The sequence below is a fragment of the Stenotrophomonas sp. YJH_SMC_33 genome, from assembly GCF_059372295.1.
This window is the reverse complement of sequence record NZ_JCAFVJ010000016.1, coordinates 1-57,545: the sequence shown is the minus strand read 5'-3', so window position 1 is coordinate 57,545 and position 57,545 is coordinate 1. Positions and strand designations below refer to the sequence as shown.

Annotated in this window: 41 protein-coding genes, 13 tRNA genes, 1 other RNA gene and 1 pseudogene (1 of these 56 running past the window's edge); 37 read left to right on the top strand and 19 right to left on the bottom strand. The window is 66.7% G+C overall.

The annotated features are described in order from the left end of the window. The 6 genes from AC5P9W_RS18330 to AC5P9W_RS18305 all read right to left on the bottom strand — a co-directional run. On the bottom strand, positions 1-591 hold the beginning of the coding sequence (locus AC5P9W_RS18330) for a TonB-dependent receptor domain-containing protein (RefSeq protein ID WP_021202983.1). 2,379 nt of this gene lie to the left of the window's left edge; 591 of the gene's 2,970 nt are visible here — the first part of the coding sequence; it begins with the start codon at positions 589-591; the stop codon falls past the left edge of the window. Positions 592-894: 303 nt separating this feature from the next. Next, positions 895-2,421, bottom strand: coding sequence for an exopolyphosphatase (gene ppx / locus AC5P9W_RS18325; protein ID WP_019659539.1), 1,527 nt, complete (start codon positions 2,419-2,421; stop codon positions 895-897). A gap of 170 nt (positions 2,422-2,591) precedes the next feature. Next, positions 2,592-4,679, bottom strand: a complete 2,088-nt coding sequence (ppk1, locus tag AC5P9W_RS18320; protein ID WP_019659538.1) for a polyphosphate kinase 1 — start codon at positions 4,677-4,679, stop codon at positions 2,592-2,594. A gap of 4 nt (positions 4,680-4,683) precedes the next feature. Beyond that, a complete protein-coding gene (gene phoR / locus AC5P9W_RS18315) occupies positions 4,684-6,015 on the bottom strand; it encodes a phosphate regulon sensor histidine kinase PhoR (RefSeq protein WP_019659537.1) in 1,332 nt (443 codons plus the stop codon). Between the two features lie 106 nt (positions 6,016-6,121). Beyond that, entirely contained in the window at positions 6,122-6,811 is a 690-nt protein-coding gene (phoB, locus tag AC5P9W_RS18310) for a phosphate regulon transcriptional regulator PhoB (protein ID WP_005408258.1), read from the bottom strand. Between the two features lie 117 nt (positions 6,812-6,928). Further along, positions 6,929-8,575, bottom strand: coding sequence for a M48 family metalloprotease (locus tag AC5P9W_RS18305; protein WP_111104129.1), 1,647 nt, complete (start codon positions 8,573-8,575; stop codon positions 6,929-6,931). Between the two features lie 142 nt (positions 8,576-8,717). Here AC5P9W_RS18305 and grxC point away from each other — a divergent pair, with 142 nt between their 5' ends. The 5 genes from grxC to AC5P9W_RS18280 all read left to right on the top strand — a co-directional run bounded on the left by grxC (position 8,718) and on the right by AC5P9W_RS18280 (position 12,620). Beyond that, positions 8,718-9,008: a glutaredoxin 3 gene (gene grxC / locus AC5P9W_RS18300; protein ID WP_019659535.1), complete on the top strand. Its 291-nt coding sequence runs from the start codon at positions 8,718-8,720 to the stop codon at positions 9,006-9,008. Further along, positions 9,005-9,397, top strand: coding sequence for a carboxymuconolactone decarboxylase family protein (locus AC5P9W_RS18295; protein WP_180878952.1), 393 nt, complete (start codon positions 9,005-9,007; stop codon positions 9,395-9,397). Before grxC ends, AC5P9W_RS18295 begins: the two co-directional genes overlap by 4 nt. A gap of 311 nt (positions 9,398-9,708) precedes the next feature. Beyond that, entirely contained in the window at positions 9,709-10,713 is a 1,005-nt protein-coding gene (locus tag AC5P9W_RS18290) for an isocitrate dehydrogenase (RefSeq protein WP_012479261.1), read from the top strand. Between the two features lie 201 nt (positions 10,714-10,914). After that, entirely contained in the window at positions 10,915-11,658 is a 744-nt protein-coding gene (locus AC5P9W_RS18285; protein WP_111103528.1) for a cysteine hydrolase family protein, read from the top strand. Positions 11,659-11,711: 53 nt separating this feature from the next. After that, the gene (locus tag AC5P9W_RS18280; RefSeq protein ID WP_478434459.1) at positions 11,712-12,620 is read left to right on the top strand and encodes a LysR family transcriptional regulator; all 909 of its coding nucleotides are present in this window, start codon (positions 11,712-11,714) and stop codon (positions 12,618-12,620) included. 78 nt (positions 12,621-12,698) lie between these two features. Here the strand turns inward: AC5P9W_RS18280 and AC5P9W_RS18275 are convergent, their stop codons facing one another. Then, a complete protein-coding gene (locus AC5P9W_RS18275; protein WP_021202979.1) occupies positions 12,699-13,457 on the bottom strand; it encodes a Bax inhibitor-1/YccA family protein in 759 nt (252 codons plus the stop codon). Positions 13,458-13,638: 181 nt separating this feature from the next. Between AC5P9W_RS18275 and AC5P9W_RS18270 the strand changes: the two genes are divergently transcribed. The 18 genes from AC5P9W_RS18270 to AC5P9W_RS18185 all read left to right on the top strand — a co-directional run bounded on the left by AC5P9W_RS18270 (position 13,639) and on the right by AC5P9W_RS18185 (position 24,823). After that, positions 13,639-13,715: transfer RNA gene (locus tag AC5P9W_RS18270), tRNA-Pro, on the top strand. A gap of 39 nt (positions 13,716-13,754) precedes the next feature. After that, positions 13,755-13,831: transfer RNA gene (locus tag AC5P9W_RS18265), tRNA-Arg, on the top strand. A 170-nt stretch (positions 13,832-14,001) separates the two neighbouring features. Next, a tRNA-His gene (locus AC5P9W_RS18260) sits at positions 14,002-14,078 on the top strand. Positions 14,079-14,157: 79 nt separating this feature from the next. Next, positions 14,158-14,233, top strand: a tRNA-Lys gene (locus AC5P9W_RS18255). Positions 14,234-14,429: 196 nt separating this feature from the next. Continuing rightward, positions 14,430-14,505, top strand: a tRNA-Lys gene (locus AC5P9W_RS18250). A gap of 248 nt (positions 14,506-14,753) precedes the next feature. Next, positions 14,754-15,122: a hypothetical protein gene (locus AC5P9W_RS18245; RefSeq protein ID WP_180877880.1), complete on the top strand. Its 369-nt coding sequence runs from the start codon at positions 14,754-14,756 to the stop codon at positions 15,120-15,122. A gap of 134 nt (positions 15,123-15,256) precedes the next feature. Beyond that, positions 15,257-15,341 (top strand) — tRNA-Leu (locus AC5P9W_RS18240). 188 nt (positions 15,342-15,529) lie between these two features. Further along, positions 15,530-16,825: a trigger factor gene (tig, locus tag AC5P9W_RS18235; RefSeq protein WP_019659529.1), complete on the top strand. Its 1,296-nt coding sequence runs from the start codon at positions 15,530-15,532 to the stop codon at positions 16,823-16,825. 74 nt (positions 16,826-16,899) lie between these two features. After that, positions 16,900-17,526: an ATP-dependent Clp endopeptidase proteolytic subunit ClpP gene (gene clpP / locus AC5P9W_RS18230; protein WP_019659528.1), complete on the top strand. Its 627-nt coding sequence runs from the start codon at positions 16,900-16,902 to the stop codon at positions 17,524-17,526. Positions 17,527-17,652: 126 nt separating this feature from the next. After that, entirely contained in the window at positions 17,653-18,942 is a 1,290-nt protein-coding gene (clpX, locus tag AC5P9W_RS18225; RefSeq protein WP_049466059.1) for an ATP-dependent Clp protease ATP-binding subunit ClpX, read from the top strand. A 143-nt stretch (positions 18,943-19,085) separates the two neighbouring features. Further along, positions 19,086-21,536, top strand: a complete 2,451-nt coding sequence (lon, locus tag AC5P9W_RS18220) for an endopeptidase La (RefSeq protein WP_021202276.1) — start codon at positions 19,086-19,088, stop codon at positions 21,534-21,536. Between the two features lie 217 nt (positions 21,537-21,753). Beyond that, positions 21,754-22,026, top strand: coding sequence for an HU family DNA-binding protein (locus AC5P9W_RS18215; protein WP_005408270.1), 273 nt, complete (start codon positions 21,754-21,756; stop codon positions 22,024-22,026). A gap of 11 nt (positions 22,027-22,037) precedes the next feature. Next, a tRNA-Val gene (locus AC5P9W_RS18210) sits at positions 22,038-22,112 on the top strand. Between the two features lie 25 nt (positions 22,113-22,137). Next, a tRNA-Asp gene (locus AC5P9W_RS18205) sits at positions 22,138-22,214 on the top strand. Between the two features lie 83 nt (positions 22,215-22,297). Beyond that, positions 22,298-22,374: transfer RNA gene (locus AC5P9W_RS18200), tRNA-Asp, on the top strand. Positions 22,375-22,461: 87 nt separating this feature from the next. After that, positions 22,462-22,538: transfer RNA gene (locus tag AC5P9W_RS18195), tRNA-Asp, on the top strand. Between the two features lie 105 nt (positions 22,539-22,643). Continuing rightward, a tRNA-Asp gene (locus AC5P9W_RS18190) sits at positions 22,644-22,720 on the top strand. A 147-nt stretch (positions 22,721-22,867) separates the two neighbouring features. Next, entirely contained in the window at positions 22,868-24,823 is a 1,956-nt protein-coding gene (locus tag AC5P9W_RS18185) for a peptidyl-prolyl cis-trans isomerase (protein ID WP_021204523.1), read from the top strand. Between the two features lie 207 nt (positions 24,824-25,030). On the opposite strand, the gene AC5P9W_RS18180 is transcribed toward AC5P9W_RS18185, so the two are convergent. Next, positions 25,031-26,230 carry a lytic transglycosylase domain-containing protein gene (locus AC5P9W_RS18180; RefSeq protein WP_021204522.1) on the bottom strand — a complete coding sequence of 400 codons (1,200 nt, stop codon included), beginning with the start codon at positions 26,228-26,230 and terminating at the stop codon, positions 25,031-25,033. Next, the gene (gene gloB / locus AC5P9W_RS18175) at positions 26,227-26,991 is read right to left on the bottom strand and encodes a hydroxyacylglutathione hydrolase (protein ID WP_021204521.1); all 765 of its coding nucleotides are present in this window, start codon (positions 26,989-26,991) and stop codon (positions 26,227-26,229) included. The genes AC5P9W_RS18180 and gloB overlap by 4 nt, the downstream gene beginning before the upstream one ends. 11 nt (positions 26,992-27,002) lie before the next feature. On the opposite strand from gloB, the gene AC5P9W_RS18170 reads away from it, so the two are divergent. From AC5P9W_RS18170 to dnaQ, 3 genes are read left to right on the top strand one after another with little or no spacing between them, the layout of a single operon-like run. Next, on the top strand, positions 27,003-27,647 hold the full coding sequence (locus AC5P9W_RS18170) for a class I SAM-dependent methyltransferase (RefSeq protein WP_019659522.1): 645 nt from the start codon (positions 27,003-27,005) through the stop codon (positions 27,645-27,647). A gap of 13 nt (positions 27,648-27,660) precedes the next feature. Next, positions 27,661-28,113, top strand: a complete 453-nt coding sequence (gene rnhA, locus AC5P9W_RS18165) for a ribonuclease HI (protein WP_019659521.1) — start codon at positions 27,661-27,663, stop codon at positions 28,111-28,113. A 4-nt stretch (positions 28,114-28,117) separates the two neighbouring features. Next, positions 28,118-28,849: a DNA polymerase III subunit epsilon gene (dnaQ, locus tag AC5P9W_RS18160; protein ID WP_019659520.1), complete on the top strand. Its 732-nt coding sequence runs from the start codon at positions 28,118-28,120 to the stop codon at positions 28,847-28,849. A 110-nt stretch (positions 28,850-28,959) separates the two neighbouring features. Here dnaQ and AC5P9W_RS18155 read toward each other — a convergent pair whose 3' ends face one another. After that, on the bottom strand, positions 28,960-29,664 hold the full coding sequence (locus AC5P9W_RS18155; protein ID WP_019659519.1) for a PP2C family protein-serine/threonine phosphatase: 705 nt from the start codon (positions 29,662-29,664) through the stop codon (positions 28,960-28,962). Positions 29,665-29,828: 164 nt separating this feature from the next. Between AC5P9W_RS18155 and AC5P9W_RS18150 the strand changes: the two genes are divergently transcribed. Together AC5P9W_RS18150 and AC5P9W_RS18145 are read left to right on the top strand one after the other, a co-directional pair. Then, a tRNA-Ser gene (locus AC5P9W_RS18150) sits at positions 29,829-29,919 on the top strand. A gap of 715 nt (positions 29,920-30,634) precedes the next feature. Further along, positions 30,635-31,039, top strand: coding sequence for a DUF6165 family protein (locus tag AC5P9W_RS18145; protein WP_019659518.1), 405 nt, complete (start codon positions 30,635-30,637; stop codon positions 31,037-31,039). Between the two features lie 18 nt (positions 31,040-31,057). Here AC5P9W_RS18145 and AC5P9W_RS18140 read toward each other — a convergent pair whose 3' ends face one another. Continuing rightward, positions 31,058-32,104 (bottom strand): glycosyltransferase family 9 protein, encoded by a 1,047-nt coding sequence (locus AC5P9W_RS18140; RefSeq protein WP_111097840.1) that lies wholly within the window; start codon positions 32,102-32,104, stop codon positions 31,058-31,060. 20 nt (positions 32,105-32,124) lie between these two features. On the opposite strand from AC5P9W_RS18140, the gene AC5P9W_RS18135 reads away from it, so the two are divergent. Together AC5P9W_RS18135 and AC5P9W_RS18130 are read left to right on the top strand one after the other, a co-directional pair. Further along, complete coding sequence (locus AC5P9W_RS18135; RefSeq protein WP_021204519.1) at positions 32,125-32,874, top strand: 3-deoxy-D-manno-octulosonic acid kinase; 750 nt, start codon at positions 32,125-32,127, stop codon at positions 32,872-32,874. Next, positions 32,874-33,641 (top strand): MBL fold metallo-hydrolase, encoded by a 768-nt coding sequence (locus AC5P9W_RS18130; protein WP_495219388.1) that lies wholly within the window; start codon positions 32,874-32,876, stop codon positions 33,639-33,641. Before AC5P9W_RS18135 ends, AC5P9W_RS18130 begins: the two co-directional genes overlap by 1 nt. Before the next feature lie 150 nt (positions 33,642-33,791). On the opposite strand, the gene ffs is transcribed toward AC5P9W_RS18130, so the two are convergent. Then, positions 33,792-33,888, bottom strand: an RNA gene (ffs, locus tag AC5P9W_RS18125) — signal recognition particle sRNA small type. A gap of 300 nt (positions 33,889-34,188) precedes the next feature. Between ffs and AC5P9W_RS18120 the strand changes: the two genes are divergently transcribed. Then, entirely contained in the window at positions 34,189-34,506 is a 318-nt protein-coding gene (locus AC5P9W_RS18120; protein ID WP_021204517.1) for a DMT family transporter, read from the top strand. A gap of 358 nt (positions 34,507-34,864) precedes the next feature. Then, the gene (locus AC5P9W_RS18115) at positions 34,865-45,766 is read left to right on the top strand and encodes an autotransporter-associated beta strand repeat-containing protein (protein WP_495219387.1); all 10,902 of its coding nucleotides are present in this window, start codon (positions 34,865-34,867) and stop codon (positions 45,764-45,766) included. Positions 45,767-45,822: 56 nt separating this feature from the next. On the opposite strand, the gene AC5P9W_RS18110 is transcribed toward AC5P9W_RS18115, so the two are convergent. Together AC5P9W_RS18110 and AC5P9W_RS18105 are read right to left on the bottom strand one after the other, a co-directional pair. Continuing rightward, positions 45,823-46,266 (bottom strand): GNAT family N-acetyltransferase, encoded by a 444-nt coding sequence (locus tag AC5P9W_RS18110; protein WP_058979454.1) that lies wholly within the window; start codon positions 46,264-46,266, stop codon positions 45,823-45,825. A gap of 1,059 nt (positions 46,267-47,325) precedes the next feature. Continuing rightward, positions 47,326-47,418, bottom strand: a tRNA-Ser gene (locus tag AC5P9W_RS18105). A gap of 143 nt (positions 47,419-47,561) precedes the next feature. Between AC5P9W_RS18105 and dnaX the strand changes: the two genes are divergently transcribed. From dnaX to AC5P9W_RS18085, 4 genes are all read left to right on the top strand, one after another. Continuing rightward, positions 47,562-49,610: a DNA polymerase III subunit gamma/tau gene (gene dnaX, locus AC5P9W_RS18100; protein ID WP_111104490.1), complete on the top strand. Its 2,049-nt coding sequence runs from the start codon at positions 47,562-47,564 to the stop codon at positions 49,608-49,610. A gap of 6 nt (positions 49,611-49,616) precedes the next feature. Further along, a complete protein-coding gene (locus AC5P9W_RS18095) occupies positions 49,617-49,937 on the top strand; it encodes a YbaB/EbfC family nucleoid-associated protein (protein ID WP_019659509.1) in 321 nt (106 codons plus the stop codon). Between the two features lie 111 nt (positions 49,938-50,048). Further along, entirely contained in the window at positions 50,049-50,648 is a 600-nt protein-coding gene (gene recR, locus AC5P9W_RS18090) for a recombination mediator RecR (protein WP_058979448.1), read from the top strand. Positions 50,649-50,715: 67 nt separating this feature from the next. After that, positions 50,716-51,075, top strand: a complete 360-nt coding sequence (locus AC5P9W_RS18085; RefSeq protein ID WP_005408300.1) for a histidine triad nucleotide-binding protein — start codon at positions 50,716-50,718, stop codon at positions 51,073-51,075. A gap of 76 nt (positions 51,076-51,151) precedes the next feature. Here the strand turns inward: AC5P9W_RS18085 and AC5P9W_RS18080 are convergent, their stop codons facing one another. The 4 genes from AC5P9W_RS18080 to AC5P9W_RS18065 are packed head-to-tail and all read right to left on the bottom strand — an operon-like array spanning position 51,152 to position 55,518. Continuing rightward, positions 51,152-51,679 (bottom strand): Slp family lipoprotein, encoded by a 528-nt coding sequence (locus AC5P9W_RS18080; RefSeq protein WP_019659507.1) that lies wholly within the window; start codon positions 51,677-51,679, stop codon positions 51,152-51,154. Further along, entirely contained in the window at positions 51,676-53,625 is a 1,950-nt protein-coding gene (locus AC5P9W_RS18075; protein ID WP_021202629.1) for a transglutaminase TgpA family protein, read from the bottom strand. Before AC5P9W_RS18075 ends, AC5P9W_RS18080 begins: the two co-directional genes overlap by 4 nt. Then, a complete protein-coding gene (locus AC5P9W_RS18070; protein ID WP_206621801.1) occupies positions 53,618-54,541 on the bottom strand; it encodes a DUF58 domain-containing protein in 924 nt (307 codons plus the stop codon). The genes AC5P9W_RS18075 and AC5P9W_RS18070 overlap by 8 nt, the downstream gene beginning before the upstream one ends. 23 nt (positions 54,542-54,564) lie before the next feature. Further along, on the bottom strand, positions 54,565-55,518 hold the full coding sequence (locus tag AC5P9W_RS18065) for an AAA family ATPase (protein WP_021202627.1): 954 nt from the start codon (positions 55,516-55,518) through the stop codon (positions 54,565-54,567). 42 nt (positions 55,519-55,560) lie between these two features. On the opposite strand from AC5P9W_RS18065, the gene AC5P9W_RS18060 reads away from it, so the two are divergent. Next, entirely contained in the window at positions 55,561-57,393 is a 1,833-nt protein-coding gene (locus AC5P9W_RS18060; protein ID WP_206621784.1) for a glycosyltransferase family 39 protein, read from the top strand. A 40-nt stretch (positions 57,394-57,433) separates the two neighbouring features. Here AC5P9W_RS18060 and AC5P9W_RS18055 read toward each other — a convergent pair. Further along, positions 57,434-57,545 (bottom strand): annotated as a pseudogene (locus AC5P9W_RS18055) (IS110 family transposase); the annotation flags it as partial.

The following is a 57,545-nucleotide window of genomic DNA, read 5'->3' as shown; positions in this document are numbered from 1 at the left end:
GTCACGGGCACCGTCGCCTTCGCTGTACTGGCCGTGGTAGACATTGGCGGTCACGCCGTTGACGTTGGAGCGGGTGATGATGTTGATCACGCCCGCCATCGCGTCGGAACCGTAGATGGCCGAGGCGCCGTCCTTCAGCACTTCAATGCGCTCCACCGCAGACACCGGCAGCGAGGACACGTCCTGGTAGCCGGAGGTGCTGATGCCCAGACGCTTGCCATTGACCAGCACCAGGGTGCGCTGCGCGCCCAGGTTGCGCATGTCGATGTAGGTGCCGCCGGTGTTCTCGCCAGCGCTCAGCGCGTTTGCGCGGCTGATCGCCGGGCTGCCCATCGCGGTGACGTTCTGCAGGATGTCGGCCACCGAGCTGAAGCCCTGGCGCTCGATGTCCAGCCGGCTCAGTGCCAGGACCGGCTGTGCGGTCTCCACGTCCACCTGGCGGATGCGCGAGCCAGTGATCTCGATGCGATCCAGGGTGGTCGGCGCGGCAGTGCTGCCACTCTGGGCGAACGCAGGCAGCGCGGCCAGCGTCGCAGTGGTTGCCAGGGCGTAGCGGATGGCCTGCCCCAGGGGGGTGGTGCGTGAAGTCATGACGAGCTCTCTCTCTCTCAGGTCGTGCAGGGACGCCAAAAGGGGCGTCGAAGAAATCGGTCGCCGATAAGCGGACCGATGACCCGATAGTAGTCTCGTTGGTTAAGCCTCTGTAAAGAGGATATGTCGGTTTGTACCAGCTTTCTTCATCAGATTTCACGAAAGCTCAACAAAAGCAGTCGCTTAGCGGTCACGCTGAATGCGCTTGCTCGACATGATCTGCTGCATCGCAGCAGATCTATGCGGGGCACGTGCGCGAACTGTAACGGTGTGTGACCTACTCCCCTCGTGGGGGCGCGGCGCTCAGGCCACGAACGGCCGGAACTGGATGCCCAGCCCGGCGATGCCATCGGTCTCGCCGATCAGGTCCGCGCGCAGCAGCGGCCGGGCATCGATGAAGGCCTGCGGCACGATCAGCGACAGGCGGTTGTCGTCGGCGGTCAGTTCCAGTGCCGGCAGCGGATCGTCCTCATGGGCACGGTTGAGCAGCACCGCCAGGCGCAGCAGGGCTGCCAGCCGGCGTGCGGTCAGCAGCAGGCGCTCGGGCAGGGCGTCGAAGGCGGTCTTGGTCACGCTGCGGCGGTGGCTGCGCACCAGCGCGGCCAGCATCTGCTGCTCCTGGCGCGAGAAGCCGGCGATATCCGAGTGCTCCAGCACATAGCTGCCGTGCACGTGGTAGCCGCTGTGCGCGATCATCAGGCCCAGCTCGTGCAGGCGCGCGGCCCAGCCGAGCATGCGCGCATCGTCGGCATCGAGCCTCCAGCGATCCTGCACCTGTTCCAGCAGCGACAGCGCGGTCTCCTGCACCCGCTCGGCCTGCACGGTATCGATGCCGTAGCGCTGGCTGAGTGCGGCCACCGATTCATCACGCAGGTCGTTCTCGCCGGCGCGGCCGACGATGTCATACAGGATGCCTTCGCGCATCGCGGCCTTGCTCACCAGCAGTTTCTGCAGGCCCAGCGCTTGGAACGCGGCTTCCAGTACCAGGATCCCGCCGGCGATGATCGGGCGGCGGTCGCTGGACAACCCGGGCAGCTGGATGTCGTCGATCTTCTTCGCCTTCAGCAGTTCATCGCGCAGCTGCGGCAGGGCCTCGGCGGTGATCGCGCCCTTGCTCAGCTTCATCGTTGCGCAGATCTCGCTGATCGCCTTGTGCGTGCCTGAAGAACCCAGGGCTTCCTGCCAGCCCAGCGCACGGTACTTGCTGGCGAAGGGCTGGAACTCACGGCCGATCTCGGCCAGCGCATCCTTCCAGCGCTTCTTGCTCAGCTTGCCGCCAGGGAAGAAACGCCGTGTGCTGGCGATGCAGCCGGCCTGCAGGCTTTCGCGCTCCAGGGTCTGCATGCCCATGCCGATGATGAATTCCGTGGAGCCGCCGCCGATATCGATCACCAGCCGGCGCTGGCCGGGCTTGGGTGGTTGCGCATGGGCCACGCCCAGGTAGATCAGGCGCGCTTCTTCGCGACCGCTGACCACTTCGATGGCATGCCCGAGCGCGGTTTCGGCGGGAACCAGGAACGACTGCGGCGAGCGCAGCTGGCGCACGGTGTTGGTGGCCAGCGCACGCACCCGGTGCGGCGGCACATTGCGGATGCGCTGGCCGAAGCGGGCCAGGCATTCCAGTGCACGTTGGCGTGCAGCGGAAGAGAGACCACCCTTGCCATCCAGGCCATCGGCCATGCGCACCGTCTCGCGCAGGCGGTCGATCACCCGCAGCTGACCGAGCGTGTAGCGCGCGATGACCATGTGGAAACTGTTGGAGCCAAGGTCGATGGCGGCCAGCAGGTCGCCATCCTGCAATGCGGGCGGAGTCGTGGTGGTATGCGGCATGGACGAATGTTAGCCGAAGGGGCGGTGTGCTCGTCACCGCGCGGCCTTCACATTTTGGAAGGAGGCGTGCAGCACGATGGCAAGGGGTCAGATCCCGCTGTGGGTGGGTGCCGACCGTTGGTCGGCACTGATCGAATCCCGACCAGCGGTCGGGATCCACCGGGGCAGGACTACAGCCCCTGCATCAATGCCATCTGCGCGGAATGCGGCGCTTCGTCGTGCGCCGGCGCGCGCTTGTGGTAGATGCCGTCGGCATCCAGTTCCCAGGCGTTGAGATTGTCGTCCAGGTAGTTCTGCAGCACTTCGCGATAGACCCGCTTGGCCAGCTCCGGGTCGAGGATCGGGAAGCAGGTCTCGACCCGGCGCAGCAGGTTGCGCTCCAGCCAGTCGGCGCTGGCGCAGTACATTTCCGGAGCGCCGTCGTTGCCGAACCAGTAGACGCGGCTGTGTTCCAGGAAGCGGCCGACGATCGAGCGCACGCGGATGTTGTCCGAGATGCCCGGCACACCCGGGCGCAGGGTGCAGGCGCCGCGGATGATCAGGTCGATCTGCACGCCGGCCTGCGAGGCCGCGTACAGGGCGCGCACCACCTGCGGTTCGTTCAACGCGTTCATCTTGGCGATGATCCGCGCCGGGCGGCCGGCGGCGGCGATGCGCGTCTCGCGCTCGATGCGGCCGAGGATGCCGGTATGCAGAGTGAAGGGCGACTGCAGCAGGCGCTTGAGCTTCATCTTCGAGGCGAGGCCGGACAGCTGCTGGAACAGCAGGTGCACGTCGTTGCCGATGTCCGGGTCAGCCGTGATCAGGCTGATGTCGGTGTACGCGCGGGCGGTACCGCTGTGGTAGTTGCCGGTGCCCAGGTGGACGTAGCGGCGCAGTTTGCGGCCTTCGCGGCGCACGATCAGCAGCATCTTGGCGTGGGTCTTGTAGCCGACCACGCCGTACACCACCTGCACGCCGGCCTCCTGCAGGCGATCAGCCAGGCCCAGGTTGGCTTCCTCGTCGAAGCGCGCGCGCAGTTCAACCACCACGGTCACGTCCTTGCCGTTGCGCGCGGCCTGGATCAGTGCATCGACGATCAGCGAATCCTTGCCGGTGCGGTACAGGGTCTGCTTGATCGCCAGCACGTTCGGATCGATCGCCGCCTGCCGGATCAGGTCCAGCACCGCGGTGAAGGCATCGAACGGATGGTGCAGCAGCAGGTCCTGGCGTGTCACTGTCTCGAAGATGCCGTCGCTGTCGCGCAGGGTGCGCGGGGTCATCGGCGGGTACTTCAGGTCCGGCTGCGCGATCAGGTCGTACAGCTGGATGATGCGGTTGAGGTTGACCGGGCCATCAATGCGGTAGACCGCGTTCTCGGTCAGGCCGAAATTCTGCAGCAGGGTGCGCACGATCTCACGCGGCATGTCGTGGGCGATCTCCAGGCGCACCGCCGGCCGGTAGCCGCGGTCCACCAGCTCGTCGCGCAGCGCCAGCGCCAGGTTTTCCACTTCCTCCTCATCCACCACCAGCTCGGAGTTGCGGGTAACGCGGAACTGGTAGGCGCCCTGGACTTCCATGCCCGGGAACAGCTCATCGACGAAGGTGGACAGCACCGACGACAGGAACACGAAATTCTGTGATCCGCCCAGCTTTTCCGGCAGCTGGATGATGCGCGGCAGTGAGCGCGGCGCACGCACGATGGCCAGGTGGCCGGCGCGGCCGAACGCGTCGGTGCCTTTGAGCACCACCACGATATTCAGCGACTTGTTGAGGATCTTCGGGAACGGATGCACCGGGTCCAGGCCCAGCGGCGACAGCACCGGCATGATCTCGTTGCGGAAATAGGCGCGCAACCAGCGCCTTTGCCTATCGGTCCAGGAATGGCGGCCGAGCACGCCGATGCCGGCGTCCATCAGCGCCGGGCGCAGCGTCTCGTTCCAGCAGCGGTACTGCTGGTCCACCAGTTCGGCGGCGCGGTCATGAATGGCGCTGAGGATGGCCTGCGGGCTCATCCCGTCCGGTGCCGGCGGCAGGCCGAACTCCTGCGCGTGGCGCACGGCGGCGGCGCGGATCTCGAAGAACTCGTCGAGGTTGGTGCAGGAGATGCACATGAAGCGCAGGCGCTCCAGCAGCGGCACCTGCGGGTCCATCGCCTGGGCCAGCACGCGGAAGTTGAAATCCAGCTGCGACAGCTCACGGTTGATGTACAGCGCCGGGTCGCGCAACGGATCGTTGTCCGGGCTCACGGGGAGGGGGAGGGATCCGAGGCTGCTCATGGCGTCATTCTTCGATGGAGGTCAGGGGGGCGGACTCGCGCGGGCGCACGTGGTCGGCATCGAAATGGCAGGAGAACACCGAGCCCTTGCCGACTTCGCTTTCGATCTCCAGCCGTGCGTGGTGCAGGCCGAGGATGTGCTTGACGATCGACAGGCCCAGTCCGGTACCGCCACTCTCGCGTGAGCGGCTGCTGGAAACCCGGTAGAAGCGTTCGGTCAGGCGCGGCAGGTGCGTGGCGGGAATGCCGTAGCCGGAATCGCGCACGGCCAGCACGGCGCCGTCGCCCTCGCGGCGGAACTCCACCGCGATGCGGCCACCGGCCGGGGTGTAGCGCACCGCGTTGGTGACCAGGTTGGAGAAGGCGCTGTGCAGCTCCTTGGTCGAGCCCTGCAGGTCGACGCCGGCCAGATCGTCGATGCTGATCTGGTGGCGGCCCTGGCTGTGCGCTTCGGCCTCGCGGCGCAGGGTTGCCAGCATCGGCTGCATGGCCACGGTCTCTTCCTCGCTGTGTTCCTGCGATTCCAGGCGCGACAGCGTCAGCAGGTCTTCCACCAGCTGGGCCATGCGCTGGCTCTGCTTGCGCATTTCCTCCAGCATCGGTCCGGTTCCCGGGAAATCCTCCGGGTCCATCATGTCCAGGTAGCCGTGGACCACGGTGAGCGGCGTGCGCAGTTCGTGTGAAACATTGGCCACGAAGTCGCGGCGCACCTGTTCCAGGCGAAGCAGCTTGCTGACGTCACGCGCGATCAGCAGCCAGTAATCCGACGAATAGGGAATCAGGCGCAGGTTCAGGCGGATCGCCGGGTCGACCGGCGAGGGCACGTCCAGGATCGGCTCGGCGTTGCGGCCACCGGCCAGCCAGTGCGCCAGTGGCATTGGCTGCAGGCGTTCGACCAGGGCCTCGCCAAGGTCGCCGGGATGGTGCAGGCCGAGCAGGGCGGTAGCCGCTTCGTTGAACCACTGCACGCGCTGGCTGTTGCGGTCCAGCACCACCACCGCATCGGGAAGCGCGGCGGCAGCGGCGCGGTAGCTGCGCAGCATGTCCAGCAGGCGGCGCTTGCGTACGCGCATTTCCACCTGGTTGCGGTACAGCAGGCGGTCCAGCTCGTTCCAGACGCCGCTGCCTTCCTCGGCAGTGTCCCAGCGCTGGCGCGCGGTCAGCCGCCGCAGCACGCTGCGCAGCCGCCAGTAGTGCCAGGCCAGGGTGGCCAGCGCGCCCAGTGCGATGCACAGCCACAGATGCCCCGAGAGCCACCCCACCAGTCCGGCGAACAGCAGCACCGCGGCAACGGTGGCCAGGGTCTTCAACCAGGCAGAGCGGATGTGGCGGGGCATTGCGATCTCGTCGTTGAGGTGCGGCGGTTCACTGGGGTGAACCGAGGGTTATAGCAGAGTTGCCGGCGCCGGCACCCGCAGGTGCTTGGCGCCGGCACGACGAGACTCAGGTGGCAGTGGAGAAACGGTAGCCGGCGCCGCGCACGGTCTGCACCATGTTCTCGGCGTTGAACGGTTCCAGCGTCTTGCGCAGGCGGCGGATGTGCACGTCGATGGTGCGCTCCTCCACGTACACGCTGCCGCCCCACACATGGTCCAGCAGCTGGGCGCGGGTATAGACGCGCTCCGGGTGGGTCATGAAGAAGTGCAGCAGGCGGTATTCGGTCGGGCCGATCGGCACCGGCTGGTCATTGGCGAATACGCGATGCGCCGCGCCATCGATGCGGATCGGGCCGACCGCCACGCTGCCGTCCTCGTCGTCCTCGCGGGCGCGGCGCATCACCGCGCGGATACGGGCCAGCAGTTCGCGCGCCGAGAACGGCTTGACCACATAGTCGTCGACGCCGGCTTCAAGGCCGCCAACGCGGTCGTTCTCTTCGCCGCGCGCGGTCAGCATGATGATCGGCACTTCGCGGGTCAGCGTTTCCTTGCGCCAGCGACGGGCCAGGTCCAGGCCACTCGTACCGGGCAGCATCCAGTCCAGCAGGATCAGGTCGGGGACGCGGTCGGCGATCGCAGTCTGGGCCTCCCGGGCATCGCCGGCGTGGACCGGTTCGTAATCGCCCTTGCGAAGGGCGAAGGCGACCATTTCACGGATCGCGGGCTCGTCATCGACGATCAGGATGCGTTTCTGCACGAGGACACCGTAGGGCTCGGTTACTGGAGTGGTGCCAGTAGACTACGGTTTGATGACATGTTTGTGACTACCCGGCCTGGAACCGGCTGGGACTGCCATCGGCCGGTCATGCAGCGCTCAGCGCCGGTCCAGGTCCGGATCCTGCACACCCTGGCGGCGCAGCTCCAGCACGGTCGGGGTGATCGATTCGATGCGCGCGTCAACCCGCGCACGGCCGATGTAATCCAGTGCCGGGTTGCGCTTGAGCGCCTGCAACTGCAGCAGCGCCTGCTCCGGCCGTCCGCTGAGGAAGGCCGCCTCGGCATAGGCCTCGCTGGCACGCACGCTGTCGCCGGCCAGCTCGCTGGCGCGGGCATATCGCTGCTGGAAGACCGGATCGTTACCGCTTTGCGACAGCAGGGGCCGCAGCATGGCCTGCGCGCGCTGGCCGGCCTCGCGGGTACCCTGTTCGTTCAGGATCTCGGCATAGGTCAGTGCCACCGGGCGGCTGTTGGGGTGCTGGCGCAGCAACTGCTCGAAGCGGCTGTTGGCCTGGGCGGCCTGGCCGGCCCGTGACTCCGCTTCGCCCAGCGCCAGCGCCAGCCACAGGTTGTCCGGCCGGGCCTGCAGCAGGCCGGCCAGGGTCTGCCGGGCCTGGGTGGCGCCGGCGCGACCGCCGCGCATCACAGCCAGCGCCTGGCCATAGCGCTGGGCATCGTTGAGGCCGTCCTCCTGGCGCTTGGCCAGGTCGGCATACTCGCGTTCCAGCTCGGGCGCGGAGTCCGCGCTGAGCACGCGCAGGCGCTCGCGCGCCCAGTCGAAGTCGCCACTGGCGCCGCGGCTGAGCTGGCCCATCGGGATGCGCAGCACGTTGCTGGGCAGCAGCGGGTTGTTTCCGCGCAGCAGGGGCTCGGCCAGGCTGGGGTCGGCCGGGTCCACGCGCTCCCTGCGCTCGCCGCTGGGGGTGGTGGTGGTCAGCAGCACCGTGTCCTTCTTCATCTGCTCGGCGCGGGCCTTGGCCTCGCTGATGCGGGTGATGTTGACCGGGTGGGTGCGCAGGAACTCGGGCACGCTGTAGCCGCCTTCGTTGCCGCGCATCGCCGATGCCATCCGTTCGAAGAAGCCGGCCATGGCATCCACGTCGTAGCCGCTGCGCGACAGCGTGCGGATGCCGAGGCGGTCGGCCTCGGACTCGTTGGAACGGGTGTAGTTGATCTGCCGCTGCTGCATCAGGCCCATGCCGGAACTGATCGCGGCCATGGTCGCGTTGCCGGAGGACGTGCTGTTGCTGGCCTGCGCGGCCACCACCGCCGCCAGCATGCCCAGCAGGATCGGGATCTGGTCGCGCTGGGCGCGCTCTACCCCGCGCAGCACGTGCTGCTGGGTAACGTGGGCGATTTCGTGGGACAGCACCGCGGCCACCTCGTCCTCGCGCTCGGCGGTCAGCACCAGGCCGGCATTGACCCCGATGTAGCCGCCGAGGGTGGCGAAGGCGTTGATCTGCCGGTCCTTCATCACGAAGAAGGTATAGGGCTGCCGTGGCTGGTCACTGTTGGAGCCGAGCCGGGTACCCATGGTCTGCAGCCAGTCGTTCACCAGCGGGTCGTCCAGCAGGTAGCCATAGTTGCGCAGCTCGCGCAGCATCATCGCGCCGTACTCGGCCTGGCGGGCCGGGGTCAGCAGTTCACCGGCCGAGGAGCCGATGTCGGGCAGCTTCTCCTGGGCCTGGGCCAGCGGCACGGCCAGGGCCAGGGTGACGGCGGTAGTCAGCAGCAGGGCTCGCAAGCAGGGGGTCCTCGGGCGGGGCGCGCCAAGCGTGGCAGGGCAGGGGGCAACCATTCGTTAATCCACAGTGTTGCGGCCGTGGCGTGGAAATTCCAGCGCACCGGTACCATATGTAGACCGTCGATCCATCGTGGAGTTTCCCGTGACAGCCCAGACCGCCGGCGGTGCCCCCGCCATCACCATCTATTCCACCGCCGTCTGCCCGTACTGCGTGGCCGCCAAGAACTTCCTGAAGAGCAAGGGCCAGCAGTGGACCGAGGTCCGCATCGACCTGGACCCGGCCGAGCGGGAGAAGATGGTGGCCAAGACCCGCCGTACCAGCGTGCCGCAGATCTTCGTCGGCGACGTCCATGTCGGCGGCTACGACGACATGATGGCCCTGCACCGTGAAGGCAAGCTCGAGCCGCTGCTGGCCGGGCAGGGTCAGGCATGAGCGCGGCCGACGACGGCAGCAAGGACCGCATCGCCGAGTTCACCGACTTCCGCAAGCGCATGAACGAACGCATCCTGGGCGAACCGAACCAGGTGGTGCGGCGCTTTTTCGCGCTGGACACGCAGACCTACCAGGCCGGCGCGCTGGACGTGAAGACCAAGGAACTGCTGGGCCTGGTGGCTTCGATGGTGCTGCGCTGCGACGACTGCATCAGCTACCACGTGGCCCAGTGCAAGGACGCCGGGGTGACCCGCGAAGAGTTCTTCGAGACCTTCTCGGTCGGCCTGGTGGTCGGCGGTTCCATCGTGATCCCGCACCTGCGCCGCGCGGTCGACTTCCTCGACCAGCTCGAAGGCGGCGCCGCCCCGCCAGCCGCGCACGAGCACTGAGGGGCGTGCTGGCCGCGGGCCGGCATCACCTGAACCCGACATGGCCGCGGTTGCCGGCCAGCGGACCTGCGAGGGGGCTTTCCCGGCAATCCAACAGCCCAGGCGCCCCCTTGTTGTTCAAGGGGGCGCGCCGACAGGCGCGGGGATAAGGTGGAATGCGCGGGCAATTCTGCCTGAGCCGGGGACTGGGACCATGGTCTATTTGGGACCTCGGCCCCGGCTCAGGCATAATTGCCGGTGAAACTTCCTTTGCGCCGGCGTTTCCGGGCACGTCCGGACGGCGTTTTTCCCCCTGTTCGGAACATCGATCAATGACGCAGAAAATTACGGTCATCCGCGGCGACGGCATTGGCCCGGAAATCATGGACGCCACCCTGTTCGTGCTCGACCAGCTCAAGACTGGCCTGGAGTACGAAGACGCTGACGCCGGCCTGGTGGCCCTGGAAAAGCACGGCGACCTGATGCCGGCGGTGACCCTGGAATCGATCGCGCGCAACAAGGTCGCGCTGAAGAGCCCGCTGACCACCCCGGTCGGTGGTGGCTTCACCTCGATCAACGTCAGCCTGCGCCGCCATTTCGATCTGTACGCCAACGTGCGTCCGGCCCACACCTTCCCGAACACCAAGTCGCGTTTCGACAACGTCGACCTGATCACCGTTCGTGAGAACACCGAAGGTGCCTACCTGGCCGAAGGCCAGGAAGTGTCTGCCGACGGCGAGACCGCGTTCTCCGGCACCCGCATCACCCGCAAGGGCTCCGAGCGCATCGTGCGCTACGCCTTCGAGCTGGCCAAGAGCACCGGCCGCAAGAAGGTCACCGCCGTGCACAAGGCCAACATCATCAAGTCGACCTCGGGCCTGTTCCTGAACGTCGCCCGTGAAGTGGCCGCGCAGTACCCGGACATCGAATTCCAGGAAATGATCGTCGACAACTGCTGCATGCAGCTGGTGATGCGTCCGGAACAGTTCGACGTGATCGTCACCACCAACCTGTTCGGCGACATCATCTCCGACCTGTGCGCCGGCCTGGTCGGCGGCCTGGGCCTGGCCCCGGGTGCCAACATCGGCAAGGACGCGGCGATCTTCGAAGCCGTGCACGGCACCGCGCCGGACATCGCCGGCCAGGGCAAGGCCAATCCGTGCGCGCTGCTGCTGGCAGCCGCGCAGATGCTGGACCACATTGGCCAGCCGGAAAACGCCGAACGCCTGCGCAAGGCCATCGTGGCGACCATGGAAGCCAAGGATTCGCTGACCGGCGACCTGGGCGGTACCGGTACCACCATGAGCTTTGCCAAGGCAATTGCCAGCCGCCTGTAAGCGGCCGGCCGACCTCGGTCGGATCCACAGCGGGGCGCCTTCGGGTGCCCCGTTGCGTTTTCCGGTAGATCCACGCCATGCGTGGATGACGGAATGATCGGTTGTGCGGTTTTCGCACAGGTCATGTGCCCCCGCACGGCTGGTTCGTGCGCCAATCGCTCCGCATCCTGTGCCCCACACCCACCGCACAGGAACCCTCCCATGAACCTCACCGCCTTCGGCCTGGCCAGCCTGATCGGCATGACAGCCACCATCCCGGTTGCTGCCGCCGAGCCGGCCCATCCCACCATCCGCCATATGGCGGGCGCGCCGGTCGCGGCCTCGCTGGATGCGGCGAAGACTGCGGTGTTGGTGATCGACTTCCAGAACGAGTACTTCGACGCCAGCGCCGCGCCGGGCTTCGCCGGTGGCCGCATGGTCATTCCCGATGGCGTGGCCGCACTGCGCCAGGCCAAGCGGGTGGTCGCGTTCGCCAATGCCCACGGCATCCGCGTGATCCACGTGCAGCATGTGTTGCCGGCCGGCGCACCGCTGTTCGCGCTGGGCAGCGTCAATGCCGACTTCCATCGCGACCTGCAGCCGCGCAAGGGCGAGACCGTGGTGCAGAAGGACAACGTCAGCGTGTTCGCTGGCAGCTCGGCCTCGGTGCTCGACACGGTGCTGAAGCATGCCGGTATCGACACCCTTATCGTCACCGGCCTGCAGACCCATGCCTGCGTCGCCGGTGCTGCGCGCGACGCAGCGGCCGCACCACGTGGCTACCGGGTGATCGTCTCGTCCGACGCCAGCGCCAGCCGCGACCTGGACCTGGCCGGTGGCCAGCGCATCGGCCATCGCGCGCTGCATGACGCCTCGCTGGCGCAGATCGAAGACGCGTTCGGGAATGTCATGAGTACCGACGCGATCCTGGCGTTGCCGGTGCGCAAGGCTGGCGACGGCGCTTGATAAGCTGGCGGGGCCCGCATGCCGTGGGCACCGCAACGTGGAGCCACTAGCCGATGGATCACCTCGCCGCCCTGCGTGCGCTGCGCGCCATCGTTGACGCGGGCAGTTTCACCGCGGCCGCTGAACGCCTGGGAACCACCCACTCGGCGATGTCACGGCAGTTGCGCCAGCTGGAAGAACATCTGCAGGTTCGCTTGCTCGATCGCAACAGCCGCCGGCTGTCATTGACCGAGGCCGGGCGCGACTACTATCGCGAGGCGGCAACGCTGCTGGACCGCCTGCAGGAGGCGGACGATCGTGCCCGCGCCGGGCAGGCGCAACCCCGTGGCAGGGTGCGGATCAGCGTGCCGCAGGTGGTGGCCAGCCAGGAGCTGCCGCATTGGTTGCCGTCCTTCCTGCAGCGCTACCCGCAGGTCGCGCTGGATCTGTCGGCCGATGATCAGCTCGTCGATGTCGTCGGTGGTGGCTTTGACCTGGCGCTGCGTATTGCAGCCTCGCTACCGGACAGCCAGCTGGTCGCGCGCGAGCTGGCCAGCTGCCCGCGCATCCTGGTCGCCGCACCGGCCTACCTGGCGCGTCATGGCCTGCCACGTCAGCCGTCGGACCTTGCGCAGCACGCGCTGCTGGGGTTCAGTCCTGCAGCGGCGATGTCGCCCTGGCAGCTGCAGGGGCCGCGCGGCGCCAGCGCGAGCATCGAGGCCGGGCAACGCCTGCGGGTGGATGCAACGCCGGCGCTGTATGCCGCCGCGCTGGCGGGCATGGGCATCAGCCTGTTCACCGCACTGACCGTGCAGGAAGACCTGCGCGCCGGTCGTTTGATCCGTGTGCTGCCCGCCTGGCACGCCGGGCAGCGGCGCTACTTCGCGCTGTATCCGCATGCGCGGGCGCTGGCGCCGAAAGTGCGCGCGCTGGTCGAGCACCTTGCGGCGCACTACGCTGCACAGGTGGGCGCGACTGGCTAGCCGGGAAATGCAGCGATGCGCAACAAAGAGAAAAGGGCGCCCAGAAGGCGCCCTTTGTCGTTTATGGCTCTATCCGGTTCAGCGCTGCTGGATCTTCGACAGCAGGCGCAGGAACTCTACATATAGCCAGACCAGGGTCACCATCAGGCCGAATGCGCCATACCACTCCATGTACTTCGGCGCGCGCTGGGCGACACCGGTCTCGATGAAGTCGAAGTCCAGCACCAGATTCAGCGCGGCCACGACCACCACGAACAGGCTGAAGGCGATGCCCAGCCAGCCGGAGTCATGGATCACCGGCACGTTGATGTTGAAGAAGCCCAGCACGAACGAGGCCAGGTAGAGCAGGGCGATGCCGCCAGTGGCCGCGATCACGCCCAGCTTGAAGTTCTCGGTGGCCTTGATCAGGCCGCTGCGGTACGCGAACAGCAGCGCGAACAGGGTGCCGAAGGTCAGCAGCACGGCCTGGAACACGATGCCGGGGAACTTGGCGTTGAACACGGCCGAGATGGCGCCGAGGAACAGGCCTTCCACCAGCGCGTACATCGGCGCGGTGACCGGCGACCATTCCTTCTTGAAGACGGTGATCAGCGCCAGCACGAGGCCGCCGATGGCGCCGCCCATGGCATACAGCTTGGCTCCGGCCATGACCTGGCCATAGTCATCGATGGTCTGGTTCCAGGCGAAAGCGGCCGTCAGCACGGTCAACAGCAACAGGAAGCCGGTCTTGTTGACGGTGCCGTTGAGGGTCATTGCCTGGTCGGGGCTGGTCACCACCGAGCCGCTGGCGAGGTCGAGGAAGGTCGACTCGGAAAGAGCCGGATTGCCGCTGCGCATGCGTGTTCTCCGTGCGAATGAAAGGTCGGGACGGCCGTCCGGCCGATGTCTGCGAGCATAGCCGATGACCACGCACGGCGCCGTGGCGGTTTCATGGCTGGTCTCGCCTGCGTTGACAGCTCACGATGTGCTTGGCCACAATGAACGACTCCCCGGGCCTGGCCCGAGGGGATTGCAAGACCGGGGTATAGCGCAGTCTGGTAGCGCGCCTGCTTTGGGAGCAGGATGTCGGGGGTTCGAATCCCTCTACCCCGACCAATCCCACGTCACGTCGGATTGGACACCGTTCCGGTTCGGGCGCCCGTAGCTCAACTGGATAGAGCACCGGCCTTCTAAGCCGGCGGTTACAGGTTCGATTCCTGTCGGGCGCGCCATCGGCGAGTAACGGGATCGCATCGGCCGATGTGAAGAAGTGCTTGCAAAAGCGTAAAGACTCCACCAGAATATCGGACTCGCTTCGGCGGACCGGAACTTCGGTGACAGTCTCCAGGCAAAGGTTTCAGTTCCGTCGCCAGCCGCATCGGCAGGAACAAGCGTTTCAGTGGTGGCTGTAGCTCAGTTGGTTAGAGTACCGGATTGTGATTCCGGTGGTCGGGGGTTCGAATCCCCTCAGCCACCCCACTGTTTCAACCGTGCCGGCGCAGCCGAAACGGTATTGCAATAAGAAGAATGCACGCTACAATGTGCGTCTGAGTTTCACGGGCCGTTAGCTCAGTTGGTAGAGCAGTTGACTCTTAATCAATAGGTCCAAGGTTCGAATCCTTGACGGCCCACCAAGACAGAAGCCACCTGGTACGCCAGGTGGCTTTTTTCTTATAAGTGTGACTCCTTCATTTGGATGGATCACGCGTTGCAGGCCCCGCTCGGCGCGGATCTGCAACGGCAGCGGGATCGCAGTGCTGGTTTCAACGGCGTTGAAAAAAGTGCTTGCACCCACCGAGCGGATCGGGTCATAATTCGCGCCCCGATTTCGGGCTGTTAGCTCAGTTGGTAGAGCAGTTGACTCTTAATCAATAGGTCCAAGGTTCGAATCCTTGACAGCCCACCAGACGAAAGCCACTTGGTTCGCCAAGTGGCTTTTTTCTTGTCTGCGCGCCGGGTTGAGCGTGCGGATGCCTGCACGCCCGGTCGCACGTCATCCATGAATGGCGTGGATCTACTGAAGCGATGCTGAAATCAGGGGCATACGCGTCATCAGTGTTTTCAATGCTGTGCGCTGCTTCTCACCGCGTCGTGTCCTGTATCGCACCCAATGGATCTTCCGCGCCAGTGGCGCATGCACGAAGGAAGATGTTGATGGCTGATATCAATCGATTGCACCGCACGCTGTGGGTTCCCTTCGCGTTGCTGGCACTGGCGGCCTGCACGCCGGCCAACGATCCCGCGCAGACCGTCGAACGCGATGCTGGCACCGAGAGCGCTCCGGCGCGCCCGGTGGGTGAGGCGATGCAGATGCAGCCGGCTCAGCCCGCGGAAGGGAAGGCCCTGCCCGACGCGGTAAACGTGCAGCGCAATGCGGATGGTTCGGTGGACGTGCGCAAGGCCACGCCGGAGTCGGCGGCACTGCGGCGCACCGAAGACGGGGGCGTGGAGATCCGCAAGGTGGATCCTGCGGCCGAGTCGGGGTCCGATACGGCGCCGGCCAAGGCCAGGCCGCAGCAGTGAACCCTGCCACCCCGGATCAGCTTGCGCTCCCCGGGGTGGTCCAACGCGCGCGCCGCGCGATCGCCATGTTCAGTTTTGTGCAGGCCTTCCGATTCCTGCCATCGCCTGCGACAATGAACGCCTGAGCCGGCCACGCGAAAGTGGCGGAATTGGTAGACGCCCTGGATTTAGGTTCCAGTGCCGCAAGGCGTGGGGGTTCGAGTCCCCCCTTTCGCACCAGTGCCGGCCTGTCCCCGCCCTGATCGGGCCATCTGCGCCCCTTGACCGGCACGCGCTGGCAGTGCAGGCCGAATTGGGCGAAACTAAAGGGCTGCGGCAAGCAGGCGCGTCCCAGACGTCGCGTCCTTACAACCGTTTCATCCCAATCATCGAGCCGGGGGCGTGGGCCACCGGTGGCAGGAGTCAACATGCAAGCTTCGATCGAATCCACCGGCAACCTGGAACGCCGCCTGAGCTTCTCGCTGCCGGAAGAGCGTCTGCAGAGCCACATCGCCGGCCGCTTGGGCGAAATCGCCCGTACCACCCGCATCAAGGGGTTCCGTCCGGGCAAGGTGCCGGCCAAGGTGATCGAGCAGCGCTTCGGCGCGCAGGTCCGTGGCGAGGCGCTGGACGGCCTGCTGCGCGAAACCTTCGACGCGGCCGTGCGCGAGCACGACCTGCGCGTCGTCGGCAGCCCGCGCATCGACAAGGGCGACGAGGGTGAATTCTCCTTCGTGGCCACCGTGGAAGTGGTGCCGGACTTCGGCGACATCGACGTCAGCAAGCTGACCGTCGTGCGTCACACCGCCGAGATCACCGAAGCCGACATCGACCAGATGATCGAGAACCTGCAGAACCAGCGTCGTACCTGGGCCCCGGTCAGCCGTGGTGCACAGGAAGGCGACCTGGTCGCGGTGGAAACCTGGTCGCAGGCCGGCGAAGAGCGCCTGCCGGCCGAGGGCACCGAGAAGGGCTCGATCGTTCTCGGCCAGGGCATGATGTTCGACACCATCGAAAAGGGCCTGGTCGGCCTGGCCAAGGGCGAAGAGAAGACCCTGGACGTCGAGTTCCCGGCTGATTGGCGCGTGCCGGTGCTGGCCGGCAAGACCGTGCAGGTCACCGTCAAGGTTGCCGAAGTGTCCGAGCCGGTCGTGCCGGCGGTCGACGAAGCCTTCATCAAGAGCTTCGGCGTGAAGGGTGGCGACGTCGCGCAGTTCCGCAGCGACATCCGCGCCAACCTGGAGCGTGAGCTGAAGGGCGCGCTGATGAACCGCCTGCGCCGTGAAGTCGGCGAGCAGCTGATCGCGGCCTACTCGTCGGTCGAAATGCCGCCGCGCCTGGTCGAGAACGAAGCCCGCGCCATGCTGGCCCAGCAGGTCGAGCAGCTGCGCCGCAACGGCCAGAACGTCGGCGAGATCCCGGCCGATGCCCACGAAGGCTTCAAGGACGCTGCCGCCAAGCGCGTGCTGGTCGGCCTGCTGGTCGGTGAAGTGGCCCGCATCAACGACCTGCGCCTGGAAGCCAAGCGCCTGAACGAAACGATGCGTCTGATCGCTTCGACCTACGAAGAGCCGGAGCAGGTCATTGAGATGTACCGCAACGACCCCCAGCTGATGTCTGGCCTGCAGAACCGTGTGATGGAAGAGCAGGTGATCGACTGGATCGCCGAGCGTGCCCAGCACACCGAAGAGAAGCTCTCGTTCCAGGACGCGATCCGCCAGTAAGCCGGCGGATCACCGGATGCCCCGCGCCTTTGCCGGCGCGGGGTTGTTGCCCCCCAAGATAGGTACCTCACGTAATGGACAACCGAACCAAAGCCCTGAACCTGGTTCCGATGGTGGTCGAGCAGACCAGCCGCGGCGAGCGTGCCTACGACATCTATTCGCGCCTGTTGAAGGAGCGTCTGATCTTCCTCGTGGGCCCGATCGACGATCACATGGCCAACGTGGTGGTGGCGCAGTTGCTGTTCCTGGAATCGGAAAACCCGGAAAAGGACATCAACATCTACATCAACTCGCCGGGTGGCGTGGTCACCGCCGGCATGGCGATCTACGACACCATGCAGTACATCAAGCCGAATGTGAGCACCACCTGCATCGGCCAGGCCGCCTCCATGGGCGCCCTGCTGCTGGCCGCGGGCGAAGCCGGCAAGCGCTACGCGCTGCCGAACTCGCGCGTGATGATCCACCAGCCGCTGGGTGGCTACCAGGGGCAGGCCACCGACATCGACATCCATGCGCGAGAGATCCTGACCCTGCGTTCGCGCCTGAACGAGATCCTGGCCAAGCACACCGGCCAGTCGCTGGAGACGATCGCCCGCGACACCGAGCGCGACAACTTCAAGAGCGCCTTCGAGGCGCAGGCCTACGGTCTGGTCGACCAGGTCCTGGAGCGTCGTCCGGATGAGTCGATCCAGGCCGGTTGACCGGCCTTCACGGGGCCATGGAGGCCCCGTTCCTGCAGGGTCGGGCGGGACTGGTGTCCCCTCGGCCCTGTGCTATTCTCGAATCGAACCCCCGTTCAGCGGGTGGGGTAACTGGGTAAGCGAAGCATGAGCGAAGACCGCCAAGGTCGTTCCACGGACACCGGCAAGATCCTCTACTGCTCTTTCTGCGGCAAGAGCCAGCATGAAGTGCGCAAGCTGATTGCGGGTCCGAGCGTATTCATCTGCGATGAGTGCGTGGAGCTGTGCAACGACATCATCCGTGAGGAGCTTGAGGAGAAGGCGCAGTCGGCACGCAGTTCGCTGCCCAAGCCGCGCGAGATCCTCGAGGTCCTCGACCAGTACGTGATCGGCCAGAACCGCGCCAAGCGCACCCTGGCCGTGGCCGTCTACAACCACTACAAGCGCATCGAGAGCCGGCAGAAGAACGACGACGTCGAACTGGCGAAGTCGAACATCCTGCTGGTCGGCCCGACCGGTTCGGGCAAGACGCTGCTGGCCGAAACCCTGGCCCGCCTGCTCAACGTGCCGTTCACCATGGCCGACGCCACCACGCTGACCGAAGCCGGTTACGTGGGCGAGGATGTGGAGAACATCATCCAGAAGCTGCTGCAGAAGTGCGACTACGATGTCGAGAAGGCGCAGCAGGGCATCGTCTACATCGATGAAATCGACAAGATCTCGCGGAAGAGCGAGAACCCGTCGATCACCCGCGATGTATCCGGCGAAGGCGTGCAGCAGGCCCTGCTGAAGCTGATCGAAGGCACCGTGGCCAGCGTCCCGCCGCAGGGCGGCCGCAAGCATCCGCAGCAGGAATTCCTGCAGGTGGACACCAAGAACATCCTGTTCATCTGCGGCGGCGCGTTCGCCGGGCTGGACAAGGTCATCCAGGCCCGTTCCACCGACATCGGCAGCATCGGCTTCGGTGCCAAGGTTAAGAGCAGCGAGCGCAAGCAGGAAGTGGGCAAGGTGCTGGCCGAAGTCGAGCCGGAAGACCTGATCAAGTTCGGCCTGATTCCCGAGTTCGTCGGCCGCCTGCCGGTGGTCGCGACCCTGGAGGAGCTGGACGAGCCGGCCCTGATCAAGATCCTGACCGAGCCGAAGAACGCCATCACCAAGCAGTTCAAGAAGCTGTTCGAGATGGAGAACGTGGAGCTGGAGTTCCGTCCGGACGCACTGTCGGCCATCGCCAGGAAGGCGCTCAAGCGCAAGACCGGCGCCCGCGGCCTGCGCACGATCGTCGAATCGGTCCTGCTGGACACCATGTATGACCTGCCGTCGCAGGAGAACGTCAGCAAGGTGGTCGTGGACGAATCGGTGATCGAGCACAAGTCCGAGCCGTACCTGATCTACCAGACCCCGGCGGCCCCTGAACAGAAGGCCGCAGGCGCCGAGTGATCCTTCCAGGTTGTTGATTGGAAAGGATTTTAAAGGAATGCCTTGCATCTGAAAGCCGATGGCCCCATAACGGGGCCATCGGCTTTTTTTGTCTCCGGAAGATGCCCTCCCGGAGGCGGTTTTCCCCCTTCCCTGGAGCCCCCATGGCCCGTTCCCCAAGTGAAACCCTCGACCTGCCGGTCCTGCCGCTGCGCGACGTAGTGGTGTTCCCGCACATGGTCATCCCGCTGTTCGTCGGCCGTGACAAGTCCATGCACGCGCTCGAACAGGCAATGGAGGCGGACAAGCGCATCCTGCTGCTGGCGCAGAAGTCGGCCGAAACCGACGACCCGCATGCGGCCGACCTCTACCAGGTCGGCACGCTGGCGCAGGTGCTGCAACTGCTGAAGCTGCCCGACGGCACCATCAAGGTGCTGGTCGAAGGCCTGTCGCGCGTGCAGGTCACCCACGTCGACGAGCGCAACGGCTCGCTGCACGGCCAGGCGGTGGAGATCGAGGCCACTGACGAGCGCGAAGCGCGCGAGGTCGAGGCCATCGCCCGCTCGCTGATGTCGCTGTTCGAGCAGTACGTGAAGACCAACCGCAAGCTGCCGCCGGAGCTGCTGCAGACGCTGTCGGGCATCGATGAGCCGGCGCGCCTGGCCGACACCATCGCTGCGCACATCAGCGTGCGCCTGGCCGACAAGCAGCGCCTGCTGGAAACGCTGGCCGTCGGTGACCGCCTGGAGATGCTGGTCGGCCTGGTCGACGGCGAGATCGACGTGCAGCAGATGGAGAAGCGCATCCGCGGCCGCGTGAAGTCGCAGATGGAGAAGAGCCAGCGCGAGTACTACCTCAACGAACAGATGAAGGCCATCCAGAAGGAACTGGGTGACCTGGACGACGCGCCGGGCGAGCTGGAAGAACTGGCCCGCAAGATTGCCGAGGCCGGCATGCCGAAGGCGGTTGAAGCCAAGGCGCGCAATGAACTGAACAAGCTCAAGCAGATGTCGCCGATGTCGGCTGAAGCCGCCGTCGTGCGCAACTACCTGGAGTGGCTGCTGGGCGTGCCGTGGAAGAAGCGCAGCAAGGTGCGCAAGGACCTGAAGGTGGCGCAGGACACCCTCGATGCCGATCACTACGGCCTGGAGAAGGTCAAGGAGCGCATCCTTGAATACCTGGCGGTGCAGTCGCGCGTGAAGCAGATGAAGGGCCCCATCCTGTGCCTGGTCGGGCCGCCGGGCGTGGGCAAGACCTCGCTGGGCCAGTCCATCGCCAAGGCCACCAACCGCAAGTTCGTGCGCATGTCGCTGGGCGGCGTGCGTGACGAGGCCGAGATCCGTGGCCACCGCCGTACCTACGTCGGTTCGATGCCGGGCCGCATCGTGCAGAACCTCAACAAGGTTGGCAGCAAGAACCCGCTGTTCGTGCTGGACGAGATCGACAAGATGTCGATGGACTTCCGTGGCGATCCGTCGTCGGCGCTGCTGGAGGTGCTCGACCCGGAGCAGAACAACGCGTTCAACGACCACTACCTGGAAGTGGACCTGGACCTGTCCGAAGTGATGTTCGTGGCCACCTCGAACTCGCTCAACATTCCCGGCCCGCTGCTGGACCGCATGGAAGTGATCCGCATCCCCGGCTACACCGAGGACGAGAAGCTCAACATCGCCACCCGTTACCTGGTGCCCAAGCAGGTCAAGGCCAACGGCCTGCAGCCGGAAGAACTGGAGATCGGCAGTGACGCCATCCAGGACATCGTGCGCTACTACACGCGCGAATCGGGCGTGCGCAACCTGGAACGCGAGATCGCCAAGATCTGCCGCAAGGTGGTGAAGGAGATCGCGCTGGCCGGCCCGCAGCCGGTGAAGGCGAAGAAGGGCGCGAAGAAGCCCAAGGCGCTGGTCAATGTGTCCAGCAAGAACCTGGACAAGTACCTGGGCGTGCGTCGCTTCGACTTCGGCCGTGCCGAGGAAGAGAACGAGATCGGCCTGGTCACCGGCCTGGCCTGGACCGAGGTCGGTGGCGATCTGCTGCAGATCGAATCGACACTGGTGCCGGGCAAGGGCCAGCTGATCCTGACCGGCCAGCTCGGCAACGTGATGAAGGAATCGGCTTCAGCGGCGCTGTCGGTGGTGCGTTCGCGCGCCGTCGGCTTCGGCATCGACAGCGACTTCCTGCAGAAGCACGACGTGCACCTGCATGTGCCCGATGGCGCTACGCCGAAGGACGGCCCGAGTGCCGGCGCGGCGATGGTCACCTCGCTGGTATCGATGCTGACCAAGGTGCCGGTGCGTGCCGACGTGGCGATGACCGGTGAGATCACCCTGCGTGGCCGTGTCACCGCCATCGGCGGCTTGAAGGAAAAGCTGCTGGCCGCATTGCGGGGCGGCATCCGCACGGTCATCATTCCGGAAGAGAACCGCAAGGACCTTGCAGACATTCCGGCAAACGTTACCCGCGATCTGCAGATCGTGCCGGTGAAGTACATCGAGGAAGTGCTGGACCTGGCGTTGGAGCGCCCGTTGGCACCGAAGAAGGCACGCAAGAGTGCGCAGCGTGTCACGGTGCGCAGCAAGGCCAAACCGAGTGGAAGTGCGCGCGTCAAGCATTGACGCGCACCGTCCAATGGCCCGAAACCCGCGTCGTTGCTGGCTTTCCAGCTTGCGTGGGGGTAGGGCCACTGGTATAAAAGCAGCACTCGCGAATGAGTGATCGCTGTCAGCGATGACTGAATCGGCGAACCGTTTCCACATGGCGGCCGCATGCAGAAGGCGTGCGGTTGCTTCCCTGTCGAATAAGCGGAACCCACCGCCAAAGGAGTTGTAGAGAATGAACAAGACCGAATTGATCGATGCCGTTGCTGAAGCTGCGGACCTGACCAAGGCCGAGTCCAGCCGCGCTGTCGATGCCGTCGTTGCTGCCATCACCAAGGCGCTGAAGGACGGCGATGCGGTCACCCTGGTTGGCTTCGGTACCTTCCAGGTCCGCGACCGTGCTGCCCGCACCGGCCGCAACCCGAAGACCGGCGACACCATCAAGATCGCTGCTTCGAAGAATCCGTCGTTCAAGGCTGGCAAGGCTCTGAAGGATGCTGTAAACTAAGCGGCTCGCTGGGGTGCTTAGCTCAGCGGTAGAGCGTCTCCTTTACACGGAGAGGGTCGGGGGTTCGAAACCCTCAGCACCCACCACAGCACCGCGGTAACGTTTGAGTGTGGAGCGGTAGTTCAGCTGGTTAGAATGCTGGCCTGTCACGCCGGAGGTCGCGGGTTCGAGTCCCGTCCGCTCCGCCATTCAACGAGGCCTCCGGCCAAAAGCTGGAGGCTTTGTTTTCTCCCAGGTCCAGGCCGATGGGAAAACAAAAAAGCAACAATGCGGAGCGGTAGTTCAGCTGGTTAGAATGCTGGCCTGTCACGCCGGAGGTCGCGGGTTCGAGTCCCGTCCGCTCCGCCACTACATCAAGGCCCCCGGCCTAAAGCTGGGGGCCTTGTCTTCTCCCCGGAAAGTTCGGGAAGAAGGCGAATAGGTTCTTGCAAGAACGGAGCGGTAGTTCAGCTGGTTAGAATGCTGGCCTGTCACGCCGGAGGTCGCGGGTTCGAGTCCCGTCCGCTCCGCCATTGCAGAGTCTTAAATCCCTGTGAAAAAACTTTGAAAAAAGTGTTCATCGGGCTGGGTTTCCAGGGAGTCTTCGGATATACTGGGCGCCTGCAAAGTTTCAGCGCGGAGCGGTAGTTCAGCTGGTTAGAATGCTGGCCTGTCACGCCGGAGGTCGCGGGTTCGAGTCCCGTCCGCTCCGCCAACTCTAAAAGCCCTCGGCGCAAGCCGGGGGTTTTTTCTTTAGCCCGTCGCAAAGTGATGCGCAGGCCGCGCCGCCGCTGCTTTTGGTCCCTGCGGCGAAGCGGGTTACACTGCCGGGCTCGCCAATCAGGCCTTGTGATTCCTCACCATGCTGCAGAAACTCCGCGACAAGACCTCAGGCTGGATCGTCACCGTGATCCTGGGGCTGCTGATGATTCCGTTCCTGTTCGTGATCGACAACAGTTACCTCGGTGGCGTTGGCGCTCAGAACGTGGCCAAGGTTTCCGCCCCGCCGACCTGGTGGCGTTCGGCACCGTCGTGGTGGCCGGTGCGCATGCTGTGGCAGCACCATGAGATCAGCGCGCAGGATTTCCGCACCCGTTTCGAGCAGGAGCGCATGCGTGAGCGCCAGCAGCAGGGCGAGAACTTCGACCCGCGCGCTTTCGAGAGCACCGAAAACAAGCTGGCCGTGCTCGACCAGCTGATCGATGAGCAGGTCGTGCGCCTGGTCGGTGAACAAGCCGGCGTTGTCATTGGCGATGGTGCGGTGCGCGAGTACATCGCCACCATCCCGGCCTTCCTCGATTCGAACGGCAAGTTCAACGAAAACAACTATCGCCTGGCCCTGGCCGGTGGCAATCCGCCGCGTACCCCGACCCAGTTCCAGGAACTGGTGCGCGAGAGCCTGCAGCAGTCGGTGATCCCGTCGGGCCTGCAGAATTCGGGCTTTGTCACCCAGGCCGAAACCGAGCGCCTGCTGAAGCTGCTGGGTGAAACCCGCGACGTCGAACTGGCCGCGTTGCCGGAAGTACCGGCTGACACCGCGCCGGTGACTGACGCGCAGATCAAGCAGTGGTACGACAGCCACGGCAAGGATTTCCGCCAGGCCGAGAGCGTCTCGCTGGAATACGTCGAGATCAACGGTGCGAACCTGCCGGCACCGACTCCGGCCGATGAAGCGACCCTGCGCAAGCGCTATGAAGAAGAAAAGGCGAAGTTCACCTCGCCGGAGCAGCGCCAGGCCTCGCACATCCTGATCACCGGTGACGGCGCCGAAGCCAAGGCGAACAAGATCGCTGCCGAAGCCAAGGCGGCCGGTGCCGACTTCGCTGCGCTGGCCAAGGCCAATTCGGAAGATCCGGGCTCCAAGGACCAAGGCGGTGACCTGGGCTGGGTCGAGCGCGGTGCGATGGTCAAGCCGTTCGAAGACGCACTGTTCGCTGCCAAGGCCGGTGACGTGATCGGCCCGGTCAAGACCGACTTCGGCTACCACATCATCAAGGTCGCCGCGGTGCGTGGCGGCGAAGGCAAGTCGTTCGAGGAAGTACGTGACACGCTGGCCGCCGAGCAGCTGAAGGCCGACGGCGAACGCGGCTTCAACGAGCTGGCCGGTCGTCTGGTGGATGCCATCAACAAGAGCCCGAGCGATCTGGCCGCTGCGGCCAAGGAAGTCAACCTGCCGCTGCAGACCCTGGGGCCGATCACCCGCGCAACCGCCAGTGGCATCGCCGCTGACCCGGCCGTGCTGCGTGCCGCCTTCTCTGAAGTGCTGGTGCAGGACGGCACTGCCAGCGACCCGATTGCGCTGGGCGGCGCGACCAATCACAGTGTGGTCATCCGTGTGGCCGCCCATACCCCGGAACAGGCCCTGCCGCTGGACAAGGCCCGCGAGCAGGTGATCGCCGCGATCCGCGCTGACCGCCAGCGCCAGGCCAGCGACAAGGCCGCCGACGCTGTGCTGGCCAAGCTGAAGGCGGGCGCCACCCTGCAGTCGCTGGCCGCAAGCGAGAAGCTGCAGCTGAGCCCGATGCCGGGCCTGCCGCGCAGCCAGCCGGTGCCGACCCCGGAAATCAACCGCGCCATCTTCAGCGCGCCTGTGCCGGCCGAAGGCAAGCCGAGCTACGGCAAGGTCGACGTCAACGGTCACGCGCTGCTGTTTGCAGTGAACAAGGTCAACCCGGGCGACATCAAGGAAGTGACCGCCGAGCAGCAGAAGCAGCTCAAGGAGCAGCTGAGCCAGATCGATGGCATGGCCGCAGCCAAGGCCTACGTGGATGCGATGCGCAAGAAGTTCATGATCCAGACCACCGAAGCGAACCTGTAAGCCTCGCGGCGAGCAGATCGAAGAAGGCCCGGCATTGCCGGGCCTTTTTTGTCTTCGCGTCGTTGGTGTCGCGGTTGCGCTTTGGTAGTGGTCGAGCTTGCTCGACCGCCTTTTGTTGAGTCGAGCCGTGCTCGACTGCATCTGCTGCGCGCAGGCATGAAAAAGCCGAGCATGGGCTCGGCTCTACAGGAGGGCCTGGCTGGCGCGTCAGTCCTCGACGCGCAGCACCGCGCCCGGCTTCAGCACGCTGCTGCCACTCAGGCCGTTCAGTGACAGCAGCGCCTTCACCGGCATGCCATAGCGACGGGCGATGGTCCATGCCGACTCGCCATCGCGCACGGTGTGGCGGCGGCTGCGCGGGCGATCGGCAATCGTGGCGACGGTCTTGGCCGCCTGCGGCGTCGGTGTGGTCGTGGCAGCCGGTGCGGTGCTGGCCACCAGCGTGGTCGCGGTTTCCGTCAACGTCGCATTGGCGGCCGAGACCGGGGCCAGCACCCGGGTGGTTCCCGAGGCACGGTTGCCGGCGGCCAGGGCCGGGTTGAGGCGGGCGATCCTGGCAGGGTCCAGGGCGCGTTGTGCGGCCCACTGCTGGATGCTGGTGCCGGCCGGCAGGGTGTGGTCCTTCAGCACCGGCACGGTGCGGTCCAGCGAGGCCATCACGCCGGGCTGGTCTTCCACGTCCTCCAGCACGCAGGCCAGGGCATGCAGCTTCTCGACATAGGCATGGGTGACCGGTGACAGGCCGGGCAGCGCCGATGGCTTGGCGTTCTGCGCGTTCATGCCGGCCTTGCGCATGGACTGCAGGACCCGGTACTCGCCGGCGTTGTAGGCCATGGTGGCCAGGCGCCAGTCGCCGCCGAACATGCCGTGCAGGGTCTTCAGGTAACGTACCGCGGCCTGGGTGGAATCGACCGCCGACAGGCGGCCGTCGTAGCCGTTGGACATGGGCACCCGATGGTTGCGCGCGGTGGTGGCGATGAACTGCCACAGGCCCGTCGGACCGCTGCCATTGCGTGCATTGGGCCGATAGCCACTTTCCACGAACGGAATCAGTGCGAATTCGGTGGGCAGGTTGGCCTTGCGCAGCTCTTCGACCACGTAGCCGAACAGCACCAGCGCATCGTCATCCTGGTTGGCCAGGCGTGAGGGAGCATGGGCGAACTGCTTCTGCCAGCGCGGGCTGGTGGCCTCGGCATCGCAGCTGGGCTCGGCCAGGCCGTCGCGGAAGCTTGTGAAGATCTCCTGGCCGTTGCGTACCGAAGCGGCCGGCAGCGCCGATGGATCCAGCGGCAGCGCAGCGGCAGCGGTCAGGTTCTGGCTGATGCCTGCGCCCAGCGACTGTGCGCCTGCGGTTCCTGCCAGCCCCAGCGCAAGGCCCAGGGCCAGCGGCAGACTTCGGCGCATCATGCGCGGAAGCCGTCTTTCCAGTGCCGGAGACCGGCCATCACGTCGACGTCGTCCACGACGTCACGGCCCAGGTGCGCCGCCACCGACGCACGGATCGGCGCCGCGTGCACACGCAGGAAGGGATTGCAGTCGAATTCGCTGGCCAGGGTTACCGGCAGGGTGGAACGGTCATCGCGGCGCATGGCCAAAGCCTCCTCTTGGCGCTGCCACAGGGCAGCGTTGGCGGGGTCGACATGCCGCGCGAAGACGGCATTTGACACGGTGTACTCATGAGCGCAACAAAGCAGCAGTTGCGCGGGCAGGGCACCCAGCTTGCGCATCGACGCCAGCAGCTGGGACGGCGTACCTTCGAACAGGCGTCCACAGCCCAGGCTGAACAACGAATCTCCGCTGAAAAGATGTTCAGCAGTGTGAAACGCGATGTGGCTGCGGGTATGCCCGGGCACGGATAGTACGTGGAACGTCCGGCCCAGTGCCTGAACGCGTTCACCTTCACCGACGCGGTGGGTCGCAGTGGGAATGCGCTCCTCGACCGGCGCGATCACCCGGACGCCGGGAAAACGCGCCTGCAGCGCGGGCACGCCACCGATGTGGTCATCGTGATGATGGGTGAGCAGGATCGTGTCCACGCGCAGGCCCTGATCGGCCACCGCAAGCACCGGCGCGGCATCGCCGGGATCGATGACCACGGCGGCGCCATCGTCGTCGATCAACGTCCAGATGTAGTTGTCCGCAAATGCGGGCAGGGCAGTCAGTCGCATAGAATTGGACCATGCCCGCGCTGCAGAGCACCCGTCAAGCGAGCCAGACCCCGTGGTTCGACAGTGAACCGGCGGAATCCCTGCGCGTGCTGGAGCGGCAATTACTGCTGCCGCAGCTGTCAGTGCTGCCGGCACAACCCTGGTTGTGGATCGCGCCAAGCGCGTGCTGGCTTGATGATGCGCAGCTCGGCGGGCGTGGCCTGCGCCTGTTCCGGCAGGGGCAGGGCTATGCCGGCGATACCCGCTGCGCACTGCCGCTGCCGCTGGCCAACGAGAGTGTCAACGCGATCGTGCTGCAGCATGTGACCACCGGCGATGCCGACCAGCTGCTGGATGAGTGCGAGCGCGTGCTGATGCCGGGCGGCCACCTGTGGCTGAGCAGCCTCAACCCGTTCAGCCCCTACCGTACACATTGGCGCCAGCACGGACTGGTGGTGCGCACGCCGCAGCGGATTCGCCTGCTGCTCGGCCGCCACGGGCTGGAGTGCGACGATATGCGTTACATCGGCCCCCTCTGGCGCGGTGCCGGCAGCCGTCGCCCGGGCGGGTGGGCGCCACTGCGCGCGGCCTGCCTGTTCCATGCTGAAAAGCGCACGCTGGCCCTGCCCGGGCCGACACCGCTGCCGGTGCGCTGGCACGGCACCGTAGCCACCTGATTCTGGAGTTGTATTGAAAACCATCGAAATCCACACCGACGGTTCCTGCCTTGGCAATCCCGGCCCCGGCGGCTGGGCTGCACTGCTGCGCTACAAGGGCCATGAGCGTGAACTGAGCGGCGGCGAAGCGCACACCACCAACAACCGGATGGAGCTGATGGCCGCCATTTCCGGGTTGGAGACGCTGACCGAGCCGTGCAACATCGTGCTCTACACCGATTCGCAGTACGTGCGGCAGGGGCTGACCCAGTGGATGCCGGGCTGGATCCGCAAGAACTGGAAGACCGCCGGCGGTGAGCCGGTGAAGAACCGCGAGCTGTGGGAGCGCCTGCATGCGGCCACGCTGCGGCACCAGATCGACTGGCGCTGGGTGAAGGGCCACTCCGGCGATCCGGACAATGAGCGGGTGGATACCCTGGCCCGCAACGCGGCCATCCAGATCCGCGACGCCAGCCCGGTAAACTGAGCCCATGCGTCAGATCATCCTCGATACCGAAACCACCGGCCTGGAGTGGAAGAAGGGCAACCGCATCGTCGAAATCGGCTGCGTGGAGCTGTTCAAGCGCCGCCCGACCGGCAACAACTACCACCAGTACATCAAGCCGGACTGCGAGTTCGAACAGGGCGCGCAGGAAGTCACCGGCCTGACCCTGGAGTTTCTGGCTGACAAGCCGGACTTCGCGCAGATCGCCGATGAATTCCTTGCCTTCATCGATGGCGCCGAGCTGATCATCCACAACGCGGCGTTCGACCTGGGCTTCCTCGACAACGAACTGTCGTTGCTGGGCCCGCAGTACGGGAAGATCACCGATCGCTGCACGGTGATCGATACCCTGGTGATGGCGCGCGAGCGCTTCCCGGGCCAGCGCAATTCGCTGGATGCGCTGTGCAAGCGGCTGGGCGTGGACAATTCGCACCGTGCGCTGCATGGCGGCCTGCTCGATGCGCAGATCCTGGGTGACGTCTACATCGCGCTGACCTCGGGGCAGGAAGAGATCGGATTCGGCCTGGGGGATGACGATGGCGGTGGCGCCGGTGCGGCGCTGCAGGCCTTCGATACCAGCAAGCTGCTGCCGCGCCCGCGCGTAGTGGCCACGCCGTCGGAGCTGGAAGCGCATGCCGCGCGGCTGGAGCGGTTGCGCAAGAAGGCCGGCCACGCGCTGTGGGATGGCCCGAAGGTGGAAGAACCCGTCAGCGCGTAATACATCGAGGTAGTGCCGGCCGCTGGCCGGCATCTACGTGATACGGGGTTTCCCGGTGAGCCGGCCAGCGGCCGGCATTACCGCATCCACGCGTGGCGTGGATCTACCGGTCAATGGCAGCGCACCAGGATCACGCTGATGTTGTCGCGGCCACCGCCGTCGAGTGCGGCTGCGACCAGCGTGTCCACGCATTCCTGCGCGCTGGCATCTTCGTAGGCGAGGGTGCGGGCGATACTGCGGTCGTCCACCTCCTCGGTCAGGCCGTCACTGCACAGCAGCAGCTGCATTCCCGGGCGCAGTTCACCGCTGGTGGTGGCCACGTTCAGGTGTGCCGGATCGGTCACGCCCAGCGCCTGGGTAACCACGTTGCGATGCGGATGCGCACGCGCCTGTTCGGCGGTCAGGTTTCCCTGCGCGACCAGTTCCTGCACCACGCTGTGGTCCTGGCTGAGCTGTGCCAGCTGTCCATCGCGCCACAGGTAGGCGCGGCTGTCGCCGACCCAGGCCACTTCATAGCGGTTGCCCTGCACGCGCGCGGCGACCACGGTGGTGCCCATCGGCAGGCTGTCATTGCGACGGCGTGAGGTGCGGATGATCTCTTCGTCGGCGGTGCGGATGGCCTGGGCCAATGGCGCGCCACGGCGTATCTCGCGCACGATGGTTTCGCGTGCCAGCGCGCTGGCCACTTCACCGCAGGCGTGCCCGCCCATGCCATCGGCCACCAGCCACAGGGCCAGCTCGCTGTCACCGTAGTAGGTGTCCTCGTTGAGCTCGCGGCGCATGCCGGGGTGGGTGAGGTGTCCGAATTCGATCATGGGGGCTGGGGCAGGGTGTTGCTGGGGAGACAGGCATCATCGGGTGGCCGCACGCATCCGGCAAGGCATGCGCCCAGGAAATTTTCACTTCATGGGCCGGAATGACTTGTCGTCGGCCTCACTTCCTCGTATGATGCGCGTCCCCGGTCCGCCGGGGACCACCCGGAGAGGTGGCAGAGTGGTTGAATGTACCTGACTCGAAATCAGGCAGGCGTTTATAGCGCCTCGGGGGTTCGAATCCCCCCCTCTCCGCCAGATAAAGAAAAAGGGCTGCCTTTCGGCAGCCCTTTTTCTTTATCTGGCGCGGGACGCGACGCGCTCTGCGCGTCGCCCCAAACGTTGCTGCGCAACGTATGGGCCCCTCCCTTTGCCTGCCTCTCCCCGCCCCTGTCGGGGCAGCCCCTCAACAGAGGGGCTTGGTCCTCCAGATGCATCACGGGAGATCCGCGCGGTGCGTGGATGCGCGGCGGGCATCCCGCCGTAGTGACCCTGTACTGAACTGGCGCGGGACGCGACGCGCTCTGCGCGTCGCCCCACACGTTGCTGCGCAACGCGTGGCCCCCTCCCTTTGCCGGCCTCTCCCCGCCCCTGTCGGGGCAGCCCCTCAGCAGAGGGGCTTGTTCCTCCAGATGGATCACGGGAGATCCGCGCGGTGCGTGGATGCGCGGCGGGCATCCCGCCGTAGTGACCCTGTACTGATCTGGCGTGGGACGCGACGCGCTCTGCGCGTCGCCCCACACGTTGCTGCGCAACGCGTGGCCCCCTCCCTTTGCCGGCCTCTCCCCGCCCCTATCGGGGCAGCCCCTCAACAGAGGGGCTTGGTCCTCCAGATGCATCACGGGAGATCCGCGCGGTGCGTGGATGCTGTTCCTGCTGGCAGGCTCATCCACGCATGGCGTGGATCTACCCGGGATATCCGTGCGGACGCTGCGGGTTAACATGTACGCATCACCTGCTGGAGCTTTTCCCCATGACCGCTGAAATCCTCGTCCCCGTTTCCTTCGGCGAGCTGCTGGACAAGATCTCGATCCTGCAGATCAAGTCCGAGCGCATCAGCGACGAGGGCAAGCTGGCCAATGTGCGCAAGGAGCTGTCGGCGCTGGAGCAGACCTGGATGGCACACCCGGCCGCGGTGAAGGACATCGCCAAGCTGCGTGCCGAGCTGAAGGCGGTCAACGAGCAGCTGTGGGACATCGAGGACGACATCCGCCTGAAGGAGAAGGTGCAGGCGTTCGACCAGGGCTTCATCGACCTGGCGCGCAGTGTCTACCTGCGCAACGACGAGCGCGCGCGCATCAAGAAGGCGATCAACCTTGCGCTGGGCTCGGCGTACGTGGAAGAGAAGTCCTACCAGGATTACGCGCAGCGCACGTAAACCCGGGCAGGCTGCCGATCACCCCAGGTGGTCGGCGACGTAGCGTTCGAACGCAGCGATACCGTCTTCCACGGTGATCAGTTCCATCACATCGTCGAATTCAATCTTGGTGCCCCACTTCAGGTCCGTCGCCTGCTTGGCCAAGTACTTGCGCGCGGCATCATCGTAGCGGTCCACGCAGTAGCGGCGGTCCGAGTACGGGCCACTGCGGTCCGGATTGCTGGCTGCATGCAGGCCCAGCACTTTGGCGCCCATCGCGTTGGCGATGTGCATCGGGCCCGAGTCCGGGGTCATCACCAGATTGGCGCGGGCCAGCAGGGCAGGCAGCTGCTTCAACGTGTCCTTGCCGACCAGGTCCAGTGCCGGCGTCTGCAGCTGCGCCTGGATCGCATCGGCCATGTGGCGCTCCAGTTCGCTGCGGCCACCGCACAGCACCACCCGCCAACCGCGCTGTGCGGCGTGGTTGGCCACCGCTGCATAGCGGTCCGCATACCAGTTGCGCCGCACGTGGCTGGAGCAGGGCGAGATCATCAGCACCGGGCGGCCATCGTCCTGCCACTGCGCGGCGGCCCACTCGAAGGCGGAGGGCGGCACGGCCAGATCCCAGCTGACTTCGGTCTGGCGCAGGCCCAGCGGTTCGCAGAAGCTGCCGATGGCATCCAGTACATGGATGCCGGGGCGGTCAGGAATGCGCTCGTTGATGAAGAGCCCGTGCAGGTCCTTGGAGCGGCTGCGGTCGTAGCCGATGCGGCGTTCGGCCGGAATGAAGGCTGACAGCAGGTTGGCGCGGAATGCGACCTGCATCTGCAGAAGCGCCTCGAAGCGCCCCGGTGGCAGTTGCCTGCGCAGTTCCTTGACCCCAGCCATGCCGCTCTTCTTGTCGTAGGCATGGAAGGTGACACCGGGCAGGCCGTCAAGCAGCTTGTGGCCAACCTTGTCGATGATCCAGTGGATCGGCGTGTCCGGGCGCGCAGCCTGCAGGGTGCGCACCAGGGGCACCACGTGGGTGACGTCGCCGAGTGCGGACAGGCGCAGGAGGCACAAGGAGGAGGACGCTGATGCCATGTGTTGTTAGACTCAATGAAATGGTCGCATTCGACGCCAATGAAGCGCTGACGCCATGCCGCGAGGGTCGCGGCATCGGGGCCATTCTGTTCGACCGCGAGCGGCTGCGGCAAGCCGACATCGGCCTGTTCTCGCCCCAGCACTGGGGCAGCAGGGCCCGGCCGGTGGGCGAGGGCGGCCGCGGCAGCGCCTGGTTCGTCGATGCGCCGTTCGGGGCCAGCGTGCTGCGGCACTACCTGCGGGGCGGCCTGGCCGCGAAGCTCAGCCACGACCAGTACCTGTGGCGCGGTTCGGACCGGACCCGCAGCTTCGCCGAATTCCGGCTGATGCGCGCGCTGCGCGAGAAGAAGCTGCCGGTGCCACGGCCGATCGCCGCGTTCTACATGCGCGAGGGCCTGCGCTACCGGGCCGCGATCCTGATGGAGCGGATCGAGGGCGTGCGCTCGCTGGCCGACCGCGCCCTGGTCGCCGGCCGGGGCGCGCCCTGGGAGGAGACGGGGCGGCTGATCGCCCGCTTCCATCGTGCCGGCCTGGACCATGCCGACCTCAATGCGCACAACATCCTGTTCGATGGCAACGGCCATGGCTGGCTGATCGACTTCGACCGTGGCGTGATCCGCATCCCGGCCACTGCCTGGCGCGAACGCAACCTCAAGCGCCTGCTGCGCTCGCTGATCAAGTTGCGCGGCGAGCGCAGCGTGGAAGATGTGCAGAAGGACTACGCGCGGCTGCGCCGTGCCTATGACATGGCCTGGAACCGGGGCACCTGATGGATTGGTCGTTGCGTTTCCTCGGCGTCGGCAATGCGTCGGCGGTCGAGCTGGGGTCGCCGATGTCGGTGATCGAGCGGGATGGGCGTCCGTGGCTGACCATTGATTGTGGTGGTGAAGGGCTGACCGCGTTCAAGGCGCACTACGGCCACATGCCGCAGGCGTTGTTCGTGACCCATGTGCACCTTGACCACGTGGCCGGCTTCGAACGGCTGTTCGTGGACACCTTCTTCAATGCGCAGCGGCGCGGCAAGGTGCGCCTGTATGTGCCGGCCACGGTGGTGCCGCTGCTGCACCAGCGCATCGGTGACTATCCGAACGTGCTGGCCGAGGGCGGTGCGAACTTCTGGGATGCCTTCCAGCTGGTCGTGGTGGGCGATGCGTTCTGGCACGAGGGAGTGCGCCTGGAGGTGTTCCCAGTGCGCCACCACTGGCCGGAGACGGCCTATGGCCTGCGCCTGCAGGGCGCGCTGACCTGGAGCGGCGATACCCGGCCGATTCCGGAGATGCTGGCCCGCTTCGCCAATGACAACGAGCTGATCGCCCACGACTGCGGCCTGCACGGCAATCCGTCGCACACCGGCGTGGACGATCTGGAGCGTGAGTACAGCGCCGAGCTGCGGGCGCGGATGATGCTCTACCACTATGCCAGCGTGGCCGATGGCCAGGCGCTGGCGGCGCGGGGGCACCGTGTTGCGCAGCCGGGGCAGTGCGTGCCCCTGGCCAGCCCGACCGCGCCGCACGTACTGGCGCAGGATCCGCCGTGAGCGGAACCGGCCAGCCCGCCGATACGGCGCTGGCCGCTGGACTGGAGGCGCTGGAGCGCGCGCTGCAGTAGCGCGGGGCCATGCCCGGCAAAGGGCGCCAACCAAGGTTGGCATCTAGCAGAGGCGCGGGCGTCGCCGGAAAAGGCGGTGGCCCCGCCGGCTGACCTCGGCGCCCGCGTCGATCGATACCGTTGCTGCCTTCCGGCCCTGGCGGGGTTTTCGACCTAGCGTCGCGAGGGGCCGACGGGGCCACCATAGAGACGTTGGCCGCCCGGTGGGCGGCCAGTTCACGGATCAGGGGAAGCAGCGCGCGATGCGCCGGAGACCACAGCCGGACTGCACATCGGCTGGCCGATGGCAGGCGCTCATTCTAGCGCAGGCGGGTGCGTCGATGCCAGCTTCACGCACTGAATCGGCTGTAACCCGTCGCCGCCGGCAGCGGCCGGCACCCACCCCCGTTGCTAGAATGCCGGCCAGGAGGAACGACCTCCCCCACATCGGGAACCAATGACCAGGACGGCCTGGCCCTACCAAGAGGAGGGCCGTCATGGCCTGGATCTATCTGTTGTTTGCCGGCCTGCTGGAAATCGTCTGGGCCGTGTCCATGAAGCAGTCCGAAGGCTTCACCCGGCTCACCCCCACCGTGCTCACGATCATCGGCATGATCGCCAGCTTCTGGCTGCTGGCGGTGGCCATGCGCAGCCTGCCGCTCGGCACCGCCTATACGATCTGGACCGGCATCGGCGCAGTCGGCGCGTTCGCGGTCGGCATCGTGTTCCTGGGTGAGCAGGTCAGCCCGATGCGGATCGGTGCAGCGGTGCTGATTGTTTCCGGTCTGGTGCTGATGAAACTCTCCAGTAGCTGAATTTATTTACTCATGGCGGGGATGGATTCCCCGCCACATATAGCGATATGCATTTTCGGCAAAACCATTCTGCCGGCCCCTTTTATTTGACGTGCGTCATGAAAATAACGCGCGCGATTCACATGCCGCTGGCACGGCGGGTCGCACAGTGCCGCCATTCGTCGGGCGAAATCGGGGAGTTTTCGTCTTGATGGACATGCTGACGTACCTGTCCCGGGGTGCGATCACGTGAAGATGTGAAGATTTTCAGGAGTTAATGCCTTCAGGCCTTGTTCCCGTCTCGGGAGCAGGGGCGGCCCGCATTGTCTCCAAAAAACCTGCCAGCTGTGCCATCCGGTCTTTTCATGGAGATTTGCCGATGAACCGCATTTACCGTCTGGTTTTCAATCGCGCCCTTGGGGTAATGCAGGTTGCTTCGGAGGTCACCCGGAATCCCGGCGGAAGCGCGGTCAGCGCAGGACGGGTGCCGCGATTGCGGGCGCACCAGCTGGCGGCGGCATTGGCCGCCACACTGGCCAGCGGATCGGCATTCGCAGCGTGCACGGGCACCACGACCGTGAACTGCGACAGCACCACCAACATCAACAACTACTCCAACGCGACCAACGGCCTCACGCTGAACATCGCTGCGGGTGCATTGCTGCGTACGCCGCCGATCGTAGGTGGAGGCAACGCAGCAACGCTGACCGGCGACAACGTGACGGTCAACAACAATGGCACGATCGATCCGAGCTCGATCGTCCTCGCCTCGCCCGGCCTGGTCATCGGCAATGCTTCTGCCAACAACAGCGCGATCGTCGTCAACAACAATGCCAGCGGACAGATCAAGGGTGTCGTCAACATCGCAACGCTGCTGGGCTTCGGTGGACAGGCGCTGGTGGCACAGAATGTCAACGGCACCACCACCATCAACAACGCCGGCCTGATCAGCACGTCGTTGATCGGTGCAGGCAGCGTTTCCGACGCGACCACGGTGGTGACCTATGGTGGTGCAGCCGCCGCTGTGACCAACACCGGCACCATCGACGGACGCGTCGGCCTGGGGGCTTCTGGCGGTAACACGTTCCTCAATGCGGGGGCGGTCAGTGGCAGCGTTCACCTGGGTGATTCAACCGGCGGCAACACCTTCACCGCAGTGTCGGGTTCCAGCGTTGTGAGCGGCGGCGGCACCGCTCTTGCCGGCGTGATTACCGGTGTCACCGGGGTAAAGGTTGCGGCTGCGGGATCGGTCGACGCCGGTACCGGCAGTGGTGCGGCCAACAACACGCTGGTGCTGCAGAACGTCGTCAGCGGCCCGGGTTCCGGCACCGGCGGCGCGGTGACCACGCTGGGCTGGAACCAGTACCTCAACTTCCAGAAGCTCACCGTCAACAGCGGTACCTGGAACCTGCAGGGTGCGTGGGCGGGTGCGGGTACGACCACGCTCAATGATGGCCTGGTCAATTTCAACAATGCCGGTTCCTTCGGCACCGGGCTGTTCACCGCCAACGGCGGTGCCATCGCCTCCTCCACGGCCGGTCTGAACCTGGCCAACGCTTTCAGCCTTGGGGGCAATCTGTCCCTGGCAGGGACCAATGCATTCAGCCTGGGGGGCGTGCTGTCCGGTACTGGCGGGCTGACGGTCAACAACACCGGCATCGTTACTCTCGGCGGCGCAAACCTGTTCTCCGGCGGCGTCAACCTCAATGCCGGCGGCCTGGTACTGGGCAATGCCGGTGCACTGGGCAGCGGCAACCTGACCGTGGGTGGCAGCGCCTCACTGGATACGACGGCGGGCTTCAACCTGGGCAACAATCTGGTGATCAATGGCGGGGGCTCGCTGAACCTGCTGGGCAGCAATGCGTTGTCATTGAATGGTTCGATCTCCGGTGCCGGCAACCTGACCAAGAACGGCGCCGGTACGCTCACCTTGAACGGCGCCAATGCGCTGACCGGCAGTTTCAACCTGGCCGGGGGCGCGTTGGCCTTGGGCGCGGGCGGCAGCCTGTCGCCCACCGGTGCGGTCACGGTCGGCGTCGGTACCACCCTGGACCTGTCGGCGGCCGCCAACCAGACCATCGGTTCGCTGGCGGGCCTCGGCGGTTCGGTCAACCTGGGCAGCCGCACGCTCACCCTCGCGGGGCTGGGCGATACCAGCTACAGCGGCACGTTCGCCGCAGGCACGGGGGGCCTGGTCAAGCTGGGCACCGGCGTGCAGACCTTGTCGGGCGTGAACAACCTCAGTGGCGGCGTGGCACTCAACGCCGGTGGCCTGCTGCTGGGCAATGCTGCTGCGCTGGGCAGCGGTGCGCTCAGTGTCGGTGGCAACGTGACGCTCGATGGAACCACGGGGCCGCTTGCACTGGCCAACGCGGTCAACCTTGGTTCGGGCGCCAGCCTCAATCTGCTTGGCGGACAGGCGCTCACGTTCAACGGCGTGATCGGTGGCGCCGGTGGCCTGGTCAAGAGCGGTGCGACCACGCTGACGCTCAACGGTGCAAATACCTTTGGTGGTGGGCTGGCGCTCAATGCCGGTGGCTTGGTCCTGGGTAATGCCGGCGCGCTCGGAACCGGCGCGCTGAATGTCGGCGGTGCGACAACGCTCGATGCCAGCGCGGCGCTGAGCGTGGGCAATGGCATCAACCTCGGCGCAAGTGGCCTGCTGAATGTACTGGGCAGCAATGCATTGACGCTGGGCGGCGCCATCGGTGGCACCGGCAGCCTGGTCAAGAACGGTGCCGCCACGCTTACGCTGGGTGGCGCGAATACCTTCACCGGCGGCCTGGCGATCAATGCCGGCAAGGTTGCGGTGGGCAGCGGCGGAAGCCTGGCCGCCGGCGGTGCGGTCAGCCTGACCGGCATTGGCGCGGACCTGGACATCTCGCTCGGCGGCAACCAGACCATCGGCGCGCTGTCCGGTATTGCCGGCAGCACGGTGACGCTGGGCAGCAGCACGCTCACCTTCGGTGATGCCACCAACCAGACGTTCGCGGGCGTGATCGGCGGCACCGGTGGCCTGATCAAGCAGGGCACCGGCGTGCAGACGCTGACCGGCGCCAATACCTTCAGTGGTGGCCTGGACCTTGCGGCCGGTGGCCTGGTACTGGGCAATGCCGGTGCGCTGGGAAGCGGCGCACTGACGGTCAGTGGCAACGGATCGCTGGATGCCACGACAGCGCTGAACCTGGGCAGTGCGATCAACCTCGGCGCGGCCCTGACCCTGCCGGGTAGCCAGAACCTGGCCCTGGCCGGCAACATCACGGGCACCGGCAGCCTGGTCAAGAACGGCGCCTCGACACTGACCTTGAACGGAACCAACACCTTCAGCGGTGGACTGAACGCAAACGCGGGCAGCCTGCTGCTGGGCAACAGCGGCGCGCTCGGTACGGGGACACTGGGCATCGGTGGCAACGTCTCGCTCGACGGCAGTGCGCCGCTGAACCTGAGCAACAACGTGGCACTGGGTGCAGGCGCCGCGTTGTCGCTGCCGGGTTCGCAGGCGATCACGCTGGGTGGGGTGGTGTCCGGTGCGGGCAGGCTGGTGAAGAACGGTGCCACCACCTTGACCCTCAATGGCGCCAACAGCTTCGGTGGGGGGCTGACCGTCAACGGCGGCGGCCTGCTGCTGGGCAATGCCGGCGCGCTGGGCACCGGTGCATTGTCGGTGGGGGCCGATACCACGCTGGACAGTTCGGTGGCCCTGAATCTCGCCAACGACGTCAACCTCGGTGCAGGCGCGGTGCTGGATCTGCTGGGCAGCCAGGACGTGTCGCTGGGCGGTGTCATCAGCGGCACTGGCGGCCTGGTCAAGAACGGTGCGGCGACACTGGCGTTGAACGGAGCCAACACCTTCAGCGGGGGTGTTGGCCTCAACGCGGGCCTGCTGCAGCTGGGCAATGCGCAGGCATTGGGTACCGGCCAGCTGGACGTGGGCGGCAACGCTTCGCTGGATGCAGCATCGGCGCTCACCGTGACCAACAACATAGGCCTCGCCGCCGGCGCCAATCTCACGGTGCTGGGCAGCAATGACCTGACGCTCGCCGGCCCGGTATTCGGTGTTGGCGGGCTGATCAAGGACGGTACGGCGCGGCTGACGTTGTCTGGCGCCAATACCTACAACGGTGGCACGACCATCAACGCAGGCACGCTGGCGCTGGGAGCGGGCGGCAGTCTTGCCGCAACCGGTGCAGTGGATCTTGCGGGCGCCGGTGCGGCACTGGACATCTCCGCAGCGGGTGCAGCGCAGACCATCGGCGCACTGAACGGCGTGGCAGGCAGCCAGCTGCTGCTTGGCGCGCAGTCACTCACCTTCGGCGGTGCCGCCGATGGCAGTTTTGCCGGCGTGATCGACGGTACCGGTGGCCTGATCAAGACCGGTACGGGCGTGCAGACGCTGTCCGGCGCCAACACGTTCAGCGGTGGCCTTGCGCTCAACGCGGGTGGCCTGATTCTCGGCGACTCCAGTGCGCTCGGCACGGGTCCGCTGGGCATCGGTGGCACCACCACGCTGGACAGTACCGTGGCGCTGAACCTGGCCAACGCGGTGAACTTTGGTGCCGGTACGCAACTGACGCTGGGCGGCACCAATGATGTCACCCTCGGCGGCGTGGTGGCTGGCAACGGCAGCCTGGTCAAGAACGGTACGGGTCTGCTGACGCTCAACAACACCAACACGTTCGATGGCGGCCTGACCTTGAACGGCGGCAGCCTGGTGGTGGGCGCCAACGGGGCGCTGGGTTCCGGCACGCTGGCGGTGAACAACAGTGCTTCGCTGGATGCCGGCACCGCGGTGACGCTGGGCAACGCGGTGAACCTTGGCTCGGGCGTGGCGCTGACCGTAGCGGGCAGCAATGCGCTGACCCTGGGCGGCATCGTGTCCGGCAATGGCAGCCTGATCAAGAACGGCACCGCCACGCTGACACTGGACGGCGCCAACACTTACAGCGGTGGCACCACCATCAACGCCGGCACGCTGGCGCTGGGCGTGGGGGGCAGTCTGGCTGCCGCTGGCGACCTCACGCTCGGCAATGCCGGCGCGGGCTTCGATATCTCCGGCGCGACCGGCAACCAGACCATCGGTGCGCTCAACGGCGTGCTCGGAACCACACTGGCGCTGGGGGGCAATTCGCTGACCTTCGGCACCGCGACCAACGGGGCCTTCGATGGCGTGATCAGTGGTGGTGGCGGGCTGGTGAAGGTCGGCGCCGGGGTGCAGACCCTGTCCGGTGCCAATACCTTCGGCGGCGGCGTCTCGCTCGATGCCGGCGGCCTGGTGCTCGGCAATGATGCCGCGCTGGGTACCGGCGTGCTCATCGTCGGTGGGGCGACGACGCTGGATACCACCGCGCTGGCGACGCTGGCCAACAACGTGGTGCTCAACGCCGGGCTGACGGTGCTGGGCACCAGCGCGCTCACCCTCAACGGTGTGCTCTCCGGTGCCGGCAGCCTGACCAAGAACGGCACTGCGATGCTGACCTTGAACGGCGCCAACACCTACACCGGCGGTACCAACGTCAACGCCGGCACGCTGGCACTCGGCGCCGGGGCCAGCCTGGCCGCAAGCGGCACCGTCAATCTCGCCACCGGCGCCACGCTGGACCTGTCGGCCGGCAACGGCACGCAGGTGTTCGGCACGCTGGTTGGCAACGGCACGGTCAACCTGGGCGCCAACAACATCGAAGTGGGCAGCGCCGCCAACGGCACCTTCAGCGGTTCGATCGCCGGCACCGGTAGCCTGACCAAGGTCGGTAGCGGTATCGAGACACTGACCGGCACCAATACCTACACCGGCGGCACCACCATCAACGCCGGCACGCTGGCGATCGGTCTCGGCGGGAGTCTGTCCTCGTCCGGAGCGGTGAACGTCGCCGCCGCCGGCGCGGGCTTCGACATTTCGGGTTCCGGTGCCAACCAGACGATTGGTTCACTGTCTGGCGTGACCGGCTCCCTGGTCAGCCTCGGCGCCAACTCGCTGATCCTCGGCGGCGCCGACAGCAGCACCTTCGACGGTTCGATTTCCGGCACCGGTGCGCTGGTCAAGAACGGCGTGGGTATCCTCACCCTGGGCGGCGCCAACCTGTTCAGTGGTGGTCTGGCCTTGAACGGTGGCGGCCTGGTGGTCGGCAACAACAGCGCGCTGGGTACGGGGGCGCTGGACGTGGGGGCCGACGCGACGCTGGACAGCAGCCTGGCAGTCACCCTCGGCAACGCCATCAACCTCTCTGCCGGCAACAACCTCACCCTGCTCGGCAGCAATGGGCTGACCCTGGACGGCATCATCAGCGGTGCCGGTGGTCTGGTGAAGGACGGCGCAGCCACGGTGACCCTGACCGGTGCCAACACCTATTCCGGCGGCACCACCATCAACAACGGCACGCTGGCCATCGGTGCCGGAGGCAGCCTGGCGTCCACCGGCGCGGTGAATCTGGCCGGTGCCGGCACGCTGGACATCTCCGGCGGTGGCAGCCAGAGCATTGGTTCGCTGGCCGGCGTGGCCGGCAGCACAGTGGCGCTGGGCGGCAACACGCTGACCCTCGGCGGCGTCGCCGACAGCACCTACAACGGCGTGATCAGCGGCAGTGGCGGCCTGATCAAGAACGGCGCCCGCGTGCAGACGCTGAATGGTGCCAATGCCTTCAGCGGTGGCGTCACGCTCAACGCCGGTGGCCTGGTGGTCGGCAACAATTCCGCGCTTGGCACGGGTACGGTGACCGTGGGTGGCAATGCCTCGCTCGATTCCAACAGCGCGATCACGCTGGGCAACAACTTCGTTCTCAATGCCGGCCTGACCGTGCTGGGCAGCAACGATCTGACACTCAACGGCAATCTCAGCGGCACCGGGTTCCTCACCAAGGAGGGCCTGGCCACACTGACCTTGAACGGCACCAACACCTATTCCGGTGGCACCAACATCAACGCCGGTACGCTGGCGCTGGGCGCGGGCGCGAGCCTGCTTGCCAGTGGCACCGTCAACCTGGCCACCGGCGCGACCTTCGATCTGTCGGCCGGTGCGGGTACGCAGGTGTTCGGCACGCTGATCGGCAACGGTACGGTGAATCTGGGCGCGAACACGCTGACCATCGGTGATGCCAGCAACGGCACGTTCGGTGGTTCGATTGCCGGCACCGGCGGCCTGATCAAGGAAGGCACCGGCACCGAAACCCTGACCGGTACCAACACCTTCACCGGCGGCACCACCATCAATGCCGGCACGCTGGCGATCGGTGCCGGCGGCAGCCTGGCGGCGACCGGTGCGGTCACCCTCGCCAATGCGGGTACCGCGTTCGATATCTCCGCAGGCGGCAACCAGAGCATCGGCTCGCTGGCGGGCGTGGCGGGTTCGAGTGTGGCGCTGGGTGGCAACACGCTGACTCTCGGCGGCGTCGGCAACACCACGTTCGACGGCACCATCGGCGGCACGGGAGCGCTGATCAAGGACGGCGCTGGCGTGCAGACGCTGGGCGGTGCGAACACCTTCAGCGGCGGCGTCACCCTCAATGCCGGCGGGCTGGTGGTCGGCAACAATGCCGCGCTCGGTACGGGTGCGTTGAACGTGGCCGGGAACGGTTCGCTGGATGCCAACGCGGCGGTGACCCTGGCCAACAACGTTGCACTCGGCGCCGGTGCCACGCTTGATGTGCTGGGCAACAACGACCTGACGCTGGCCGGTGCGGTCTCCGGTGCAGGCGGCCTGACCAAGGACGGTGCGGCCACGCTGACCCTGGCCGGCGCCAGCAGCTACACCGGCACCACCACCATCAACAGCGGCACGCTGGCGGTGGGCGCGGGCGGCAGCCTGTCCGACGCCAGCACGGTGAACCTGGCCGGCACCGGTACGCTGGACATCAGTGCCGGTGGCAACCAGAGCATCGGTGGCCTGGCCGGTGTTACCGGCAGTACGGTGGCGCTGGGCGGTGCAACGCTGACCACCGGCGGCAACAACGCCAGCACCACGTTCGCCGGCGTGATCGGCGGCACCGGTGGCCTGGTGCAGAGTGGTACCGGCACGCTGACCCTGAGCGGTGACAACACCTACACCGGTGGCACCACCATCAACGGTGGCAGCACGCTGCAGATCGGCAACGGTGGCAGCACCGGCTCGGTGCTGGGCGACATCACCAACGACGGCAGCCTGGTCTACAACCTCGGCACCACGGCAACCGTGGGCGGTGTGGTCAGCGGCAGTGGCAGCCTGACCCAGGCCGGCAGCGGTACGCTGGTGCTGACCGGCAACAACACCTACACCGGCGGTACCACCATCAATGCCGGTGGCACATTGCAGGTGGGCAACGGCGGTGCAACCGGCGCGATCGTGGGTGACATCACCAACAACGGTGCGCTGGTATCCAACGTGGCCGGCAACACCACGCTGGGCGGCACCATCAGCGGCGCCGGTGGCCTTACCCAGGCCGGCAGCGGCACGCTGACCCTGACCGGCAACAACACCTATACCGGCGGCACCACCATCAATGCCGGTGGCACGCTGCAGGTGGGCAATGGCGGTGCGACCGGCGCGATCACCGGCAACGTTGCCAACAACGGCAGCCTGGTGTTCAACGTCGGTGGCAACACCACAGTCGATGGCGCGATCAGTGGCAGTGGCACGCTGATCCAGGCCGGCGCTGGCGTGTTGACCCTGGTTGGCAACAACACCTACACCGGCGGCACCACCATCAATGCCGGTGGCACGCTGCAGGTCGGCAACGGCGGGGCAACCGGCTCCATCGCTGGCGACATCACCAACGATGGAGCGTTGATCTCCAACGTGGGCGGCAACACCGCGCTGGGCGGCACCATCAGCGGCAGCGGCGGCCTGACCCAGGCCGGCAGCGGGACGTTGCTGCTGACCGGTACCAACACCTATACCGGCGGTACCACCATCAACGCCGGCGGTACGCTGCAGCTGGGCAACGGCGGTGCGACGGGCTCGATCGTCGGCGACGTCACCAACAATGGCACGCTGCTCTCCAATGTGGCGGGCAATACCACGCTGAATGGCACCATCAGTGGCAGTGGCGGCCTGACCCAGGCCGGCAGCGGCACGCTGACCCTGAGCGGCAACAACACCTATACCGGCCAGACCACCATCAATGCCGGTGGCACCCTGCAGGTCGGCAATGGCGGTGCGACCGGTGCCATCGGCGGCAGCGTCGTCAACAACGGCAGCCTGGTGTTCAACGTGGGTGGCAACACCACCGTCGGCGGTGCCATCAGCGGCAGCGGCGGCCTGACCCAGGCCGGCACCGGCACCGTGGTCCTGACCGGTAACAACACCTATACCGGCGGCACCACCATCAACACCGGCGGCACGCTGCAGGTCGGCAACGGTGGCGCGAGCGGTGCGATCACCGGCAACGTTGCCAACAACGGCAGCCTGGTGTTCAACGTCGGCGGCAACACCACGGTGGGCGGCACCATCAGCGGCAACGGTGGCCTGACCCAGGCCGGCACCGGCACCGTGGTCCTGACCGGCAACAACACCTACACCGGCGGCACCACCATCAATGCCGGCGGCACCGTGCAGGTCGGCAATGGCGGCGCCAGCGGCTCGATCACCGGCAATATCACCAACAATGGTGGCCTGGTCATCAACACCGGCGGCACCACCACGCTGGGCGGCACCATCAGCGGTGGTGGCAGCATCGTGCAGGCAGGCCCGGGCGGCCTGAACCTGGGCGGCAACAGCGGCGGCTTCAGCGGCACCGGCCAGGTCACCGGCGGTGGCCTGAATGTCACCGGCAACATCGGTGGCCAGTGGACGATCGGCAGCGGTACCACGCTGTCCGGTACCGGGACCATCGGTGGCACGGGTGGCGGCGTGACGGTGTCCAGCGGCGGCGTGCTCTCGCCGGGCAATGGTCCAGGCAACAGCGGCGGTGCGGGCAATGGCGCCGGCACCATTACGGTGGGCGGCAATCTGACCCTGTCGCCGGGCAGCACGCTGGGCATCGACCTGGGCGCCACCGGCAGCGACACGGTGCAGGTGGGCGGTAGTGCAAACGTGGGTGGCAGCACGGTGCGGGTGAACACCATTTCGCCGAGCACCAGCTACCAGCAGGGCCAGCAGTACACGGTGGTCAATGCAGGTGGTGGCGTGAGCGGGCAGTTCGCTTCGGCAACCTCGCCGTCGGCCTTCCTGGCGATTACGCCGGTCTATACCGCCAACACCGCCAACCTGCAGATAGACGTGGCGCAGACCGCAGCATTCACCACCGCAGCGACGACGCGCAACCAGTACAACACTGCCGCAGCGCTGGACAGCCTGCCGCAGAGCGGCCCGGCGCTGGGCCTGTACAACACCCTGCTGATGTATGACGCGGGCACTGCGCGCGCGGCGTTCGACCAGCTTTCGGGTGAAGTGCATGCGGCCAGCCGCGCGGTGCTGCTGTACGACAACTACCTGGAGGAGGGTATCCGCCAGCGCCTGGGCAGTGAGCTGCCGACCGTGCGTGGTGAGCGAGCCTCGGCCTGGCTGGCCGGGAGTGGCAAGGTGTTCCGCCAGGACGGTGACGGCAACGGCGATGACATCCGCTCCAACCGCAATGCGCTGATGGCGGGCGTGGACTGGCAGCTGGGCGAGCACGTGGTGCTGGGTGCGGCCGCAGGCAACGAGCGGCTGGATACGCGCCTGTACGATCGCAGTTCGCGGGCCCGCCTGCGTGGCCACACGTTCGGCCTGTATGCACAGGGCCAGTGGAACAACGGTTTCGCGGTCGGTGGCAGCGTATCGCGCGGCGACTACCGCACGCGCACCACGCGTGAGGTGCCGCTGCTGGGCCAGACCCTGTACAGCCGCCAGGACTCGGATGTGACCATCGCGCAGGTGGAGGGCAGCTGGACCTGGTCCCATGGCAGGACCCAGCTGCAGCCGTACGTGCAGTTCACCAAGCACTGGGTCGACAGCGATCGCGCAGTGGAGCAGGGCGGCACTGCTGCGCTGGCGCTGGAAGGCGGCAAGGACACGCTCAATGTCAGCACCGTGGGCGTGCGTGGGCGCTGGGACGTGGGCAGCGGCGAGCGCTTCCCGGCACAGCTGACGGTCGGCCTCGGCTGGCAGCACGCCTCGGGTGACACCGATGTGGCCAGCCGCAATCGCTTCGCGGTGGGCGGCAATGCCTTCGATGTCTACAGTGCGGTGATGGCGCGCAATGCGCTGGTCAGCCAGCTGGGCGTGGCGGTCGGCCTCGGCCGCAACAGCCAGCTGTCGATGTTCGTGCAGGGCCAGCATGGCGATGGCCGTCGCGACGTGGGTGGGCAGATCAACCTGCGCGTGGGCTTCTGAGGGAAGTGCGGCGATGTTGGATCCAGGCTTGCGTGGATCCGGGGCGGGGCGGAGGGCTAGACCCTCCGCTCCATCTCCACGGCGTCGATCCCGGCGCCGTGGCCATTGGACACGATCCGCGTCACCTGGAAGCCCAGCCCGGCATAGAAGCCCTGGGTGTGCTGGCTGGTACTGAGCGTGATGCGCTTGATCGACGGATCCGCTTCGGCCTGGCGCAGGCGTGCCAGCGCCAGTTCGCGGCCCAGTCCCTGCCGGTGCAGCGCGCGCTGCACCATGCCCCAGCAGAAGCCGGCACTGCCGTCGCCGCGTCGCGACAGGCCGCCACAGGCCACGATGCTGCCATCGCGCTCGATCACCTGGAATGCACAGTCCATGGCCTGCTCGCGCAGGAAGCGTTCAAAGTCGCTGCGCTCTTCGGGCGCGAAATAGGTGGGCACGTTGCTGTCGAACATCGACAGGCAGGCGCTGGCGTCGGCGGGGCGGTAGAGGCGGAGGTTCATGGGAAATGCCATGGAGTTGCCCGGCTGCATTTCAACCGTCCAGACGTTGGGAGGGGGCGAAGCGTTCCAGGGTACATGGAGCGATGCCGATCCTTTTCCAGGTGACTTCTCCCCACTCGAATGACCGTGCTCGGGACGCAGGCGCCTGTACCAGGCGGGTGCGTCGTTCGCGGGCAATGGCGAGGCGCATGCGGCCGCGATGGCGCGCAGCGGGGCGCGGCGGCTTCCGGGCTATGCTTTCGACACATGGGACTGACCGCGCGGCAGGATCCGCCGGCCCCATTCGTCTTCCTGCCTGCAACGGAGCTGCCCAGTGACGCCCGACCCTTCTCTTTCCCGGACTGCCCAGCTCATGCGCGGTCTGCTGTTTGGCGCGGTGGGCCTGTTGAGCCTTGCCGTGGCCGCCCTCGAGGTGACGCATCGTCTTGAGTTCCTGGAGGTCGCGCAGGCCGTTGATGGCCAGGTCGAGCGCCTGAACGCCGGCGGATCGCATCCGCAGGTCGCGTTCACCACCGCGACCGGCCAACGCATCTCGTACCCGCAGGGCGGCATGATTTTCGGCTATGAGCCTGGGCAGCCGGTACGCGTGCTGTACGACCCGGCGCGACTGCGGCTGGAGCCGGTGCTGGATACGTTCGGTGCGTTGTGGGGAATGACGGTCGTGTGGGTGCTGCTGGGGCTGGCGTTCGTCGGCGCCTGCGTGGGGACTGCTCCGGCGCAGATGACTCGCGGCCGATCGCGCGCCGTCGGCGGGCGGGCCGTTGGACCGGCCACGGCGGCAGGCCCTGTTCAGTCCGGTAGTACCTGCGACGATTCCCGCCAGCCAAACAAAAAAGCCGCCCACTGGGCGGCTTCTTCATTTATCTGGCGGAGAGAGGGGGATTGTCGGGTGCATCCCTGCACCCGATCCCGATGCGCGTTGCGCCCCGGGACCAGCCTGCGGCTGTCCGGTTCTGCTCCTGCAGAACCGTCGAACCCCGGCGGGGCTTCTCACCACCCATCCCATCCGCCAGACAAACGCAAAAGGGCCACCCTGTGGGCGGCCCTTTTGCGTTTGTCTGGCGGAGAGAGGGGGATTCGAACCCCCGAAGCGCGGTTTAGACGCTTACACACTTTCCAGGCGTGCTCCTTCAACCACTCGGACACCTCTCCGGATCCCTGCCACCGGCAAACGCCTCAGCAGGGGCGCAGATTCTAGCGGGCGGCGCGGCCGGACACAAGCGCCCAGATCACGGACGCATCCGGGCGCATTGTTGGCGAGGGGGCTGGACAGGCATGGCACAATGGAACATCCGATGGAAAACGGTGGCCTGATGTCCTACCTCGTCCTTGCCCGCAAGTGGCGTCCGAAGCGTTTTGCCGAGCTGGTGGGCCAGGAACACGTGGTCCGTGCGCTCAGCAACGCGTTGGACAGCGGCCGTGTCCACCACGCGTTCCTGTTCACCGGTACCCGCGGCGTGGGCAAGACCACCATCGCGCGCATCTTCGCCAAGTCGCTGAACTGCGAGCAGGGCACCAGCGCCGACCCGTGCGGCCAGTGCGCGGCCTGCCTGGACATCGACGCCGGCCGCTACATCGACCTGCTGGAAATCGATGCCGCGTCCAACACCGGCGTGGATGACGTGCGCGAGGTGATCGAGAACGCGCAGTACATGCCGTCGCGCGGCAAGTACAAGGTCTACCTGATCGACGAAGTGCACATGCTGTCCAAGGCGGCGTTCAATGCGCTGCTGAAGACGCTGGAAGAACCGCCGGAGCACGTGAAGTTCCTGCTGGCCACCACCGACCCGCAGAAGCTGCCGGTCACCGTGCTCAGCCGCTGCCTGCAGTTCAACCTCAAGCGCCTGGACGAGGATCAGATCCAGGGCCAGATGACGCGCATCCTGGCGGCAGAAGAGATCGAGGCAGACGGCAGTGCCATCGTACAGCTGGCCAAGGCCGCTGACGGCAGCCTGCGCGACGGCCTGTCGCTGCTGGACCAGGCGATCGCCTATGCCGGCGGCGCGCTGCGCGAGGACGTGGTGCGCACCATGCTGGGCACGGTCGATCGCACCCAGGTGGCGGCGATGCTCGATGCGCTGGCCGAGGGCGATGGCCCGCGCCTGCTGCAGGTGGTGGCCGCGCTGGCCGAATTCTCACCGGACTGGAGTGGCGTGCTGGAAGCGCTGGCCGAAGGCCTGCACCGCATCCAGGTGCAGCAGCTGGTACCGGGTGCGGCCGCTGCCGAAGGCCTGGACGCCGTCGCATTCGCCGAGCGCCTGCGCCCGGAAGTGGTGCAGCTCTGGTACCAGATGGCCCTGAATGGCCGCCGCGACCTGCCGTTGGCGCCGAGCCCGCGCGCAGGTTTCGAAATGGCCGTGCTGCGGATGCTGGCATTCCGCCCGGCCGTAGCAGTCCCGCCGGTACCGAAGTCGGTGGATGGTGCAGGCAATGCGCCGGGTGGCAATGCGGCCGGTGGTGGCACCGGTGCGGGTACCCACGAAGCGATGCCGGCGACTGCCGCCGCTTCGGCAAGCCCGGCCGTGGTGGCGCAGGTGGCCGCTCCGGTGCAGGCCGCGCCGCGCGAACCTGAACCCGAACCCGAGCCGGCCCCGCAACCCGAGCCGGACCCGACGCCGGAGCCCGAGCCGGTTCCGGTGGAAGAGCCTGTGCAGCCGCCGCCGATGAAGGCCGAGGCCGCTCCACCGGCTGCTGAAGCGGAAGCGGGCGACGACCTGCCGCCGTGGGCCACCGACGAAACCGAGGCGCGTGACGAGGCGCTGGCGGCCGAGATGGCGGGGCCAGACGCCGCCATGGTCGCGCCCTGGCATGAGCCGCCGGCTCCCGTCGTGGCTCCCAGCGAGCCTGCACCGCCCGAGCGCCCGTTCCGCACTGAAGGCATTGCCATCGCGCCGGCCGAGCCCGCGCCAGTGCAGGGGACCGCGCCGCTGGAGGGTGTCAGCGACCTGGCCACGGCCGAGGACTGGCTGGATCTGGTGGCCAACAGCGGCCTCAGCGGCCCGTCGCGGCAGCTGGCGGCCAACGCTGCCTTTATCAGTTGCGAGCACGGGACCTTGAAACTGGGCCTTTCGCCCGGATTTGAGTACCTGCGCTCTGAGCGTGCGCTGGCCGCCTTGGGCGAGATGCTGGAGAAAGCCCTTGGCCAGGCCCCGAAGATCGTGGTCGAGACCGTGGAGATCGAGCACGTTCCGGCCGAGACCCTGCATCAGCGTGCCGACCGCCAGCGTAGTGAGCGGCAGCAGGTGGCAGAGGCTGTTTTCATGGACGATCCGGAGGTGCAGGTGCTGATCCAACAGCACGGTGCCCGGGTTGTTTCCGATTCCATCCGTTCTTTTGACGAGTAAGAGACTATGCGCGGCAACATCGCCCAACTGATGCAGCAGGCCCAGAAGATGCAGGAGAACCTGCAGAAGGCCCAGGAAGAAATCGCAAGGATCGAAGTGACCGGCAGTGCCGGTGGCGGCATGGTCAGCGTGACCCTGACCGGCGCCAAGGAATGCCGCAAGGTGCGCATCGACCCGTCGCTGACCAGCGACCCGGAGATGCTGGAAGACCTGATCGCCGCCGCCTTCAACGATGCTTCGAACAAGATCGATGCCGAGTCGAAGTCGAAGATGGGTTCGGCCACCGCTGGCATGCAGTTGCCGCCGGGCATGAAGCTGCCGTTCTGATTCTTGGCGGGGCGCCTGCTGCTGCAGGCGCCCGCTGCAACCCTCAGTCGAGCATGGCTCGACTCTACACGTAGCTGTCGAGCTTGCTCGACGCCATCAAAGCACACCGCCGTGTCCGCACCCCTGCTTGAACAATTGATCGACGCGCTGCGGGTGCTGCCTGGCGTGGGCCAGAAAACGGCGCAGCGCATGGCCTACCACCTGCTAGAGCGTGAGCGCGAAGGTGGCCAGCGCCTGGCCCAGACCTTGGCGCTGGCGGTGGAGCGCATCGGCCACTGTGCGCAGTGCCGCGATTTCAGCGAAACCGAGCTGTGCCCGACCTGTGCCAACGGCAGCCGCGAGCGCAGCCAGCTGTGCGTAGTCGAATCGCCGGCCGACCGCCTGGCCATCGAAAACGCCACCGGCTTCCGCGGTGTCTACTTCGTGCTGCAGGGGCGACTGTCGCCGCTCGATGGCGTCGGCCCGCGCGAACTGGGCCTGGAGCAGCTGGAGCGACGGCTGGCCGAAGGCGAGGTGCAGGAGCTGATCATCGCCACCAGCGCCACTGTCGAGGGCGAGGCCACCGCGCATTACCTGGCGCAGCTGGCGCGCGCACGCAAGGTACAGCCCAGCCGCCTGGCGCAGGGCCTGCCGCTGGGCGGCGAGCTCGAATACGTTGATCGTGGCACGCTGTCGCACGCGTTCGGTACGCGCAGCGAATTCCGCGATTGAGCAACGGCCGGACGTGGCCGGGCGTGGGCGGCCTACAATGCGGGAGACATCTCCGCCGAGGCCGACCATGAGCAACGAAACCCTTTTCAGCAAGATCATCCGTCGTGAGATCCCGGCCACCATCGTCTACGAGGATGACGAGGTGCTGGGCTTCAAGGACATCGCACCGCAGGCGCCGGTGCATGTGCTGTTCATCCCGAAGAACGAGATCATTCCGACCCTGGATGACCTGCAGCCCTCGCAGGCGCACCTGATCGGCAAACTGGCCCTGGCCGCTGCCGAGTACGCGCGCCGCGAGGGCTTCGCGCAGGACGGCTACCGCATCGTGATGAACTGCCGTGAGCATGCCGGGCAGACCGTGTTCCATATCCATATGCATCTGCTGGCGGGGGCACCGCTGGGGCATTTCGGTGCGCCTGGGCGTTGAAGCCCCCGTCCACGCCATGCGTGGATGAAAAAGGCCGCCCGAGGGCGGCCTTTCCGTCATGCCTGTGCGGTGGCGATCACCACCAGCCCCAGCGGCCATAGCCGCCCCAGTAAGGGCCCCACGGACCCGGACCCCACGGGCCATAGGGGTAGGGCACCACATCGACCTGGCGCTGTTCCGGCCACAGGTAGATGACATCGGCCGCCAGCTTCGGCAGGCGATAGTCGTACTCGCCGATGCGGGTGTTCTGGTAGCCGTCGATCTTGCCGATGAAGGTGACGTCACGACCGGCCTCGAACACCGCCGGGTCGTAGAAGCCGGCACGGCAGGCGATGAAGCGGCCGTCGCTGGCATCGGACGAGGTGGTGTTCGGGCGGCCACTGCCATTGAGCGGGCGCGAGATGATCTGGAAGCAGGTCTCGCCCTGGCCAGGCTTGGTTTCGATGATGCGACCGCCCCAACGGACCGGCGTGCCGACCTGCTGGGTAGCGACCGAGTCGCGAGGAGAGACCAGGCTGAACTGTCCCTGCAGCGGCTTCGGGGCCGTGGCGCAGGCCGACAGGGCCAGCGTGGCCACAGCGGTGAGGAGGAACTTGGTGTTCATGGGGAGGCTCCGGAAGTCGGGCGATGCCTGCGCAGGTCCCGCAATAATGAGGCGAGGTCGTTGCAAGTTCCAGCGTAGCGCGCGTCGGCGAAACGCTGGCTGAGCGCGAGCAGGGTGGGGTCGGGTCGCTGCCGGTGAACCCGCTGTGCCCAGTGCTGTGCGGTTTCGTGCGGTTCTCGGGCCAGGCCGAGGCGGGCGTAGCGTCGCCCGAGGCGATGCCAGGCGCGCAGCAGCGGGTCGCGTTCGCGCTCGCCGCGGGCCAGCAGCCAGGCCATCCACGCCAGTGCCAGCAGGGCGGCCACGACGAAGCCGGCGACCAGCTGCCCGGGACCCAGATCGTCCAGCCCGAAAGGCTTGAGCAGTTGCTGCTGGCGGCGCGCATCGAAGGACAGCACCAGATCGTTCCAGCCGCGGCGCAGCCAATCCCCCATCTGGCCCAGCTGCAGCCACCGCTGTCGCAGTGGTGTGTCCGTGCCGGCCTGCAGGCGGTCGTCCAGCGTGTCCAGGATGCGTTCCGGTGCCACGGCCGCCGTCGGGTCTACCCGTACCCAGCCGCGCTGCGGCAGCCACACCTCGGCCCAGGCGTGGGCATCCATCCGCCGCACCACCCAGTAGTCGCCGATGCGGTTGCGGGTGCCGCCGGCGAAACCGGTCACCACCCGCGCGGGTACACCCGCGTTGCGCATCAGCACCACGAAAGCCGAGCTGAAGTGTTCACAGAAGCCGGCCTTGTAGCCGAACAGGAACTCGTCGATCGGGTCGCGCCCCGCCGCCGGGGTATCCAGCGTGTACGAGAAATCCGTGGTGATCCACTGCAGCGCGCGGCGCACGATGGCCTCGTCATCACCGCCGGCGTCCTGTCGCCATTGCTGGGCCAGGGTGGCGGTGCGCGGGTTGAAGCCGGCCGGCAGCTGCAGCGTCGCGCGGCGCAGAAGGGGCGACAGCGTGCTGTCGAACTGCCGTGGAGGGGCCGAATGCAATCGCCAGCGGCTGAGCGAGGCCAGCGGGCGTTCGCTGCGCAGGCTCATGTCCGCATCCAGCATGCTGCCCGCAGGCGCACCGCTGGGCAGGTCCAGCGCCACAAGCTGGCGGCGGTCAGTCGGCTCGTAGTCGATCTGGTAATCCCAGCCCTGTGTACCGGCTTCAACCACCGCAGCAGGTCGCCGCGCGCTCGCAGGCTCGCGTGTCCAGCGCCGTCCATCGAAGGCGGTCAGTACAGGGCCGCGCCAGTAGCGCTGCGCCGGCTCGGGTGGGGCACCGAAGAACTGCACGCGCAACGCCGGGGTGTCGTCGGCCATCAGGTCCAGCCACTGGCCGGGTTCCATGCTGTCGGACAGCCCCGGTGTACCCACGGCGCGCTCGGGAACGCCCCACAGTGGCGTGGCAAGGCGCGGGAACAGCCAGAAGCAGGCCAATGCCAGCGGCAGGCCGATCGCCAGCAGGCGGCCGACGCCACGCAGCTGCCCGCGCAACGGCAGGCGGCCAGCATGGCCTTCATCCTGGGCCAGGCGTTGCAGGGCGAGCAGTGCGCTGACCCCGGCCAGCGCGGCCAGTGCTGTTGTCAGCGGCCCCTGGTCGAGCAGGAATGCTGCAAAGGGCGAGAACAGCGCAAAGCCGAGCAGACTGCGGGCATCACGCAGGCTGCGCAGCTCGCTGGACTTGATCGCCAGCATCGCGGCCAGCAGCGCGCAACCGGTGTCGCGTCCTGGGCGCACCATGCCCATCTGCCAGACGATGGCGCCGAGCATGGCCAGCACCAGCAGCAGGCGCACCGGCATCGGCAGCACTGTCCGCCGCGACAGGGCGGCGGTGAAAATCGCCGCCAGCGCGATCACGCCCGCCAGCAGTGGCGGCAGCTGCAGCAGCAGCGGCAACAGAGCCAGCGCCGCGCTGGCCAGGGTCCAGTTGCGGGCGTTGCGGTCGAGCAGCTCCGGGGTCTCAGTCATGCGGCATCAGCGCCAGCGCGCGCAGGCACAGGTGGTGGTGGCTGGCGCCCAGTCCGGGCCCGAACGGCGGGTGTGCAGGCAGCAACAGGGTGTAGCGGCGGCCCTCGCGCTCGGCTACATCCACCCAGCGCGCCAATCGAGCGATGCGTGCTTCTTGGCCCAGCGGCGCCAATGCGCGCCAGTCGAGGACTACTTCGATGCCGACCGGTTTTTCGTACTCGCGCACCAGCAGGCTGTCGCGGCGTGCCGAGTGCTTCCAGGAAATGCTGCGCGGCGCATCGCCCGCCCGGTAGGGGCGCAGCTGATGCAGTTCCTCGCCGCTGGCGTGGGCACGGGTATGCAGCGGATCGCTGCCGCTCTCCGGCAGTGCAGGCGCCAGGGCTTCGCCCAGTGGGTAGACCAGCAGCGGCTGTTCCGGCCACACCCACGACCACGCCCGCACCAGGCCCAGGGGCTGGGTCGTGGACAGGCGGATACGTGGAAGCTCCAGCCAGCCCCGGCGTTCGCTGGGAACCTCCAGTTCCACTTCACCACGGCCGTGTGCAGGCAGCGAGGTCCAGGCCTGGCTGTCGCCCAGCTGGAGATGAAGGCCGTGCCGCGCACGCGGATCCCGCAGAGAGAGGTCCACGCGCAGGCGCAAGGGTTGCCCGGCCGGTACCGGCTCGGCGGAGATCGCGTCGATCTGTACGCCGGACAACTGGAGATGCGCGGCAATGGCACTGGCGACTGCCGCTGCCGCCAGCAGCAGGGCCAGCAGCAGGGCGGGATTGTTGTTGTAGTTCAGCGCGCCCAGCAGCATGGCTGCCAGCAGGATTGCAACGAACAGGCCGAAGCGGGTGGGCAGCACATAGATGCGATGGCGATCCAGTCGCTTCGGCAAGGCTTCGGGCCTGCGCGGCCGAGCCAGCAGCTGCATGCGTGCCCAGCGTGTGGCCACGTTCAATCCACCGCGACGGTCTGCAGGATCGCGCGTGCCAATGCCGGCCCCGAACTGGATTCGGCTTCCGCCACCAACCGGTGGCCGGCCACGGCGACGAACAGCGTCTGCACGTCCTCGGGCACCACATGCCCGCGACCCAGCAGCAGTGCATGTGCTCTGGCTGCACGCAGCAGCGCCAGGCCGGCACGCGGCGACAGGCCGACGCGCACGCCTGCGTGCTGGCGGCTGCGGGTCAGCAGGGCCTGCACATAGTCGATCAGCGCGTCGCTGGCATGCACCTGGTTCACCGCGTCGCGCAACGTGCGCACCTGGGTGTCATCCAGCTTCGGCACGGCCCGCGCGATCAGGTCGCGGCGGTCGCTGCCACGCAGCAGCTCGCGCTCGGCCTGGGCGCTGGGATAGCCCATCGCCAGCCGCAGCAGGAAGCGATCCAGCTGTGAATCCGGCAGCGGGAAGGTGCCTGACAGGTCCACCGGGTTCTGTGTGGCGATGACGAAGAAAGGGTCCGGCAGCGGGTGCGTCTGCCCGTCCAGGGTGACCTGCTGCTCGGCCATCGCTTCCAGCAACGCGCTCTGCGTGCGCGGGGGGGCGCGATTGATCTCGTCGGCCAGCAGTACGTGGGTGAATACCGGGCCTGGGTGGAACTGGAACTGGCGGCTGCCGGCTTCATACACCGACACGCCCAGCACATCGGCCGGCAACAGATCTGAGGTGAACTGCACGCGCTGGAAACTGAGGCCCAGGCTGCTGGCCAGCGCATGCGCCAGCGTGGTCTTGCCCAGGCCGGGCAGGTCTTCGATCAGCAGGTGGCCGCCGGACAGCAATGCGACGAAGGCCAGCCTGACTTCCGGCACCTTGCCCAGCACCAGTGCGTTGACCTGATCCTGTGCCTCCCGCAGGGCCTGACGCAATTGATCGGTTAGCATGCTGGGATTGGGGGACGAGGCTGGCATGATCGTCTCAGATCTGGAATCCACTCGATTATCCATAGAGCAATGCAAGGCGAACAGCGCGCACGGACGATATTTCTCTGGTTATGGACGCTGGTCACAGCGGCCAAGCTGATCGTTGCCGCGCGCCTGCCGCTGTTCGTCGACGAAGCGTTCTATTGGCAGGAAGGCCAGCATCTGGCCGCAGCCTATTCGGACCTGCCCGGGCTGACCGCGTGGCTGGCCCGGCTGGGCGTTGAGATCGGTGGCCATCACGTGCTCGCGTTGCGCCTGCCATTCCTGGCCATCGGTGCGCTGCTGCCGCTGCTGGTGGTGCGCACGGCCACGCGCTGGTTCGGCAACGTGGCCGGTTGGCAGGCGGGCAGCCTCACGCTGTTGATGCCGTTGTCGGCGACGCTGGGCCTGCTGGCGGTGCCGGACGTGCCGATGGCACTGGCGGCGGTGATCTGCCTGCATGCCGGCGCGCGCCTGCTGCACAACGTGGATGCCTCCTCGGCGGTGAAGCTGGCGCTGGGCCTGTTGATCGGTGCGCTCAGCCATTACCGCTTCATCGGTGTCATTGGCGTGGGTTTCATTGCGCTGCTGGCATTGCCGCAGGGGCGGCGCATGCTGGCCGATCCGCGCGTATGGGTCGCGTTGGCGGTGGGCGTGCTGGCGTGGCTGCCACTGCTGGCGTGGAATGCGGACAACCACGATGCCGGGCTGAAATTCCAGGTGGTCGAGCGTCATCCCTGGGCCTTCGAATGGGGCGGGCTGTGGTTCCTGGTGATCCAGCCGATGCTGGTGACGCCGATCCTGTGCATGGCGATGTGGAAGGTAGCGCTGGCAGGAACCCGGAGCGGTGGCGGCGCGCGCGTGCAGTGGCGCTATTTCGGCCTGGTGGGCGGCGTATCCACGCTGGGCATTTTCGTGCTCGGCTTCTTTACTGACGTCGAGCGGATCAGTTTCCACTGGCCGCTGCCGGGTTACCTCGCACTGCTGGTGGCGGTGCCGGTGGTGCTCAACGGCTGGCCGCGCTGGCTGCGCCGCACCGGCTGGTGGTTGGCCGGTGCGGGCATGGTGCTGGCCTTCGGCTACTACCTGATGGCCTCCACGCCGGCACTGCGCGAGCAGATGGCCGGCAGCAAGTACTACCCGCGCAATTTCGCCGGCTGGCAACCCCTGGCGGTAGCGGTGCGCGAGGAGTTGCGGCAGATGCCGCAAGGGACACGCGTGCTGGCCGGCAACTTCAAGGTCGGCGCTGAACTGGGTTTCCAGCTGGGCAATGGCAACATCGAGGTGCTGCCGCATCCGCTCAATGACAAGCATGGCCGCACCGCACAGCTGGCACAGTGGGGCCTGCTGCATGAGGGCGAGCGCACGGCGCCGATGCTGCTGGTGCTGTCACCCAGCGACCAGCGCTATCGCGAACTGCTGGCGCGCTATCACGCCATCTGCGATCAGGTGGGCCCGCTGCCTGCGCCACGCGTGGTCAGCAGTGATCACGGATTCCAGCGCTTCCTGTTGTTCCGCCTGCCGGTGCAGCGCGCGCAAGGGCCGTGCGTGACGCCGGCGATGGCGTGGCTGGATGCGCCGTCCAACGGCGAGAAGGTGTCCGGCACGCTCGCGATCAAGGGCTGGGCGTTCAAGGATGGCGTCGGCCTGGCGCGGGTTGAAGTGCTGGTCGATGGCCGCTCCATCGGTGATGCCCGCTACGGGCGTGTGTTCGACGTGCGCCACACCTGGCCGGACAGTACCGATCCGCAGCATCCGGCGGTGGGCTTCGACGCATCGTTGGATACCACCACGCTGGCTCCGGGCAAGCACTGGCTCGGGCTGCGCCTGCATGGCCGCGATGGCAGCGTGGAGGCGTGGCAGGAGCAGCCGTTCGTTCGTTGAGGTCCTCTGGTCCTGTAGAGCCGAGATCCTATGTTCGTGGTCAAGCCTGCTGGAAGCAGGCTTGACCCACTTTCAGCATGGCCGGGTCAAAGTCCCGGCCGCTCTTGAAGACGCCCCAAGCGATCCTGGCCAGCTTTCTGGCCAGGATGTTG

Bases quoted from the DNA above. Each gene is read 5' to 3' on its own strand.
- ppx (WP_019659539.1), bottom strand. From the start codon at position 2,421: ATGCCGCATACCACCACGACTCCGCCCGCATTGCAGGATGGCGACCTG.
- ppk1 (WP_019659538.1), bottom strand. From the start codon at position 4,679: ATGAGCAGCCTCGGATCCCTCCCCCTCCCCGTGAGCCCGGACAACGAT.
- phoR (WP_019659537.1), bottom strand. From the start codon at position 6,015: ATGCCCCGCCACATCCGCTCTGCCTGGTTGAAGACCCTGGCCACCGTT.
- AC5P9W_RS18295 (WP_180878952.1), top strand. From the start codon at position 9,005: ATGAGCGCGGCCGACGACGGCAGCAAGGACCGCATCGCCGAGTTCACC.
- AC5P9W_RS18290 (WP_012479261.1), top strand. From the start codon at position 9,709: ATGACGCAGAAAATTACGGTCATCCGCGGCGACGGCATTGGCCCGGAA.
- AC5P9W_RS18285 (WP_111103528.1), top strand. From the start codon at position 10,915: ATGAACCTCACCGCCTTCGGCCTGGCCAGCCTGATCGGCATGACAGCC.
- AC5P9W_RS18280 (WP_478434459.1), top strand. From the start codon at position 11,712: ATGGATCACCTCGCCGCCCTGCGTGCGCTGCGCGCCATCGTTGACGCG.
- AC5P9W_RS18275 (WP_021202979.1), bottom strand. From the start codon at position 13,457: ATGCGCAGCGGCAATCCGGCTCTTTCCGAGTCGACCTTCCTCGACCTC.
- AC5P9W_RS18245 (WP_180877880.1), top strand. From the start codon at position 14,754: ATGGCTGATATCAATCGATTGCACCGCACGCTGTGGGTTCCCTTCGCG.
- tig (WP_019659529.1), top strand. From the start codon at position 15,530: ATGCAAGCTTCGATCGAATCCACCGGCAACCTGGAACGCCGCCTGAGC.
- clpP (WP_019659528.1), top strand. From the start codon at position 16,900: ATGGACAACCGAACCAAAGCCCTGAACCTGGTTCCGATGGTGGTCGAG.
- clpX (WP_049466059.1), top strand. From the start codon at position 17,653: ATGAGCGAAGACCGCCAAGGTCGTTCCACGGACACCGGCAAGATCCTC.
- lon (WP_021202276.1), top strand. From the start codon at position 19,086: ATGGCCCGTTCCCCAAGTGAAACCCTCGACCTGCCGGTCCTGCCGCTG.
- AC5P9W_RS18215 (WP_005408270.1), top strand. From the start codon at position 21,754: ATGAACAAGACCGAATTGATCGATGCCGTTGCTGAAGCTGCGGACCTG.
- AC5P9W_RS18185 (WP_021204523.1), top strand. From the start codon at position 22,868: ATGCTGCAGAAACTCCGCGACAAGACCTCAGGCTGGATCGTCACCGTG.
- AC5P9W_RS18180 (WP_021204522.1), bottom strand. From the start codon at position 26,230: ATGATGCGCCGAAGTCTGCCGCTGGCCCTGGGCCTTGCGCTGGGGCTG.
- gloB (WP_021204521.1), bottom strand. From the start codon at position 26,991: ATGCGACTGACTGCCCTGCCCGCATTTGCGGACAACTACATCTGGACG.
- AC5P9W_RS18170 (WP_019659522.1), top strand. From the start codon at position 27,003: ATGCCCGCGCTGCAGAGCACCCGTCAAGCGAGCCAGACCCCGTGGTTC.
- dnaQ (WP_019659520.1), top strand. From the start codon at position 28,118: ATGCGTCAGATCATCCTCGATACCGAAACCACCGGCCTGGAGTGGAAG.
- AC5P9W_RS18155 (WP_019659519.1), bottom strand. From the start codon at position 29,664: ATGATCGAATTCGGACACCTCACCCACCCCGGCATGCGCCGCGAGCTC.
- AC5P9W_RS18145 (WP_019659518.1), top strand. From the start codon at position 30,635: ATGACCGCTGAAATCCTCGTCCCCGTTTCCTTCGGCGAGCTGCTGGAC.
- AC5P9W_RS18140 (WP_111097840.1), bottom strand. From the start codon at position 32,104: ATGGCATCAGCGTCCTCCTCCTTGTGCCTCCTGCGCCTGTCCGCACTC.
- AC5P9W_RS18135 (WP_021204519.1), top strand. From the start codon at position 32,125: ATGGTCGCATTCGACGCCAATGAAGCGCTGACGCCATGCCGCGAGGGT.
- AC5P9W_RS18130 (WP_495219388.1), top strand. From the start codon at position 32,874: ATGGATTGGTCGTTGCGTTTCCTCGGCGTCGGCAATGCGTCGGCGGTC.
- AC5P9W_RS18120 (WP_021204517.1), top strand. From the start codon at position 34,189: ATGGCCTGGATCTATCTGTTGTTTGCCGGCCTGCTGGAAATCGTCTGG.
- AC5P9W_RS18115 (WP_495219387.1), top strand. From the start codon at position 34,865: ATGAACCGCATTTACCGTCTGGTTTTCAATCGCGCCCTTGGGGTAATG.
- AC5P9W_RS18110 (WP_058979454.1), bottom strand. From the start codon at position 46,266: ATGAACCTCCGCCTCTACCGCCCCGCCGACGCCAGCGCCTGCCTGTCG.
- dnaX (WP_111104490.1), top strand. From the start codon at position 47,562: ATGGAAAACGGTGGCCTGATGTCCTACCTCGTCCTTGCCCGCAAGTGG.
- AC5P9W_RS18095 (WP_019659509.1), top strand. From the start codon at position 49,617: ATGCGCGGCAACATCGCCCAACTGATGCAGCAGGCCCAGAAGATGCAG.
- AC5P9W_RS18085 (WP_005408300.1), top strand. From the start codon at position 50,716: ATGAGCAACGAAACCCTTTTCAGCAAGATCATCCGTCGTGAGATCCCG.
- AC5P9W_RS18080 (WP_019659507.1), bottom strand. From the start codon at position 51,679: ATGAACACCAAGTTCCTCCTCACCGCTGTGGCCACGCTGGCCCTGTCG.
- AC5P9W_RS18075 (WP_021202629.1), bottom strand. From the start codon at position 53,625: ATGACTGAGACCCCGGAGCTGCTCGACCGCAACGCCCGCAACTGGACC.
- AC5P9W_RS18070 (WP_206621801.1), bottom strand. From the start codon at position 54,541: ATGCAGCTGCTGGCTCGGCCGCGCAGGCCCGAAGCCTTGCCGAAGCGA.
- AC5P9W_RS18065 (WP_021202627.1), bottom strand. From the start codon at position 55,518: ATGCCAGCCTCGTCCCCCAATCCCAGCATGCTAACCGATCAATTGCGT.
- AC5P9W_RS18060 (WP_206621784.1), top strand. From the start codon at position 55,561: ATGCAAGGCGAACAGCGCGCACGGACGATATTTCTCTGGTTATGGACG.